This is a genomic window from Acetobacter lovaniensis, from assembly GCF_014207635.1.
In the GTDB taxonomy this organism is placed as follows: domain Bacteria; phylum Pseudomonadota; class Alphaproteobacteria; order Acetobacterales; family Acetobacteraceae; genus Acetobacter; species Acetobacter lovaniensis.
In genome coordinates this window covers 1-57,671 of the sequence record NZ_JACHIE010000010.1, presented here as the reverse complement: position 1 = coordinate 57,671, position 57,671 = coordinate 1, and the positions used below count along the sequence as shown (strand labels likewise).

Genomic DNA, 57,671 nt, shown 5'->3' with positions numbered 1-57,671 from the left:
CAGTCCCTTCTGGCGCGGCTTTTGGCCGAAAAACTTGCTGAACCCATTATACCTTTTGCAAGCCTGAACCCCCTGTTCTTCCAGATTTTGCAGCAATCCCCCACCATTATGACAGCCGCAGCACAGGACCTGCACGCCTACGCCACCATGGACCCAGCGCGTGAGGGATATGTTGCGCCGTTTCTGCACCTCAAGGGTTTTCAGGCCGTGCAGGCTTACCGGATAGCGCATGTGTTGTGGCGGAACGGGCAACGCCTTTCCGCGTTACACCTGCAAAGCCGCGTTTCTGAAGTCATGGGCATAGATATTCACCCGGCCGCTGTTCTGGGGCACCGGGTTGTACTGGCCCCCGGATACGGCCTTGTGATTGGTGAAACCGCATTGGTGGAAAACGATGTTGTTCTTATGTCGGACATAACACTGGGTGGGACGGGCAAACAGGCTGGCAGGCGGCACCCTACGCTCCGCCGTGGCGTGCTGGTTGGGCCGGGCACGCAAATTCTGGGGGCAATAGAAATTGGTGAAGGGGCAAAAATTGGAGCGGGGGCTGTTGTTGTCAAACCGGTCAGCCCGTTTACCGCTGTCGCAGGCAACCCGGCACGGTATGTAAACAGCCATACCCATTGGCCTGTTTTGACAATGGACCTATCCTTCCCGGCCATTGACTATCTATTATAACCCATATTTTAGTGAATAAGAATAATTAACATTTTTCTTCCGTTTAATGTTGACCTTCTTTTTGTGGGTGCTAGGCTGAACAGACAAACCGAATCAGGCCATCTGATCGGTTATAAAAAAGGAGCATGACCATGTATCCTACTTTACTTTTCATCAATCGATGTTGACCGGTCCATAACGCTCGGAAACCTATTTCCAGCACAGCACATCTTTAAATAATACCTCTTTATGAAAGACTATTTGCCGTGACTGAAGCACAGTCCACCCGTGCCGTCAGTGCCTCTGCACTGGACCGCAACCTGTCTGCCCGCCAGCTTTCCACCGCCCATGTAACCCGTGTGCAAAATCTGGAGCGCAGCCCGCGCTGGCTGCACCTTCTGCTCCCCTGGGTTAATGTTGGTGGGGGCGTATTCCGCGTTAACCGCCGGCGTCTTGTTTCCTCCCGTTTTGGGGGTGTGCTCTTTACGGGTGAAGGGGCCGCTGCACGCCCCGTACCTGAAAGCCTGCGGGCACTTCCCGAATTTTCGCAGGCAACGGATGCCCAGATCCATGAACTTGTAAGCAAGTTCCAGCACCACACCCACCCCGATGGGGCTGACTTTACCTTGCCCGAAGGCACTCTGGCCCTTGTTGCCAGCGGTGCCGTGCAGCACCATACCAACAACGGAGCAGCACGCGCCGTACGGCACCTGTTTGCGGCACCGGGGCAGCATTTTGTTGCGCCCTCCGGCCTGAGCGGCAAAGACCTGCGCGCCGTTGGCAAAACAACCCTGCTCACCCTCCCCCCCGAGCAGATCGCCAGCACTCCGTGGCTGAAAACCGCCCTGACCCCGCAGGACGGGGCCAGCCGCTCCGACGTAAACCAGTATGGTGAGGCCGCCATTCAGGTTCTTTCCAGTGTGGACGGAGAGCCAAAACTCCCCACCACTTTTGTCGATTATCAGGACCACCCGCGCGAATACTATATCCATTCCATTCAAACCGTTCTGCGCACGCATACCCGTATTACCGACCTGTACAGCAACGAATTTGACCAGTTGCGTGAACAGGTGCGTGTGGTGATTGACGTTATCCGCGAGCGCGAGGAATGGGAGCTGCTCAACAACCCCGAATTCGGGCTGCTGAACGAAACAGCCATTGCCCAGCGCGTGCCCACACGCGGCGGCCCCCCCACGCCGGATGATCTGGATGAACTGCTGACAAAGGTCTGGAAAAAACCGGGCTTTTTCCTTGCCCACCCCAAAGCCATAGCGGCCTTTGGGCGCGAGGCCACGCGCCGTGGCGTGCCACCACCGACCATTAACCTGTTTGGTTCGCCTTTTATTACCTGGCGCGGCATTCCCCTTGTACCCTCGGACAAAATTCCCGTCACGCCCGATGGCCGGACCAGCATCCTGCTCCTGCGCGTGGGTGAGGAGGAACAGGGCGTTGTGGGCCTGCACAATACAGGCATTACGGGGGAAGTGGAGCCCGGCCTTTCCGTGCGGTATAGCGGCACGGACCAGCATTCCGTGGCATCGCACCTGATCACACGCTACTTCTCCGCCGCTGTTCTGGTGGAAGACGCCATTGCACGGCTCGATAACGTGCAGATCGGGAGCTATTATGACTACACCTGACACATTTGCAGACCCGCAGGCGCTGGCACAGCAGCATGCGGTGGAGCAGGCATTCCGTGATGTGCTGGGGCATGGGGCGGCACCTGCCGCTCCACGCACGCCCCTGCCCCCCACACAGGGGGGCAACACCCCCCACCCGTTTGCCTCGGGGGCGGATGCCTCCATTTACGAACCTGTCTGGTCCAGGCACCCGGTTTCACAAAACAAGGTGGAAGAGCGCCCCCCTTTGTGGGAGGAACCTGCAACATCGCCCTTTTTTAGCGGCACATTCGCGCTCCCACGCACCACAACACCTCCAGCCCCCGCTCCTGCCATAGCGGAGGCACCACACCATTCCGTGCCGTATTTTTTACGCCACGCAAAAAGTGCCGCCAACGCCGCCCCCCAGCATGCACCCCACCCCGCACTGGGCGGGTACGATGTGGCGCGTATTCAGGCGGATTTTCCCATCCTGCACCAAAAGGTTAATGGCCATAAGCTGATCTGGCTGGACAACGCCGCCACAACCCAGAAACCCCGCGCGGTCATTGACGCCACCTCCGCATTCTATGAGCAGGATAACTCCAACATCCACCGCGCGGCCCATACGCTGGCCGCGCGTGCAACCGATGCGTTTGAAGGGGCGCGCACAAAGCTCCAGCACTTTATTGGCGCGCGTGAGGCAGCGGAAATTGTATTTGTGCGCGGCACAACCGAAGCCATAAATCTTGTGGCCCAGAGCTATGGCCGGGCCAACATTGGCCCGGGTGATGAAATACTGATCACCACCATAGAGCACCATGCCAATATTGTGCCCTGGCAGCTCCTTGCCCGCCAGACGGGGGCCGTGCTCAAGGTTGCTCCGGTCAATGACCGGGGGGAACTGCTGCTGGAACATTTTGCAGCGCTTCTTTCTGGCCGCACAAAGCTGGTTTCGGTCACGCATGTTGCCAATGCGCTGGGCACCATTAACCCGGTTGAGCAGATCATAGCCCTTTCGCACGCGGCCGGAGTGCCTGTGCTGGTTGATGCGGCGCAGTCCTCCCCGCATCTGCCGCTCAATGTGGCGGCACTGGATGCGGATTTTCTGGTTCTTTCGGGCCATAAAATATACGGGCCAACAGGCATTGGCATTCTATATGGCAAACGCCACCTGCTGGAAGCCATGCCCCCCTGGCAGGGAGGTGGGCATATGATCCGCGATGTAACCTTTGCCCATACCGAGTTCCAGGGGCTACCAGAAAAGTTTGAGGCCGGAACCCCCGATATAGCCGGTGCGGTCGGGCTTGGGGCTGCGGTGGACTACCTGCAGGGCATTGGTCTGCCCGCCATTGCCGCGCACGAGCACGCTCTGCTCGAATACGCCACGCAGCAGTTTGAGCACCTGCCGGGTGTGCATATTATTGGAACAGCGCAGGCCAAGGCCAGCGTGCTTTCCTTTATTGTGGATGGGCACAGCGTGGGAGATGTTGCCAAACATCTTGACCGGCACGGTATTGCCGCGCGCTCAGGCCATCATTGCGCGCAACCAGCCTTGCGCAGGTTTGGTATAGAGGCCACAGTGCGGGCTTCCTTTGGCCTGTATAACAGCTTTGAAGATGTGGACACCTTGATAACATCCCTTAGACAACTGGTGCGATCGGCATGAGCGCAGCGTGGCTGGCAGCGCTGGGTGGCGGCGTGCTTATTGGCACAGCCGCCGTATTGCTTATGGCCTTCGAGGGCCACATTCTGGGGGTGAGTGGCATACTGGGCAATGCCTTGCGCCACCCCACCCGCAACTGGCGCTGGGCCGTGCTGGCCGGGGTGGTCGCAACCGGCGTGCTGGCCCGCATGGCAGGAGCAGCCGTACCTGAACAGTTCGCCCAGACTGGCTGGTTACGCCTTGCTGTTTCGGGCCTGCTGATTGGTCTGGGCACCGCACTGGCCAATGGCTGCACCAGCGGGCACGGTGTTTGCGGGCTGGGAAACAGGTCTGGCCGATCCCTTGTGGCAGTCACCATTTTTATGGGGGTTGCCATCATCACGGTCTTTATATCCCGGTTGGAAGGGTGGGCATGATGCACATGGCTATCGCACTGTTCTGCGGCCTGATGTTTGGCTGTGGCCTGTGGATTTCCGGCATGGCCAACCCGGCCAATGTTCTGGGTTTTCTGGATGTGACGGGGCATTGGAACCCCATTCTGGCAGGTGTTCTGGGGGGTGCGGTTGGCGTAACCCTGCCCGGCTTCTGGCTGTTGCGCCGCAAAGGGCGGGATGCCAGTGGGCAGGCACTCCACTGGCCATCGCGCTGGCCTCCCGATAAAGGGCTGGTCATAGGTTCTGCACTGTTTGGTGTAGGCTGGGGGCTGAGCGGGGTCTGCCCCGGCCCGGCTCTGGTCCTGCTCGGGCTGGACGGCGCAAAGGCCGTGCTCCTGATCACCTGCATTGCACTCGGCTGGCTGGTGGGAAAGCTGGGGTGGGAGACCTTTACCGCCCAGCAGCACCGGTAGACACACGGGCAAGGCACACCCCCTTAGCCCCTCGGCCCATTGGGGCTGCACTTATGCGGGGGCAAACGGGCTGGTTTGCGCCTGCTCCAGCAACCAGTGCTTAAAGGCGGCGGCACGATTCTGCTTATCGGGGTTGATAGTTAAAAAATACCCTCTCTCGCTACAGATCGGCACAGGCCATGCCAGCACAATCTGCCCGCTTTGCAGATAGTCATCTATTAACGGCCGCCAGCCAAGACCAATACCCTGCCCTTGCAAAATAGCCTGTAACAGCAGGGGGTAATTTCCAAACAGCATGGAATTTTTGGTGCGGGCCGCAGGCCGGGCAGACTGCCCCACAAGCCTGAACCAGTCCTCCCACGTAAACCAGTGCTGGGCCGGGCTATCCAGGTCCAGCAGGCGGCCACGCGCCAGATCGGTGGTGGTGGACAGCGCACCCATTTGCGCCAGATAGCGGGGGCTGCATATGGGGTAGGCTTCCTCGGCGAACAAACGGAGGCTCTCCCCCCCTGCGGCCTCGGGCTTTTTACCAAACAGGATGGAAATATCCGCCTGATCAGCCACGCCCCCCATCTGGCGGGCCTGTGTGGTTAGCAGGCACAGGTCCAGTTCGGGGTGTCGGCTTTCAAAATCCGCCAGACGGGGGAGCAGCCAGTTGGCGGCAAACCCGTAATCGGTCAGCACGGTCAGGCTTTTGGGCGTGTTGTGGGCATCTATGGTCTGCATGGCCGCCTGTAGTCGGCTGAGCACATCTGCCGCCACAGCGTGCAGAACCTGCCCCGCATCACTGGGGGTAACCCCCCTATGAATCCGGCGGAACAGGGTCAGGCCCAGAACCCCCTCCAATTGGGCAATCTGCTGGCTTATGGCGGGCTGGGTCATGCCCAGCTCTGTTGCCGCGGCACTAAAGCTGCCGCGCCTGCCTATGGTTTCCAGAATCCGCAGGGAGCGGAGCAGATACTCGGTCTGGTTGGGGGTCATAACACCAGCTTATATCACGGATAAGTATGAACATACATCACAAATAACATATTTCATGTGCTTATATAAAAACTAACGATCATCATAGTGTTGTTTTGTGGTTCGGGATAATTCACGTTATGAGCAAGCAGTCCGCAGCACCTCTGAACTTTCTTGTGGTTGTGGCCGACCAGCTTACGGCCCGCGTTTTGCCTGCGCTGCTGGGTGGGCAGGACCCCAGCGTTGTTAAGGTGCCCACGCTCAGCAGGCTGGCAAAAAACGGCACGGTTTTTGCCAATGCCTATACGGCCAGCCCCCTGTGCGGGCCTTCCCGCAGCGCATTCATGACCGGGCTGCTGCCCTCCGCCAATGGTGTGTATGACAATGGCTGCGAATGGCATTCCGACATTCCAACCTTTGGCCACCGCCTGCGCCTTGGCGGCTACCAGACCATTCTGGCAGGCAAGATGCACTTTGTCGGGGCGGACCAGCTCCACGGGTTTGAAGAGCGCCTGACAACGGACATTTACCCCGCCGACTTTACATGGGTGCCCGACTGGAGCGACCGCGATAGCCGCCCGGACTGGTACCACTCCATGGATTCCGTGCTCAATGCCGGGCCTGTCCTGCGCAGCAACCAGCTCGATTTTGATGAAGAAGTTGCCTTTGCCACCCGGCGCAAACTGTACGATCTGGCCCGCACAAAAAACCAGCAGCACCCCTTTTGCCTTGTGGCCTCCTTTACCCACCCGCACGACCCGTTCAACATTACCCCCAGATGGTGGGATCTTTACGAGAACACCCCCATCCCCCTCCCACGTGTGGCTGCGCCCGATCCTACGCACCCGGCCGAGTTGCGCATCCGCGAAGCCTGCGGCATTAACGCAGCCCCGCCAACGGAGGCAGACATCCTGCGCGCCCGCCGCGCATATTTTGGGGCGATTTCCTACATAGATCACCAGCTCAAACAGCTGCTGGACACATTGGCCGAAACCGGGCTGGACAAGACAACCGCCATTATTTTCACCAGCGATCATGGTGAAATGCTGGGCGAACACGGCCAGTGGTACAAAATGTCCTTCCGCGAGGGGGCAGGCCGCGTGCCGCTTATTATTACCCTGCCAGAGCAGGCGCAGGCCCACCGCATTACGCAGGCTGTCAGCCTGGCCGATGTGGGGGAAACCCTGTGCGCACTGGCCAATGCCCCAGCGGCCCCCTCCACGCATGGTCGCGACCTGAGCCCCTGCCTTGAAGGCAAACCTCTGGAAAAAGACGAGATTTTTGGGGAATATCTGGGCGAAGGCACCTTCGCGCCAACAGTCATGATCCGCCGTGGCCCGTGGAAGTTTGTCCACACCCCCGAAGACCCGGACCAGTTGTACAACATCCACCATGATGCGGACGAAACCCGTAATCTGGCCGCCCACCCCGAGCACGCCCAGACCGCCGCCGCATTTTTGCACGAAGTCTACCAACGCTGGGACTTTGCCGCCCTGTACCGCAACGTGCTGGCCAGCCAGCAACGGCGCGCCCTGATCAAGCAGGCACTGGCCACGGGGCACTGTACGCCATGGGACTATCAGCCCCCCGCAAACGCACACCGCCAATACATCAGAAATCACAAACCTCTGGAACAGCTCGAAGCCGAATCACGGCTGCCTTACCAGAGGAACGGATAAAACAGCCATGGTTCACACCCCTTTTACGCACCGGATCACCTTTGCTCTGGTGCTCTCCACCAGCACGGTTTACGCGGCCAGTGCAGCCCAGCAGAGCCTGCCCAGCGCACAGCAGCAGACCAAGGCCAACGCGCTACAGCCACCAAACCCGTTGTGGCACAGGCTGCCGCGCCGCAGAACACGGGCAAACTGGAGGAAATAACGGTCCGCTCCAACAAGCGCGCGCAGCAGGCCAATACAACGCCCGCATCCATTGTGGCACTCAGTGGCAAAACCCTGCAAACAACCGGGGTGCGTGACGCACTCAGCCTTGCACGGGATGTACCCGGCCTTATGGCGGAAACCACATCCGGCTCAGCCAACCCGCGCTATCGCCTGCGCGGTATTGGCACCAACGATTTTTCGGCCAACATGACAACCGCCGTAGGTGTTTCCGAGGATGATGTGTTCCTCGATAGTGGAGCATCGCAGGGTGTGCCGATTTATGACCTGGACCACGTAGAGGTTTTCAGGGGGCCACAGGGCACCTTGCAGGGCAAGAACACCACGGCGGGCATGGTTTCCTACTATACCAAAAAACCCACCAATACGCTGGATGGTTACGTACGCGGCACAGCAGGCAATTACGGCCTGTGGGGGGAAGAAGGCGCTCTGGGCGGGCCTATTATAAAAGACAAGCTGATGGCCCGCTTTGCCATAGTCAACCGGGATTACGACGGACAGTACTATAATGGCAGCCACAAGAACCCCACGGGAGGCTACCAGTATTACGATATGCGCGGGCAGATTCTGGCCAAGCCTGTCGATAATTTGTCCATTCTGGTTAAAATGCACCTTGGCCGCAACAAGACCAAGGTGCCCATAGACCATGTGGGCCTGCTACCCGGTGGGGAGGATGCACAGGGTTATACCCAGACCTCCACCCGCAATATCCAGAACAACGGGCGCACGGATGCCACCACCCGGCGTGCGGGCCTGTCGGTCAATGCCAAATATGATTTTGAAAACGGCTGGAGCCTTGCCAATATTTTTGCGCTGGAGTGGAACCACTTCAACGTTTTTTCGGATGATGATGCAAGCCCCGCCCCCGTGGATTATCAGGAAAACATAGGCGGCGTTGCACGGGTGCTGAGCAACGAGGTCCGGGTTGTTTCTCCCCAGAACAAAAAAATACGTTATGTGGGCGGCGTCTATTACATGCGCAACCTCACCCAGTCCTATAGCCAGCAGCCCCTGTACAGCCCCATAGACAGCAGCTTTGGCACAGGGGGCAATGCCTCCAGCTTTAACATCAGCACGCAGGATGCTGCCGTGTTCTCGGCCCTGTCCTTTGACCTGACCTCCCGCCTGACACTGGATATTGGCGGGCGCTTTACCTCGGAAACACGCAGCGCCAATGGGGAAGCATGGGCCTATAACACGGACCCTTCCAACCCCTACAATGCCAGCAACCGTGCGCTCACCTACATCAACACAAACACAAACACCTATCTCAACCCCAATACGGGGCAGGCCATGGTTGGCCCACCCCTGAGCAAGACGTTTAACAAGGACAGCGAGGACGCCAGCCTTAAATACCGCATAGCACCGGGCATTATCGCCTACCTGCGCTATGCCCGTGGCTTCAGGACCGGCAACTACAACACCTATGTTGCCACCACATCCGACTTCAGCCTGTATAACCCTGAAGAGCTGACGGATTACGAAGGCGGGGTAAAGGCACGGATCTGGGGCGGCAAGGCGCAACTCAACCTTTCGGGCTTTCATTACGACTACAACAACATGCAGGTCACCATCCTGCAAAATACGGGAACCCACACGACCAACGCCGCACAGGCCGTATCGAACGGTTTTGAATTTGAAGGGCAGGTACGCCCCCTGCAAAACCTGCTTGGCTCCTTTGGCGTAACCTACCAGGACGCACATTACACCAATTTCAAAAACGCCAGTGCGCCAACGCCCTTTAATAGCGGCAACCCGGTGGACCTGTCCGGCCAGCCGCTTGAACGCGCACCACACGTAACCGCCAACTTTTTGCTCAGCTATAAAATCCCTGTCTCCTTTGGGGATTTTACGGTGCAGACAGACTGGCGTTACACAAGCCGCTACCGTTTTCAGGCATGGTCGGACAGCCACGCCACAACCCCTGCCGCCTTTTTGGCATCCCCCCAGATGCAGGCTCTGGTACGGCATGCTTTTTCACAAAACCCGGTTATTACGGGCAATGTGCGCGTGGCATGGCACTCGGTGGATGAAAAAACGGAAGTGGCCTTCTGGCTCCATAACGTCACCAACCAGATGACCTACACCAACGCGTTTGGCGAATTTTTCAATCGCAATATCAGCCGCTATCCGGGCGACCTGCGCGCCTTCGGGTTTGAAGTCATGCGGGCGCTGTAATGGTCGGGGGGCTACGCAACCGGGCCGGGCTGCTGGTGCTGGCCGCAATCAGTGCGGCAGACTGCGCAGCCCATAGCATGAACTCACTTGGCCCGTTTGCCGTGGGCGAGCTGGTCCGTGGCGGGCAGTTCAGCATCATGCAGGCCGGGTTATGGAGCTGTGTGGAAATGCTGGCCTATGCCGTGACCATGACCGGTATAGCCCCCCTGTCTGCCCGGCTAAGGCTGCGTCTGGTGGCCCTGCTGGCTGGCATTGGGCTGGTTGTCGCACAGGCAGGCTCCGCCTTTGCCGTGGGGGTATGGCCCCTGCTGGCCCTGCGCGTGCTCTCCGGCGGCTGCCTTGGCGGGTTGAATGCGGTTGTCAATATCGGAGCCAGCCGGTTGGGCAAACCTGTGTTTGTGCTGGCCTTTGTTATGGTGGTGCAGACCGTTGTTTTTAGTCTGGCAAGCCTGCTGCTCCCCCATGCCAGTGCACTGGCCGGGCAGAAAGGTATTTTTCTGGCACTGGCAGGGCTTGTTGTTGTGCTGCTGCCACTCCTGTTTTTTCTGCCCGATACGGTTCTGCCTGCCCCCGGCCCCAACCCGCAGGCCGGTTATGCCGCCCCCGCTCATGCTGCCCCTGTGTGGGCTTTGCTGGCCGTGCTGTTTTACACCGGCGGCAGTCTGGCGGTATGGCCTTTTACCCAGCGGATTGGCCTTTCTGTCGGGCTGGCACCCTCCTCTTTTGGGGTTTTGTCGGCTGTTGCCAATATTGCGGGGCTTGCGGTCTGCCTTGCTACAGTGCTGCAAAGCCGCAGGCACATAACCAGCCCCCTGCTTGTGCCCGCCCTTGTGCTGGCAGGCGGCGTTTGCGTGGTACAGGCCTGCCCGCCCACGCCATGGCTGTTCTGCACCGCCTTTGTCCTGAATTATGCTGCGTGGTTCTTTGTGTACCCCAGCCTTGTCGGCCTGACCTGCCTTGTGGACCCCACAGGCAAGCTGGCCTCCCGCGCTGGAGGGGCGTGGATGTTCTCTCAGGCGGCAACAACGCTCTTTGCCAGCGCCACCCAAACACATGGGCTTTACCTGTGGACCGGCCTGTTCAGCCTCGCCCTATGCCTTTGCGCGGCTCTGGCCACCCTGCGCGTAACCCGCCCCCATGCGGGCAGGCCCGGCATGCAGCAGGCCACCCAGCCCGCCTATTCCGCCTGTGGGCCAAACACGGGCACAGGCCCGGACTAAAGCCACAACCCGCCCCAGACGGCACACCGCGTAAGGCATGCCGCATGCAGGCAGCACAAAAGGCAACATAGCCTGCCCGCCTGCGCATATAAGGCATGGACAAGCAGGGGGAGCGGGTTCTATTTTCCGCCGGTTATGACCTCCTTACCCGCCCCCACCCGCATCGGCATTGATTTTGGCACAACCAACAGTGTTATTGTCATTGCGCGCCCCGACCGCACGATCCAGACCATCCGCTTTGCCACGCCTGATGGTGAGCCTTCGGAAACCTGCCGCACACTTCTGGCCTTATGGCAGGACATGGAGGGCGGGCGGCGCGTGCAGCACCGCGCAGTTGGCGCGCATGCCATTGAAGCGCATCTGGATGACCCGGCCGAAACGCGGCTGATCATGTCCATGAAATCCTATCTCGCACAGGCCAGCTTTCGCGAGACACAGGTTTTTGGCCAGCGCCTGTCGCTTGAAAGCCTGATTGCCACCTTTTTGCAGGAACTCATGGCCCTTGGTGGACTTTCCCCCGCCCAGTGCCATGTGACGGTGGGCCGCCCCGTGCATTTTGTGGGGGACAATGCCGATGATGCTCTGGGGGAAACCCGGCTCCGCGCCGCCTTTGCCCAGGCAGGCTTTGCCGATGTTACGGTTATGATGGAGCCAGAGGCCGCGGGCTGGCGCTTCATGCAGCGGCTGGACCGGCCTGCAACGGTTCTGGTCGGGGATTTTGGGGGTGGTACAAGCGATTTTTCCGTCGTGCGTTTTGACCCCAGGGGCCAGACCGCAACGCAGCCACTAGGCCATGCTGGGGTTGGGCTTGCAGGAGACCAGTTTGATTTTCGGATCATAGACAACGTGGTGGCCCCCTACCTTGGGCGGGACTGCACCTTCCGCATCATGGGGGGGGAACCATTACCCGTACCGGTTGAATGGTACCATGCACTGGCGCGCTGGCACCGGCTCTCGCTCATGCGTACACCACGTATCCTGAACGAAATCGAGGATGTGGCGCGCACGGCCACCGAGCCCAAGAAGCTGAAGAACCTGATCGAACTCGTGCGTGAACAGCGCGGGCAGGAACTCTACAACGCCGTATCGGCCACCAAGCGCGCGCTCTCCACCCACACATCGGCAGACCTGCACTTTACGCAGCCGGGGCTGGATATTCACACCACCATCCAGCGTGAGGATTTTGACCGCTGGATCGCGCCCGACATTGCAAGGCTGGGCGCAGGCATAGAGGCCGCCTTGCAGGAAGCAGCCCTCCCCCCCGAGCAGATCGACCGCGTGTTCCTGACCGGCGGCACATCGTTTGTGCCTGCGGTGCGCGCCCTGTTTACCTCCCGCTTTGGGGCTGAAAAGGTGGAACTGGGCGGGGAGTTTGTCTCGGTCGCTGAAGGGCTGGCTCTGGCGGCAGCGTAAAAGCTGCCTGCCCTCCTGCCCTTTGGGGGTTAGGCCGCACTGGCGCAGGCTTTTATGTCTGCTGCCAGCCGGTCCACCTCCGCCATGTCCGCATCCCATGCGAACATAAAGCGCGCCCCTCCGCCGATAAAAGTATAAAAGCGCCAGCCACAGGCCCGGAGCCGCTCCAGCGCAGCAGGCGGTGCATGAATGAAAACACCATTGGCCTGCACCGGAAACATGAGCGAAACACCGGGCAGGCCCACCACCTGTTCGGCCAGCCTGCGTGCGCAGGTATTGGCATGCCGGGCGTTACGCAGCCATGCCCCGCTCTCGAGCATACCCACCCATGGGGCGGATAAAAACCGCATTTTGGAAGCCAGTTGCCCGGCCTGCTTGCAGCGGTAATCAAAACCATCAGCCAGGGCGCGGTCAAAGAACAGAACGGCCTCGCTGACGGCCATACCATTTTTGGTGCCACCAAAACACAGCACATCCACCCCGGCCCGCCATGTCATGTCTGCCGGTGTGCAGCCAAGGGCTGCGCACGCATTGGCAAAGCGTGAGCCATCCATATGCAGATACAGCCCGAGTTCACGGCATGTCTGCGCCAGTGTGCGAATTTCGGACAGGGAATACAGCTCCCCCGTCTCGGTCGGTTGCGTAATGGTTACGGCCCGTGGCTTGGGGTAATGAATATCGCTCCGGCAGGTGGATAACAGCCTGACATCCTGCTCGGTCAGCTTTGCACTTTCCGTCCGGGCGACAAGCAGTTTGGAACCGTTGGAAAAAAACTCGGGTGCTCCACACTCATCCGTTTCCACATGCGCGTAGGAGGAACAGATCACGCTGTTATAGGACTGGCAGAGAGCCGCCAGCGCCAGTGAATTGGCCGCCGTGCCGTTAAAGACAAAAAAGACCTCGCACTCCTTTTCAAACAGGACGCGAAAAGCGTCTGCCGCCCGGCTGGTCCATTCATCCTCCCCATAGGGGATCAACGAGCCGATATTGGCCTGCATCATGGCCTGCCATGCCTCGGGGCACATCCCGGCATAGTTATCGCTTGTAAATTGCTGACGCGTGTTCATCGCTCATCGTCTTTACCGCATTGTGGCAGGCACGCAGCCTTAACCACGGTGGACAACAGGGGGCCACGCGCAGGCTGCGCACGGCCTTTTACATCAATACGTCTGGCGCAGGGGCGCGTTAGTTGACCGTGTAGGTCACCAGCACAAGGTAGATCACCAGCAGGACATTGGTCAGCAGGAAAACCGGCGTCAGCCGCGCCCAGCTCCGGGTAGCAACCGCCATGACCGTATAGGCAAAGCACCCCGCGCAAATCCCGATCATGAGGTTGGCGGTTGTGACCGTCAGCAGCACGATCATACCAGCAGAAACACTCTGGAGCGGGTCGGATATATCCAGCTCCGTCAGGCCTTCCATCATCAGAATCCCCACCATCACCAGCGCTGCTGTGGTGGCCTGTGGGGGAATACAGGCAATAAGGGGCCAGAAAAACGCGCTCAGGCCAAACAGTATGGCTACGGTCAGGGTTGTCAGGCCCGTGCGGCCGCCTGCCTCCACCCCGGTTGCGGATTCAACATACGCCCCCACGGTCGGGCTCCCCAGACACGCCCCCACAATGGAGGCCAGCCCATCGGCCAGAAACGCACGCCGGGAGTTCATGAAATTGCCTTGCGCATCCATCATGCCCGCCCGCCGCGTGACCGCGATCATGGTCGCTGTGGCGGAGAAAAAGTCGGACAGGAAAAAATAAAGGGTCAGGGGCAGGACCAGAAAAAAGTTGTGGAAGAACTCAGTCGTATCAAACGCAAACAGGTACGCGCTGGGCGCGTGGGGCAGGGCCACCGCCTGCGCAGGTAGAACAGTCATGACATGGCCCGGAGAGGTCTGGATAAACAGCCCCGCCACCGTAACCGCCAGAATGGACAGTAGCATGGCCCCCCGCACACGGGCCGCCACCAGTGCCGCGATGAGCAAAAGCGAGAGAAAAACCACCATGACCGAGGGGGAGCGCAAATCCGCAAAGGCAACGCCCCCGGCTGGGTCCGTTACAATCAGCCCCCCGCTGCGCAGGCCCAGATAGGCAATAAACAGGCCAATACCGGCCTGTAACCCAATACGGATAGAGGCAGGAAAGCCCCGCACAATATGCTGGCGCACATTGCTGAGCGACAGGCAGGTAAACAGAATACCCCCCACCAGCACCATGGTGAGCGCCGTGCCATAGGACAGGCCCATTTTCACCACGACAACCTGAGCAAAAACCGCGTTGGACCCCATGCCCGGTGCCAGCGCAATGGGCAGGCGTGACAAAAACGCCATAAGCAGGGAGCCACACATGGCGGCCAGCACGGTTACGGTAATCATATCCGCCCGGTTGGCACCCGTTACTGCCAGAATGGCCGGATTGACCGCAATAATATACCCCATGGCGCCAAAGGTTGTGAACCCGGCCAGCACCTCCGTGCCCACGCTGGACTGGTGGCCCGCCACATTAAACCCGAAGAGCTTTTGCAGGGATAAAACGGCTCTCATAATCAACAGCACTCCAGTTTCATGCGACCAGTGGGCTGCACCGCCACACCGGCGCGCTGCCCGTTGCCCCTACCAGACAATGGGGTGTGTCTGCCCGGACTGAACATTAACAAACCCTTCGGGCACGCTGGGGTTGGGGGACAGCAGCAAGCCGGAGTAAATGCCCCGTTGCCCTGAACACGCTCTCCCACCTGCACGCAGGCCAAGAATGAAAAACACCAAATTATACAACATGAAAACCTGTTACATGGGGTTTTGAGCACTCTCGTCCTGCGGATAGGTAATACAGTGATTATCCGCAACCACGGCCGCCTCTGTCAAACCTGCCGGGACGACATGCGACATGGATAGAATATGAAAAACCTTTATTCCATTGGCCAGAAGATAATCCGTGATAATGCGCCTGTGGCAGCGCCACCAGAGCACTTCCGCACACATGATCGCAACAACGGCGTGTTTCCCTGCTTCGATAAGCTGGGTCAGGCCGTGATGAAAATCCTCTCCCAGAGCGTAATCCGCATAATTATGAAAACTCTGCACACGCCAGAATGCATTGGTGTTGACCGGCACCGTCTTTGACCGTGGGCGACGGCCACCAAGGGCAGGAAAATGGCTATACCCTATTCCACAGGCCGCCAGTTCGGGCTGAAGATTGGTTCCGTCATAATCACGGTTACGACGGGAGTACGGAAAAGCCCGCACATCCGCGACCAGCGTCACTCCATAATGGCAAAGGAGCGCCATAAAATCATCCAGAGAAAGTGTTGAGTGTCCAATGGTGTAAAAAGGGTTGGAAACGGATATACTCGGCTCACAGTCATGGTTCACGCTGGATTTGGAGTTTTTCATGCCATCACAGTCCTTCGCAATCGGAGATATCGTATCCTGGAACTCAGAAGCCGGGCACGTCAGCGGACAGATCAGAGCCGTCCATTTTACCCCGTTTATGGTCAACGGCTATCAACATCACGCGACGCCGACAGAACCACAATACGAAATTGAAAGCCTTAAAACCGGTCATATCGCATTCCATAAAAGCACCGCCCTGAGCCTTGAGGACTGAAGGACGCGGCAGACCTGCTGGACCGGCATCCATGACCGATGATCGCATGTGACAGCACACCATGACCTGCACGGCACGCCAGGCAACCGGTTGCAGCACATGCTTTAACAAAGCCCCCAGAAAGCCATGTCCCGCTGGCAGAACATACCCCATGGCCGGATGGCAGGTTTTGCGGGGCATGAGATTTTGCCACAGCACAGTCAGCGGCTGATACCCGGAATTTCTCGGGCCCTTGCAGCGAGAAACTCCGCGCAGAGCCGTACTCGCGTCAGGTTTGTCCGCTCCGGTGCGATCAGCATGCTCAGCGGTGCCGCCGGAAGCGTGTAGTCCGGCAAGACCTGCTCAAGACGGCCATCCCGCAGGCAGTCCTCCACCAGCCAGCGATGGGCCGGGCCAAAACCCCGACCAGCCAGAAACGCATCACGCGCCGCCAGACCATGGTCAACAGTCAGGCGACCATGAAACGGCACAATATGGTCCCGACCTTCTGCATCCTGCAAAAGCAGCCGCTCCGATCCATGCACGCGCGACATCCGCACGCCCTCAAGGTCACGCAGATCCTCCAGCCGCCGCACCGGGCCATGGCGCGCCAGCCATTCGGGCGAGGCAACCAGCACGCGCTGGCTTTCACCCAGAGAGCGCAGCTTCATCGCGCAATCACTCAGGGGGCCAAGACGAATGGCGATATCAACGCCATCGCGCACCAGATCAATGCGCTCGTCCGTTAACCCGAATTCAATCCTGATACCGGGATTCTGGTCCTGAAATTCATAGATAAGGCGACTGATATACAGCACACCCAGTGCTCCGGTGCAGGAAATCCGCACGGTTCCGGCTGTCGCCTGCCGTGTATCGCGCATTTCCTGACCGGCCTGTTCGACAAGGGAGAGAATTTGCACGCAGTGCGCGTAATAGCGCGCTCCCTCATCCGTCAGTGCCGTGCGGCGTGTTGTCCGCGTTAGCAGCGAGACGCCCAGAGCCTCTTCAAGCTCACGCAGGTGCCGCGTAATCGTCGATTGCCCCGCGCCACTTTCACGCGCGACAGCCGCCAGATTACCCCGTTCAGCGATGCGCACAAAAGTCCGCATCCGCTCCAATGAAACCAGAGACTGTTCCATTTTCTGGCATTATACCTTCCGCTCGCCCCATATGGGAGGAGAATAGCTTATCGCCTACTCTGAGCGGAACACGAATTCCTCTGACAACAGCAAGGTCCGCTCATGAATATCCTGATCGTCTTCGCCCACCCCGAACGGCACTCCCTCAACGGCGCCCTGCTCGACGTTGCGGTTACCACATTGCAGGCACAGGGTCATAAGGTTCAGGTTTCCGACCTCTACGCCATGCACTGGAAAGCAAGCATTGACCGGGCCGACTTTCCGGATATCCCTGCAAACGAACGCCTGAGAGTGTCCTCCGCTTCCTCACGCGAGTTCGCCGAAGGTGGCCTGACGGACGATGTAACGGCCGAACAGGACAAACTGCGCTGGGCCGACACGGTTATTTTCCAGTTCCCGCTCTGGTGGTTCGCCATGCCCGCAATCCTCAAGGGCTGGGTAGATCGTGTTTATGCCTGCGGCTTCGCCTACGGTGTTGGCGAGCACAATGACCGCCGCTGGGGCGACCGCTATGGCGAAGGAACGATGACAGGCAAGCGCGCCATGCTGATCGTCACCACCGGGGGCTGGCCCGAGCATTATTCCGCACGCGGGATCAACGGCCCGATAGATGACCTGCTGTTTCCCATCAATCACGGCATCCTGTTCTATCCGGGTTTCACCGTTCTGCCACCCTTCGTGGCCTACAGGGTGGACCGGCTGGACAACGCGGGTTTTGACGTTCTGGCAGAACAGCTCCGCGAACGGATGCGTACACTGGCAACAACAGCCCCCATCCCGTACCGGCAGCAGAATGGCGGCGATTATCAGATTCCCACAATGGAACTCAAAACCGGGCTGGAAGCGCCGGGTACCGTCGGTTTTGACCTGCATGTGGCACTACCACCGCCGAAATGACCACCTGGGAGCCGTATGGCAGCCACCGGCTCAGAGCTTGGCGCGGTCAGGGCGTTACGCCGCGCCAACGCGGTCCAGCACAGGGCCACAGGCTCATTCGGCTCGGCCAAGTGCGACCACTGCGGGAAATGACGATGGCGTTCATTCACACCCATCGTAAGCACCTGGGTATCGGGCCGATCTGCCGTGAACTGGCGATCGCCCCGTCCCTCTGTCATGAACATGCCGCGCTTAAAGGCAGCCCTTGCCAGACGGGCTGCCCATGCGCGGCATGACGTGGAAACATCAGGACAAGATCAAACGTGTTTACGCATGTCCCGGATTTTTAGTGGTGAGAGGGCCTGACTGCCACAACCTCAATTTCCACCAGCCATCCCGGGTTGGCGAGTTGCGCTACACCAAAAGCAGACCGAACCGGCAGGTTGGGCTGTGACTTGGTGCCAAAAAACTTCGTGTACCCTTTCATCATACCTTCAAAATCAAGTTTTTTGGTTTGCGTATCCGCCACCATAAAAACATGCATCTGCACCACGTCTCCCATGGTCAGCCCCATGCCAGCAAGCGTATCCTCTATCCGTTTGAGAGCACCTTCCGTCTGTGTCGCCATATTGCCATAAGCTGCCAGACTTTTCTGCGGCGCTTTCGGGTCGATAACAGGAGCACCCATACCACTCAGATAAATGGTGGAAGAGCCTGAGGGCACTTCAATAGCTGACGCTATGGGAAAAGTAGCTTCGTTATGTCTGACCAGATCACTCTGGGCATATGCTGGCGCAAAAGACACTGATGCCGCCAGAACTGATGTTGTACAAAGGGCCCATCCCCATACGGCCTTGAATACACGCATGATCTTATTGCTCCTCGGCTGTCAGATGTGGGCGCATAAGAGCGACCTCTGACGGGTTCAGTTTATCTGTATAATGATTACCAAAATGCGTGCGGACATAATCCACCACATCTGCAATCTGCTGGTCATTCAACAAACCGGAAAACCACGGCATGGCTCCGTAACCGTTCAGGATAACGGTGGCAGGGTAACTGGCAACCTGCAAACGCGGATTATGCGCCAGAGCAGGAATTTGCGCCCCGGCACCCACAGCCCCCTGCCCTTCAGCCATATGGCAGCTCTGGCAGACATGGCGGTAAATCGCCTCGCCCGAGGGCAGGGCTTCCATTTTACCAGAAATTGCACTTGCACTGTCCGCCCGTGCAAAGCCCGCCGGTACAGCAGCAGCAGCCACCAGCGCCGACAAAAGGAGAAATTTACGCATCAGGCTGCTCCCAGGGCTCGTTTATGCAAACGTGTGACCGCGTCCAGCGCGGATAGAATGGCGCCTTCCTGCCAGCACCCGACGTAAGATGCATGCTCGCCAGCCAGAACCAGTCTCTGGTCAATGGAACACAGCGTCTTATAGTGCGTCTTGCGTGCCTCTTCGCTCCACATCGAACAGCACCCCAAAGTCCATGGCACCCGGCTCCATGCAAAACTCACACCATTCAGAAACTCCTTCCGGTATTGAGGATGAAAAGCCAGACCCTGCCTGATGCCCTGCTCCAGTCGTTCCTGAGGGGTCATGCCCGCAAAGTCATATGCCGCCGGGCCAAACATATAGCCCCCAAGCAGCACGGCTGGTCCTTTGGAAAAAATGCCGTGGCTTGGGTAGGAAATCTGGCTGATGGGCTGATCCGTAAAGCTGATGCCGCCGTAAATCTGATCATCTTCTTCCCAGAAGCGGCGTTTGAACTCCAGACCAAGCTTAACGGAGGACGCATAAGGCACGGCACCGATGGCGGCTTTCATGCCATCACTCACCTGCACATCCAGCTGTGACAGAATGGAAAGGGGAATTGTGCACACACAATAGTCAGCCTTTGCCTGACGGACCACCCCCCCATGCTGCATGTCATTATAGGTAACACTGACACCATGTTCATCCTGATGAATGGCCGTAACCTTGCAGTTGAGTTGCAAAAGGTCTTTAACCTGCCGGGTAAAGGCCTTACCAATATTGTCCATTCCCCCAACAGGCTGGAACATGGTTGTCTGCATATCCAGCCGCTCATGGAACGCCATCCAGTTCCACATGCCGGATTTCCAGATTTCACCTCTCTGCATCAGGTCGGACGGTATCGGGGCACCATTCAGTCCGCCACCCTGTGACTTTTCAAACCCGCGTCGTAACGAGCTGATGTTACCCTTTGCATAAGTCAGGTCCGGCGTAAGCGCACCCCAACCCTGCATGGCGTTTTTCAGATGCGCCACTTCATCCGGGGTCACCAGATCATCCAGTTTATGCTGGTCCACAGCTTTAGCCAGAAGCTCGGCCGTAAAGCCGGTAAAATCAGCGGCCAGTTCCCGGTAGCGTACGGCTTTGCCACCAAAAGAGCCCGTCGAATGGAGCCAGCTGTTATGGTTCAGCTCAATAAATGGTTCCAGCTCAACACCAAACTCGCGGCAATAGTACAAAAGCCCCTGATGATGGTAGGGGATACGCCACGGACCGGGGTTGATGTAGTTCCCCGGTGCAAAGCCGACTTTCTGTGTGGCTCCGCCCAGTTCCGTTACTGTGTCCCCTCCGCGGAGGCTGATGTTACGCCCACCGCTACGCGTCTGGAATTCAATAATTTTAACATCATAACCCGCTTTACGCAGTTCATAGGCACTGAGCATCCCCGCAAGCCCAGCCCCCAGAACCAGAACGGAAGTCCCTTTTTTAGCACCAGACAGCTTGGGAGGACCGGAAAAATCCGTTCCCATCGCATGGCCCATACTGGTCATGGCCTGATACAGCGCCACACTCCCCGCTAACGTGCCAATACGGCTCAGAAGTTGCCGCCGTGTTTGTGACCGGGTGTTTGATGGACTTGCCATTGAGTATCCCTGCTTTTTCTTTTACCCACGGTTCCGGTAAGACCGAACCGGAAAAAAATACATGACGCATGAAAACATACGTCATGTATAGCCTGTTTTAGAAGTCTGCGTTCAGGCGACCATAGTAGTAGGCACCCGTAATCGGCACCTGAAGAGAGAACTGGTCGTACGGCTGTGCGCCACGGGAGTTGTTGATCTGCGCAACCATACGGGGTTTGACATCGGCAATGTTGTTCACGCCAACAGCCATGTGCCAGTTTTTGTTAAAGCGGTAGCCAATTTCAATATCGGTCATCCAGCGTGGTGTGTTCTTGAACTGGTTGAAGCAGGTATTGGAGTAAGCCAGCTTTCCACCACCCGCGCAGAGTGTGTTCTGGTTCTGCCAGTCATAGTAGGTCAGCATGGACGTTGTTTCGCCATACCGCGTTTCACGCACGTTAAAGTCCCAGTTCTTGTAACGGTAGAATGCGTTCAGGATAATCTTGCTACGTGGATAGGCCGTTGTGATGTAAGAAACGTTCTGTGCATTCAGCAAAGGATTACCATTTGCATCCAGTGAATTATGGTGCAGGCGCGTCCGGTTGAGGTCAAGCGCCATGGTCAGCGCCAGAGTACCCGCCTTGCGGAAGCGGAAGGTATAATCAGCCTTGATATCCAGACCCTGCGTACGGGTGCTGGCTCCGTTGGTCATGAAATATGCTGACACGTTGTCAGCAATCAGACCATTGGAGGGCAGCAGATAACCAAGCTGCTCAATGGCCGAAATCGCGCTGGCGCCATTGACCGTACCGCCACCGACAATACGGTCACGCAGGTTGATCTGGTAAACGTCCGCTTCGATATGAAAGCCGTTGATAGGCTCGATAACAATACCACCGCTGGCGCTGACAGAACGTTCCGGTTTAAGCTTGCTCGCCCCCAGTGCGCTGGCCGCGGCCGAATCAACCGGCAACAGGCCGGAAGCGCCGTTGGGGTCCACGTTCATGGCGGAATAATGCTGCTCCGGCAGTGTCGGCGCACGGAAACCCGTGCTGATGGTCCCGCGGAAGGCAATACGCCGGGTTACATCATAACGGGAGGAAACCTTGCCGTTTTCCGCATTTCCAACGTCTGTGTAATGCTCAAAACGCCCGGCAAAATCCAGATCCCAGTTTTTGAGCGGATGGAAGTCACCATCCACATAACCTGCCCAGATGTCACGGCTCCAGCTCCCTGAACTCTGTGGGCCGATACCTGCATAGCCCTGCGTGCCGCCCAGAAGGTAGGATGCCTCGTCCCCTGCTGTCAGGTCATACGTTTCCAGCCGGTGTTCACCACCAAAGGCCAGCAGCATCGGAACTTTCTGGGCAATGTTGAAATGCCGCCGGAAATCGAGATTATTGGTCCACTGTGCCAGCCGGTATGTTTCTGCGCGCACGATTGTCGGGGTCCAGCCACATCCAAGCGGTGAATAGTTGGCCGATGTGCTATCCGACGAGCAGGAAGACGACAGCATGCCTGTATTGGCGGTATTTTTATTGCCGATCTTGGTTTCGTCAGCGCCGTAAGTGGTGCTCAGATCCCAGTCAAAGCCGAACAGGCTGTCGCCTTTAAGGCCAATGGTCGCTGCGTAATCGTTTTCCTGAATGGTTTCGAGCGGGGAAAAACCAGAAGGATAATAGGTCGGCGCGATGGTGGGAATGCGGTAGTTTTCGTATGCTTCCCCATAACGGTGCGCGTACGTGATCAGACCATAGAACTGAATGGCGTCAGTAATTTTCTTACCAAAATCAATGCCAAGATTTTCCCGCGTTTCTTCGGGCGTGCTCATGATCTTGTTGGAATCAAGCGGCACCTGCATGGCGTTGGGTACCACACCGTTATAATACCCGGTTGTGGTTGCACCATCGGGCCAATACCCCAGCAAACGGTGATCTTTAGTTTTGACAACGTAATGATCTGTATGCGTGATCTGGCCTGAAAGATGGATATAACCATCTTCCCCCAGTTTCAGCCCGCCATCTGCGTTCAACTGATACTGCCAGCCATCACCGTTATAGGCATTGGCCCCGGTCTGGGCCGACATATGCAGGCCGTGGTCTTCTTTTTTGGTAATAATATTCACAACGCCCGCAATGGCGTCTGAACCATACATGGCGGCGGCACCGTCTTCCAGCACTTCAATATGGTCAATCGCATTTGCTGGAATCATGTTCAGGTCAACGCCCGTCGAACCAAACTGGGGGCCCGCGTCTGCCACGATGTTTGCCGTGGAATGACGGCGCTTGCCATCAACAAGAACCAGCACTTCGTTCGGGTTGAGACCACGCATCTGAATGGAAGATGTGAGCGCGGCACTGTCAGCGGCCATGGCCTGCACGTTGATCGACGCGTATGTCCGTACCAGCGAATCTGCCAGATTAACCTGCCCCGAACGGCGCAGGGTCGCGGCCGTTACAACGGTCACAGGGGACGAGCTTTGCCTTGCCTTACGGTTGGTCGAGTGGGTGCCGGTTGAAACGTTAACGGTTTCGACATCCCCTGCATATAAAGCTCTTGTGTCGTCCTTTTTGCGGGCCGCCTGTGTTGAGGCTGCCGTTGTAGCGGGACCTGTCGACTTAGCCGCGACCTTCCCGGACTGTTCGTGCTGAATTTTCCGATGTGTTGTAGCAGTACCTGTCGTTTCAGCCACAGAAAGCGAAGGCAGAACGGTGCAGAGTGTGGTGGCAAGCAGAGAAAAGCGGCGCGCTAATCGCATGTTTCATGTCCCACTTGTGAAGCATTATTGCTCCATCCGCCGTATTACATTTCGGAATAGGAATGATATAGAAAAAACATATCTGCCGCGCCAATTCTGCATAACGTTGCGAAAACGCAACAGATAGCCTCCCCACCAGATCAGGCCAGCCCATGACTAACTTACGCAAAACTGGCTGTTTTGCGCCATCTATATGGCTTTTATCATGTGGACCGATGAGGCAGAACCACCCGGCCTGATCTGCTGCACCTTTGTCCGCAAAGGCTGGCGCAACGCCAGTTCCATACTCCCCGCAGGCTGTGGGATTCGGATTTTACTGACATTTCCACATGGCCGGACTTTGTAGATGCCACTTTTATCATGACATATCCGCCCGCGTGATTATGGGCTGCTCTCCTTCATCACCCACTCATACTGAAGCGGCTGGACAAGTATTTGTACAGACAGAATCGAGCCCATTCCATCTCCTGCCCCCTTTACTGGACCTTGGATCGGTACAGAGTAGGCCAGTCACCCGACGCGCTGCCACCACAGCCAAGCTGAAAAGTCATTCCCGTCAGAACGAAGTGGTGGCCGTCCCACCGCCATGCATGAGAAGCACCACAGTAAGCCTGTCCCATGCCTTTATAAAAATCCGTAAGAGTTGCAGTTCCCCCATCAAAATCAGGGCTTACCACAACGCCTCCTTCATCACCCGTATCCTTCTTGCTCAGAACGGGGCCTGGAAGACCCGCGGGCTCTGGGCGGCCATGACCTGTGCGAGGTACAACAAAAACCAGAAACATATCCTGATATGCTGCCACCCTGCACCCGACCAGAACAAGCGCATTATTCTTGTCCAGCCCGTAAACCTCTGCTTCCAGAAGATCACCAGTTTCTTGATCCGGGCTGTCACAACCCTGCTTTTTTATGAATCTGGCCTGCGCCCTTTTTGTCCATGCCAGCAAGCGATCACGCTCCATGCGGGCAAGAAGAATAGCGTGCTGAGCAGATGGAACAGGCGACAGCAGCGGCGCGGGAGGTACAAGGTCGGCTGCTTTTGGTCCCATGCCGATCAGTGCGGTTGCGCCGCCCACTCTTCCCTGACGATCATCCATACGCAGCAATGCGGCACTGAGCCCGCTCAACGGCACAATCGCGTCCCCCACCTGCACCCTGTTCGCGTTGCACAACTGCGCCACAAACATTGCAACAACTTCAGGCCGCTTACTAAAAAGGGTGCTGACACCATCCCGTGTGTTGAGTGTCCATGCGGAACGGTCCAGCAATAGCGGCGTGCCGTCCATACGCAGGTCGCTCAGACCAAAGGAAAAATCTGCGGTCAGCCGCGCCTCAATCACGCCATTCGGTCCGGCACCACGAATAAAGCGCAGGTCAACCGCTCCATTGACTGGCGCGGTCTCTGGCTCTTTGTCTGACATGATTGAGGTAACATCATCACCCAGCAAAAATCCTTTGGCTTCGCAGGTCAGGGCGTTGTCACATGCGACCAACCATGACCCATACGCGTCATAAGAAGGCGCTGCTGCCTGCACTGCTCCGCTCATAATCAGGAATGGAAAGATCAGAAGCATGCATCTTTTTTCCATCCCATCCTCTTTCCGCATATCTGATGAAGCGCCCCCTGCAGAAGGGCCACTCTAAACGGCACCTCTGTACACTCAGCCCGTGGCCTTCAGCATATGGGCAACAGGTCTGGCCCGGGCAGCAGCGAAGAACGGCATGGCCAAACCCCTCTACAAAATCGCGCTCTCTTCACCCCGAGTTGCTGTTTGGACATTCATCCATAAACTCATGGTTACCTGAAGATCTCCAGTTTTTCCTGCATGGGAAGCATTTGGATAGACCTGATAACCTAAAATATGACACTCTGCGCAATATATAGGTAATTCTCTAAATATAAATTACCAATGGAATTATCCATACACTCATATATTATGACGGAATATCTAAATTTGTGATTTTTTCAATGTGATATCTGGGACGTCGCTTGGTTTCCAGATAAATTTTCCCTATGTATTCTCCAACCACTCCCAGAGAGAGCATTTGAACGCCGCCCATAAAAAATATAGCTATTGTAACAGATGCCCAGCCAGGAACGGTATGACCGCTGATTTTTCCAAACAGAGCGTAAGAAATCATTAAAAATGAGAATATAGAAATTAGAAAACCAGTGAGCGAAATAAACCTCAGCGGCGTTACACTGAAAGACGTAATGCCTTCAACAGCTAACGCAAGCATTCTTGATATTGGATATTTTGTTTCTCCTGCCATGCGTTCCAGGCGTGCATATTCCACTGTTGTGGATTGAAAGCCAATAAGTGGAACAAGACCACGCAGGAATAAGTTGCGCTCAGGATACTCCAAAAGAGCTTCCAGAGCCCTCTTGTCCATCATCCGGAAATCTGCATGATTTGAGATTAAGTTAACGCCCATAAACCGCATTAACCGATAAAAAAACTGTGCTGTTTCTCGTTTAAAGAAGGTATCGCTGGTTCTATCGTTACGGACTCCGTAAACGACATCAAATCCATTTTTCCAGCACGCAATCATCCCTCTTATGGCCTGAATGTCGTCTTGCAAATCTGCATCCATGCTCACAATAACATCGCAATCCGTTGCTGCGTCCAGACCTGCAAGAAGTGCCGTCTGATGCCCTTTATTGCGAGAAAGCTTTAATCCTACAATGTTCAATCCACTAGATTTTGACTGACTGCAAATAATATTCCACGTTTTATCTTTACTTCCATCATCTACAAGTAAAATATAGCTATCTTTACTAATTACTCCATCATCAATGCAGCTCGCGTAAAAATCTTTTACATGCGAAATCGTTGACCCCAGAATTTCCTGTTCATTATAACAAGGCATGACGATCGCCAAACGGGGCGCGTTTTGCCTCATTGGAGAAAGGGAGCCATCATCGCAAGTCATGTTCATGTCTTACCTAGTCAACGATAAAGGCCTTCATTATCAACCCATTTATCCCAATGCAAACTGAACATGGATACAATGGAATATCAGGGCGACATCCATCCCCGGCTGGCGGCCAGTTCCGCTTGTCTGGACCGCCATGGGGCCTCCATCAAACCGGCTGCTCTGGCGTATCACGTCTGCCTACGCCCCAGAGACCCCACCACCGGGGAACTGGAAGCATGGCCCATGCCCTAGTAAAAATCTTGTCCGATGCGGAGTTGTAAATATGTCTTACTGATGCGGTTGGATACAGTCGGCGTTTGTCGAGTTAGGCTGAGAGCAAGTCGGCAGTTTAGTGGGACGATCCGCCACAGTCAGTTGTGTTGGGTCGGCAATAGCAACTCTGGTTTGGTTTCGAAACAGATGCTCACGGAGAAAGGAAGCTATGAACAGGAGTCGGATATATGCTGACGTGGTAGCTGAGTATGATCGTGAAAAAGTGCGAAGGGCAATCGCGTTTGCACTTAACCTATCCGGAGCAATGGAATAATATCTTTATGAATGAGAACGGAATCATGAATTGCCCCGGGTTTTGTGGAGACAGCAAGACCCGTGAGGTAAGAAGAATTCATGAGCAATAAATCGAAGCGTTTTCCGCCGGAATTTCGTGACCGTGCAACTCGCATGGTTCTGGAAGAAGAGAAAAACCATCCGTCACGCTGGTCTGCAGTGATGATAGCGCCAAAGCTGGATATTCACCCTGATACGCTGTCAAAATGGGCCCGTTTACATGAACGGGCCAATGCGCCTGCAGTAAGTGACCTCCCTGATCGGGTGAAGATCAGACAACTGGAGCAAGAAAACCGCGAACTGCGGCAGGCCAATGAAATTCTGCGTAAGGCATCTGCTGCAGAACGGCCCGGTGCTGAAAGAAGGCAGCACCTTCGGCGTCTCGGAGAGCGACCGCATCGAGGTGCATCTCCAGAATTCAACCCGTTTTGACAATTTGCCCGTTATCGCGGCAACACTTGGCGCAAGTCAATTAGCGACAACGAAGTGAAGGGGTCGCAGACCGAGCGCAGCGTGGGGAAACAAAAAATGAGTCAGAGAACATTAGCGATGGTAGAAAATGAATATTTAGAAAAGCCGAAAGGCCGCAAGATCGTTTCAGTAAAAACAAAATCTAGAAAGTTCTATATATTGCTTCGCCCGGCACGTGCGAATCCAGCAGGTTGGAAGCTAATGAATAGTGACGCTCTCATGTCCGCTGGTCTGCGGCCGCTTATTAACGCACCTGACTCTTTAAATCGAAGTTTTTGCGAGTATCCTGTTCTGCCCCGGTTTTATGTCAGCAGGCGTCTGGGACGCAAACTTGCTGATTTTCAAAAAAATGGCTATTTCTGGATCATATCAGACCGAGCCAGGCAGGTTCTGCTTTCGATCAGTGAGACCGATTTTAGCTTCCTTGCAACTGAGGTGGAGGTCGATCCAGATCAGGAACCGCTTACACTTTGGCTCTGCGACGTCCTGCCCGTTTTGGACGCGGTCGACGAATCTCGCTCTGAAGTCAGTGTCGGCCGGAGCACGTCAGGGAAACGCATCCATTATGTTGGCGGTCTAAGCAAACTTTTCTTCGACGAAGCGATCGTAAACGGCCACCACGCCTTTCGTCTTGAGACTAATCCCGATTTCGTTATTGTAGATGATGTATTCAGAGAAGCGTTTAAACGTGCTGGCTTAAAGGGGTTAAGTTTTCGATGCGCGTCGAAACCTTAATGAAATTATAATTATCGTATTGGAGGCAGGGTTATGGTCGTTGCTTTGCAAGACCACCATATGATATCGAAAGATATTGCGTCAGACAATTAGGCAATTCAAGATCTAACTGAAGCGTGTTTATTTGATATTAATTCCCCGAAAAATAGAATATATTTTCCGGGGAATAAAACTCTGGCACAGGAATTGGGAATTTCTGTCCATGATGGCGCCCCCTTGCAATCATATGAAAATGAAGTCGGTAGTTACATAAATAGCTGAAAACGGACCTATAGTGATCAATGGACGTTGGTAAAGAGTGAAAGTCGGCGTTTGCCAAGTTAGGCTGAGAGCAAGGCGGCAGTTTAGTCGAACGATATGCTACGGTCAGTTGTATTGGATCGGCAACAGTAACTCTGGTTTGGTTTCGAAACAGATGCCCACGGAGAAAGGAAGCTTTGAACAAGGGTAGGATATATGCTGACGTGGTAGCTGAGTATGATCGTGAAAAAGTGCGAAGGGTAATCGCGTTTGCACTTAAAACCTATCCGGAGCAATGGAATAATATCTTTATGAATGAGAACGGAATCATGAATTGCCCCGGGTTTTGTGGAGACAGCAAGACCCGTGAGGTAAGAAGAATTCATGAGCAATAAATCGAAGCGTTTTCCGCCGGAATTTCGTGACCGTGCAACTCGCATGGTTCTGGAAGAAGAGAAAAACCATCCGTCACGCTGGTCTGCAGTGATGATGATAGCGCCAAAGCTGGATATTCACCCTGATACGCTGTCAAAATGGACCCGTTTACATGAACGGGCCAATGCGCCTGCAGTAAGTGACCTCCCTGATCGGGTGAAGATCAGACAACTGGAGCAAGAAAACCGCGAACTGCGGCAGGCCAATGAAATTCTGCGTAAGGCATCGGCATATTTTGCGGAAGGAGAACTCGACCGCCGGTTCAGGCCATGACGCGCTTCATTGAGGAACACCGGCACCCGCTTCGGCCGCCACCGTCTGGCCCGCGCGTTCGCTGCCGGTCAGGGCGACGCCACGGATACGAAAATCCTTGATCAGTTCAGCAAACTGGTCATTGTCGAGGAAGATGTTGGTATAGACGCCAACCGGCGCGCCCGCATCGTGAAACAGCTTTTCAAAAGCCAGCGCACATTGCGGCACACTGGGCGCATGCTTGGTGATGACCACATTGCCTGCCATCAGGTTCGGTCCGGCCACACGGGCAAGCTGATAATAGGGGAAGTTCCATGGCTCGATGCAGTAGATGATGCCAAGCGGCTGGTTGATGATCTTCGCGTGACCTTTCCTGACCTCCAAATGCGTAGGGGCAAGGATTTTCTCCGCGCCCTCCGCATAGAAAGAGAGAATATCAGCGGTGATATCAATCTCTTCCAGCGCATCGGACAGAGCCTTGCCCATTTCGGTTGCGATCAGGCGGGCATGCGTCTCGCGGTCACGGCGCAGCAGGTCGGCAGCCTTGGACATGATGATCTTGCGCTCGGCAATACCGCGCTTTTTCCAGTCGGTCTTCCACACATGGTCCGCACGCTCGACAATCGCCTGCATCTGCTGCGACGTATGAAGTTCAAATGTGCGTTCCACGGTTTCCGTGGTCGGATTGAGGGTCTGATAATAAAGTCATGCTTCCGTCGTCCGGTTACTCAGTATGGAAAGGATAATCGGTGTAACCATGCGCACCGCCGCCATACATGGTCGCCGGATCGAGGGGATTAAGCGGCCAGCCATGTTCCAGCCGTGCAGGCAGGTCCGGATTGGCGATGAACTTTCGCCCGAAGCCGATCATGTCCGCCCAGCCATGCGCCAGCGCCTGCTGCGCCCTGTGCAGGTCGTAACGGCCCGCATACAGGATGCGACCACCAAAGATGTCACGCACACCGGCACGAAAGGCGTCTGGCATTTCGGGCGCGTTGTCCCAGTCGGCCTCAGCCAGCGAGACATAGGCGACACCAGCTTCGGCCAGAACCCGTACAGCCTGCGTGTAGGTCTCCTGCGGATTACCCTCCAGCAGGCCCAGATAGACGCGCTCTTCTGTGGGTATGCCGAACAGCGGAGAAAACCGCACGCCCATCCTGTCGGGCGTGACCACAGCGGACACGGCCTCCACCACCTCACGCAGGAAGCGCAGACGGTTGGAGAGACTCCCGCCATAAGCATCGGTGCGGAAATTGGCACGCTCGGAGATGAACTGGTTGATCAGGTAGCCATTGGCCGCATGGATTTCCACACCATCGAACCCGGCTGCCAGAGCATTACGCGCCGCATGGGCATACAGTTCCACAAGGTCATGGATTTCGGGGACGGACAGAGCGCGTGGCATGTCTGGTGGCACCAGTTTGCCCGTACCCGGCCCTGTGGGAATGAACACGTTTACACCAGTTGCCGCCACGGCAGATGGGGCAACCGGCGCTTCGTGGCCGGGTTGTAACACCCGATGAGAAACACGACCGACATGCCACAACTGCGCAAAAATGGGGCGCCGCTTTGCATGCACGGCATCTGTGACGCATTTCCAGCCCGCGATCTGCCCGGGTGAGTAAATGCCCGGCGTCCAGGCATAGCCCTGACCACGGGGTTCGATCTGGGTGCCTTCGGTAATCAGGAAACCCGCCTGCGTACGCTGGGCGTAATAGTCCGCCATCAGTACGTTGGCGATATCACCGGGCTGTGTGCTGCGGCAGCGGGTCAGCGGCGGCAGGAATATCCTGTTCTCAAGACGCAGGTCGCCCAGTCGCACGAGGCTGAATAAAGAAGATGAAGACATGATCAACCTTGTTCACAAACACAGACCATTCATCTGGTCCTCATGTAAACATTGACCCGGCCTCATGTTTGCGCAAGAACGCACATAAATCGCCACTAGTGTCAGGAATGATACCATGCCCCGCATCCGTCACACCACGCTGGGGTGCAGTCCCGGCTACACGGTGGAAGCCACGCTCGAACTCTTTGGCGGGAAGTGGAAGGCGCTGATCCTGTATCACCTGTTCGAGGACGAGGTGCTGCGGTTTGGTGAACTGCGCCGCCGCCTGCCCAATGTCACACAGCGCATGCTCACCAACCAGCTTCGGGAACTACAGGCGGACGGGCTGATTTCGCGGACTGTTTTTCCCGAGGTTCCGCCGCATGTGGAATACGCCCTGACCGATGTGGGAAAAACGCTGAAACCTGTCATTCAGGCGCTCAAGACGTGGGGAGATCGGTATGCGCATTCTATCCAGCGAAACACTACCGCTGACTGAAACCGACCGCTGTCCCATGCTGCAATCACAGCGACGCTCCCCCCAAAAGCAACACGGCAGACAGGCGGCCGCAATATGGAGTGCTGACCTGAATATGTCAGCACAGCCTCCAATATCAGCAGTTCACTGACGACACGCGGTGGTGTCTCGGGCAAGGACGTGTCGTCATGCTGCCTGACACGTCATCCCGTCTTCCAGTGCGTGCAGGACCCTTATCGCCAATGTCCTGCAATCCAGACCCATCCCCCCGGGCCTGCCCGCCACGAACCCGGAACCCAGATGAGTCTCGGCATCGGCCGGGCAATCCAATGGCCCGGAATCCAGACATAGCGCCCGCGATGCCTCTTCCAGTGTCCGGGGTCCCATACAAACCTCTCCGGTGCTCCCGGCGGTGCAATCATCATCTCACGTGGTGCGGGCGGCGGGGGACCCATCATGACGACCTGAGCCTGCGCGCTCGAAATTGTCACACACAGGATAACCCCCAGTGTTACAGTATTTATTTTCATATACGCGCTCCGTATGCCTGCAAGGAAGAGACACTCCCATGACGCTGCAGCAGGATATTCCTAAAACAATCCCGCCTTTTTTTTAAGGGTGAGTACCCCCTCGCAGGCATGTTTTTTGTGGCGTACCAGAAATCATGCCATATTTTATTTCCGTACCGAACGCAGGAGGCGACCTGCCCGATCTGCGTAGCCTTCAGCCGATGACCCGGATCAGAAAGAAGCGAACGTGATTGGCAGACGCACGCTCATAAGCAGCTCATTGATGGCAGCGGCGACCATCGTTTCGAGCGGCGCCCACGCACAGATCTCCACGCCTGACGCAGAAAATCGTCGGCAGGATGCGATGCCGAACGCGCCTTCATCCGGCTTTCCAATCTGGCACGGACCGCCGCCGGGTGGTGGAGGCCCCGCTTCAGGCGAGCATGTCTCCAGCAGCGGGGCCGTCACAAACATTGCGGTGCCGACACTGACGGTCCTTCGTCCCGTAAAACCCAACGGAGCCGCGATGCTGATCGCAGGGGGCGGCGGGTATAAACGGGTCGAAAACGGGAAGGAAGCCATGCCCACCGCCCGGTGGCTGGCTTCTATCGGGGTGACAAGCTTCATCCTGACCTATCGCCTCCCAAAAGAGGGCTGGACTGTCGGCAGATCCGCGCCTTTTCAGGACGCGGAGCGCGCCATTCGCATCATCCGCGGTCAGGCACGCCATTTTGGCATCGACCCGCGCCGTGTGGGAATAGTCGGTTTTTCTGCTGGCGCTCATTTGCTGGGTATGCAGACAGCCTGCGCAAATCAGCTATCCTATGCGCCGCTCGACCTGGTGGATCAGATATCGGGCCGTCCCGATCTGACGTTGCTGATCTATCCCATTGTAACACTGGAACCACCGTATCAGCACACGTCCACGAGAAGCGTCCTGATCGGCGATCATCCAAGCCCTGCCGAAAGCGCGCGCTGGTCCGTGCAGACACATATTCATCCGGGGCTGGCGCCGTTCTTCCTCGTACAGGCGGCGGACGATCCCGTGTCAGACCCGGCCAATACCGCAATTCTTCAAGCGGCCTGCGACCAAAATCATGTAGAGGTCGTGCGTCACCTGTTTCCCACCGGTGGCCACGGTTTTGGTCTCGGAAAACCAGAAACCGCAACAATGCAGTGGCCCAGAATGGCCGAACAGTGGATGGCCGGGCACCAGTTTATCTGACACCCTGCGCCGCTGTGTGCGGATTGATCCCGTAATCACCATTCAGCACCGCGAGCGAAGCTTTCGATCGCTGTATCGCGGCTCACACGACATGCGTGGTGGTCACTCCCACGACTTATCCGCCCCATATGCGTCCATCCTCGCATATGAGACCACCACACCATCACATCCTGAACCCGAACACTGAACTATCTTATGGCGATTGCCCCTCTACAATGGTCACGCGGTACGTAGCACCTTTGTGCCTGTGTGCAGCGACAGCCTGATAAGATGGGCTGTTATACCACGCCTGCGCGTCTGCCATGCTGGGAAACTCGAGAATGACAATCCCTTCCGGGCCAGTGCCTTCCAACTTATCCAGCTTGCCATAGAGGGCGAGAAATTTGATCGGATGCCCTTCAAACGTCGGCGCAACTGTATTCATATACGTATCGAGTTCCGCACTATCCTCAGTGCTCTCACGCGTAAAAACAACATATGCGCTCATAATTTTTATCCCCTGACACTCATGGGTTGCGGCATTCCCGGACAATCTGATGTCGGACCAGTTCTTCTTCAACATCTCAAAATTGAATGGAGGTCGCAACCCCGCTCACGATCATTTTTATATCGTATCATTTATCCTGATGGGTAATATTAGATTTATTCGTTACTGAAAGTCATTTTAATACGATACTGTATGAAAATATCGGAAAATAGCTAACCAGTCCCGGTGGTTCGCATGGATATGAATAACGACACAGTTTTTTGGCATAACGTACACCACCATCTTATTCGTTACGGTGGGACATTTGAAAAACTGATTATAGAATCAGCTAAAGGCAGTTTTCTATACGATGCCAATGGCCGCGCGATACTTGATTTTACGTCTGGTCAGATGAGCGCTTTACTGGGTCATTGCCACCCTGAAATTTCGAGTGTCATATCAGAATACAGTAGTACACTTGACCATCTTTTCAGTGGCATGCTGTCACGGCCGGTTGTCAATCTGGCAACAGCGTTGACCAGAACTCTGCCCGAGGGGCTGGACCGCTGCCTCTTCCTCAGCACTGGCGCGGAATCCAACGAAGCCGCCATTCGTATGGCAAAACTGGTAACCGGAAAATACGAAATCGTCAGTTTTGCCCAGTCATGGCATGGCATGACCGGGGCCGCTGCATCCGCCACCTACAGTGCGGGCCGCAAAGGGGTTGGTCCCTCCGCCGTTGGCTCTTTTGCCATACCGACCCCATTTCCCTATCGTCCCAGGTTTGAAAAAAATGGGGTGTATGACTGGGCGGCCGAGCTCGACTATGCTTTTGACCTGATAGACCAGCAGTCAACCGGTAATCTGGCCGCATTCATTGCCGAGCCTATTCTGAGCTCGGGCGGAATCATCGACCTGCCAGAAGGCTACCTGACCGCCCTGCAAAAAAAATGTCACGATCGGGGCATGTTGCTGATTGTGGATGAAGCACAGACAGGCATGGGTCGCACCGGCCTTATGTATGCCTTTGAGCGTGATCATATTGTGCCCGATATTCTGACCCTTTCCAAAACCCTTGGGGCTGGCTTACCTTTAGCCGCCACAATTACCAGCGCGGCTATAGAAGACATGGCCCACGAACGTGGCTATCTCTTCTATACCACCCATGTATCCGACCCCATGCCGGCTGCGGTGGGCCTTAAGGTGCTCGAAATTGTCCAGCGCGATGGTCTGGCTGAACGCGCCCATACGATGGGAGCGCGCCTGCGATCTGGCCTGAAAGCGTTGCAGCAACGCTATGACTGTATTGGAGATATTCGTGGACGAGGTCTGCTGCTGGGGATGGAAATCGTCAAGGATCATCAGGCCAGAACACCTGACAATGATCGGGGGGCAGCCATAACGCATGCCTGTATGGACATGGGCCTCAGCATGAATATTGTTCAGTTGCCCGGAATGGGAGGTGTTTTCCGCATTGCCCCTCCTCTGACGGTCAGCGAGGAAGAAATTGATATGGGGATTGATCTTATCGGGCAGGCGATCAAAAAAACCTATGCATGAGTCATCATTTTTCTTCTTACAGAAACCCGTACGCAGGCCCACATCCGGGTAGCCTGTGGTCTTTGCACAAATATACCATATCCTCCACCTGCACCTTACATGGGCATAACAAGACAAAACCATGAGCGTATTTCTCTTTTCCATCATCCTGTTTGCCGCATTGCTGCATGCACTCTGGAATACGCTGGTTAAAAGTGCTCCAGACAAGTTTTTAACCACAACACTTGTAACAGCCTCGGCGACTGGTTTTGCTGTAATTTTTCTGCCTTTTCTACCATCTCCGCAAATGGCAAGCTGGCCTTATATTGTTCTGTCAGCCGTATTACAGGTTGTTTATTATACGCTCGTTGCCCGTGTCTACCATATTGTCGATATAGGTCTGGCCTATCCGGTTATGCGGGGGGGAGCCCCTCTGCTGGTTGCCATACTCAACCTGTTTGTTCAAAAAGAGACCCTGCCACCCACGGCATGGCTGGGTGTCTGCGTGATCTGTGCCGGTATTCTCTGCATGACCACCATCCATGCCCGCTCACAAAGATCCGGCGTGTTTCTTGCACTCCTGATAGCCGCGATTATTGCCTGCTACACACTGGTAGATGGCATGGGTGTCAGGCTTTCCCATGCTCCGGCGGCCTATACGTTGTGGATTTTTTTGCTAACCGGTCTGCCACTCATGGGCTGGTCCATGGTGCGACATCCTGCCAGAATAAGACGATATGCCGTAAAAAACTGGTCCTATGGAGCAGTTGGAGGCGCCTGCACCATTGTGTCCTACGGTCTTGCCTTATGGGCTATGACTTACGCACCCATTGCCGTTGTTGCAGCTCTGCGCGAAACCTCCATCCTCTTTGTCACACTCATTTCAGTTTTTGTTCTACGCGAACCGGTCAGTCAACGGCGTATCGCGGGGGCCTGTATCATCGCATCCGGGGCCATGATCCTGCGATTGTCCTGAGCACCGAACCTGCCCTGCCGTATAAGGAATACTGAAAGGAGCTATTATAATAACTTTCTTTATTCTGTTAGGTAAAAATATTATTCATATCGATATCGTTTCATTCTGAAATATCAACATACGAAGGCTATTAACAGACATGGCGCATCAGATTGCTTCCTCCCTTGCTCCTGATGCTGCTTTTCTGAGCAACAGCAGGAATCTCGATACCCCCGAAATATGGGAAGCGCGTAAGGATCTTTCCGCCTGTCTGCAAATGGCCGCCCGTCTGGGACTGGCGGAAGGAATATGCAACCATTTTTCCGCAGTCGTGCCCGGCCATGATGACCTGTTTCTTGTCAATCCCTATGGCCTGTCCTTTGCCGAGGTGACGCCCGAACGGCTCCTGATCTGCGACTATGAGGAGCATGTACTCGCTGGCGATGGCGTGCCAGAAGCAACCGCCTTCTACATCCACGCGCGCGTTCACAAAAATTGCCCCCGTGCACGCGCTGCTTTTCACACCCACATGCCATACGCCACAGCCCTTTCCATGACCGAGGGGGACCCGCTTTTATTCGCAGGTCAGACAGCCCTTAAATTCTATGGCCGGATTGCAGTAGACACAAAATTTAACGGTCTGGCCCTCGACGTGACCGAAGGTGACAGAATTGCAGCCGCTGCCGGGAATGCAGATATTCTCTTCATGCGTCATCATGGCGTCATGGTACTGGCAACTGAGATAGCACAGGCATGGGATGACCTGTACTATCTGGAGCGGGCGGCAGAAGTCCAGTGTCTGGCCATGGCAACAGGACGCAGGCTTATCCCCGTTCCACCAGAAGTCGCCTCCCATACCGCCAGACAGATGCGCGAAGAGGATGCCCGGTCTGCCCGCCTGCACCTTGCATCCATCCGACGCCAGATTGGCCTGTAACCGCCCTCCATACACTCCGCAGATTCATAATGAGGTGACACCATGACGCTTGATTCCATGCCCGTAGCACTTGTAACCGGCGCCACCGCAGGCTTTGGTACCGCGATTACCCGTAAGCTGATCAAAGACGGTTACCGCGTCATCGCAACGGGACGGCGTGAGGAACGCCTTCACGCACTTGCCAAGGAACAGGGCGAAGCCGTACTGCCCTGGCCGCTGGATGTGGCAGACAACGCAGCGGTCCGGGCCCTCCCAACCAGTCTGCCCGCTGGTTGGCGGAATGTGGACGTGCTCGTCAACAATGCAGGTCTTGCCCTGGGGCTGCAAAAAGCCTGGGAGACCAATATTGACGACTGGGAAACCATGATCGCAACCAATATTGGCGGTATTGTAGAAACAACCCGCGCCCTGCTGCCGGGTATGGTGCAGCGCAACCGTGGTCATCTTATTTTTCTGGGTAGCACCGCAGGACGGTACCCCTACCCCGGCTCCAATGTCTACGGTGCCAGCAAAGCATTTGTGGATCAGTTTACACAGAATCTGCGCAGCGATTTACTGGGAAAATCCATAAGAGTAACAAATGTGGCACCCGGTCTATGCGGTGGGAGTGAATTTAGTCTGGTGCGTCTGAAAGACGGAAACAAGGCAGAGGCGGTCTATGAAAATACATCCCCCCTGACCCCGGAAGACATCGCCAACACAGTTTCATGGATTGTAGGCTGCCCGCCGCATATGAATGTAAATTATATTGAAATGATGCCAACCTGTCAGGCAGCCGCAGGGCTGGCTGTTGACCGCACCATGGGCTGAAAACACATTCATTCTGGCAAACTGCGTCGGTGGTTTGCCAGACTCTTCTTGTAAAAAGCGGCTTAGTAAAAACAGGATGTCCACTCTGTTGCGTCAGATGTTCTAACGGGTATCCTGATTTTGCAGGGTTTGCGCGATACAGGCATACAGGGCGTCGGTCAGTAAGCCGGTTTTATGGGAGGCATGGTGGCATGCCATCGCCAGTTGCGGCAATGGTGGCAGTACGCTCTCCAACGAAAGAATTTTTAAATCATCTGGTACGGCACTCCTGATCATGGCCGCCATGACCAGACCTGAACGCAATATTCCCAGAAGTGCACATGTGTTTTCTGTTGTGTATTGTATGCAATACGAAATATTCTGTTGACTGAAAACCCGAATGGCGGCCTCATGTTCACGCGCCTGACTCTCTGATATGACAAGAGGAATCGGCTGGTCCAATGAAAGCCTGAATTCCGGAGCAGCAACCCAGACCAGACTTTCTCTTTTCAGGCAAGCCATATGTTCTTCGTAATAATAGCTGCATAAAATGATATCAACCTGATTATTTTTATAAAGCTCCAGTAAACGTGGGGATGGTGCGCACGTAATATTAAGCCTTACATTTGGATGTGTCTGGGCATAGAGCTTCAATACATTGGGCAGGACGGATAATCCAAAGTCATCCGGACAACCAAAACTGACTTCTCCCGTTATATCCTGATCTGTTACATCCAGCAGTGCCCGATCATGCAACTGCAAGAGATTACGGGCATATACCACAAATCTCTGACCTTTGGCGGTAGGCATAACCCCGCGCCCATTGCGGATAAGCAGCGCACAACCGGTAATTTTCTCCAGCTTTTGTATCTGCATGCTCAGGGCAGACTGGGTACGCCCTATATAATCAGCCGCCACACTGAATGACCCAAAGTCAACCACAGCGCAAAAGGACCGGACAAGGTCGATATCAAGATTGTAACGCATTCGAATCAGGAATCCTTATCTGCTATATTTAAATTATTCATTTCTATCTTGGCCGTCCATTTGTTATTTTGATTACGGAACGAAAACTTCGTGAGCGACCGAGAATGAGTCCAACCAGCAAGCCAAATGTCGATGTCGCTGCACAAACCACGCTAAAGACGCGCCACATGAGCATGATTGCTATGGGCGGGGTCATCGGGGCAGGACTTTTTGTCAGCACGTCGTCAACCATCCATATAGCTGGTCCGGCCATCCTGGTGGCGTATATGGTTGATGGACTCCTTGTTTTCCTTTTGATGCGTATGCTCGGCGAGCTTTCATTAAACGGAAACGCCAGAGGTAATTTCGTCCATCAAATCCGGCGTGTTTTCGGTCCGTTTATGGCCTTCATGGTTGGGTGGTCCTATTGGCTCTACTGGATTGTTACCGCAACCGTGGAGGCTGTGGCAGCCGCTACCATCCTTGCCCCTGTGACACATTTTTCTCCTGTTACGGTGGTTGTGATCTGCGTCGCGGTGATGACGTTGACCAACCTTATTTCAGTCAGAAGTTTTGGCGAGGCCGAATTCTGGCTCTCATGCATTAAAATTACCACCATTATTGCATTTATGGTCGTAGGTACACTTTTTCTTGTCATTGGCTACCGCGGGACATCAATCACCCATCTATGGCAACACGGTGGATTTTCTCCGCATGGCTGGCGTGATGTCGTCGCCATTCTGCCCGCTGTAATGTTCACATTCGCCGGGGCCGAGATTGCAACAGTTGCCGCCTGCGAAACGGAAGATCCGTCTCGTTCCGTTTCTGTCGCGGTCAAAACGGTCGCTTTGCGTATCCTGGTCTTTTATGTGGGTGGGCTATTTTTTGTCCTTTGCATGCTACAGTGGGACAAAATCGACCTCAATAGTTCTCCGTTTCTGCAATCTCTTGGACATATCGGTATCAATGGGCTGACAGGTATCATGACAGTTGTTGTCTGTTCCGCGGTCCTGTCATCCCTTAATTCTTCTATTTACGTAACATCCCGCGTTCTCGCAGATCTCTCGGTTCACGGAGAAGGTCCATCCCAGTGGCGTAAACACTGGCGCGGTGTGCCTGTAGCCTCTGTGCTGGCGGGCGGTGCCAGCACGCTGCTTTTTTCGCTTATTGCAGTCGGCTTCAACAGTAAGTTCCTTTACTTTCTTATCAATGCATCTGGTGCGGTAATCCTGTTTAACTACCTTGTCATCGCCCTCGCACATATTCGCCAGCGTTACCTCCTGCAACAAGCAGGTCAGACAAAAATATCTCTGCATGTCTGGCTTTTCCCATACCTGTCATGGTCTGTCGTAGCGTCGGTACTTTTTATCTTCATGATGATGGCTCTCTCTCCATCCACCCGCATGCAGATCCTCTGCAGCATAACAACTCTAGTCGTGCTTGCATTGTTCGGCTGCCTCAACAGCAGGCTTCGTCACAGACACAATCAGTCCTCCCCTCCACTGGCACAGGCTCAGGGCATTCCGCCAGAGCACGCTATATAAGGATTGGCCTATGAATACAAAATCCCTAGTGATGCGTGGCCTTTTAATCACGACAGCATTTTTCCCTGCCGGTGCGTTCGCCGCTGCCAAGGAAACTGCCAATATATCCAAACGACAGGGAGCGAGCAGTCATTCTTCTTCGGTCGCAGTGCTAACCAGTCCTGCCGCTTTAGCCAAACGCAAACCGCGCTCATCTGCAAGTCTGCATGCAAAAAGCGAAGAACTATCGGTTTCAACACGCCGTCGCGTACGTGGCACCGAAGTTGTTGTCGGCAAGGCTTTACTGGAAAAGCAGGTGCCAGGAACCAATCCACTCAAGGCTCTTGCTCAAATGCCCGGTGTCGCCTTTCAGTCGGATGACCCTCAGGGGGTGGATACTTATTCAGTCAACCTGTATATGCACGGTTTTTCCCAAAGCGAAATCGGCATGACACTGGACGGCATGCCGTTGGGGGAACCGGTTTATCGTAATTACAACGGTCTTAACCCTGTTGCAGCCATTTCCTCTGAGAACGTGGAACGTCTTGATGTAACGCAGAGTGCTGGTGCTGAATCCGTGGCCAGCACCAACAATCTCGGTGGTTCAATCAACTACGTCAGCCGTACACCCGCTGCCAAAAGAGGCGGGACATTGTTGCAGACATTCGGTAGCAACAATATGTGGCACACGTTTGCACGCATTGACAGCGGAGAACTGAACAGCACCGGAACCAAGTTCTTTACCTCCTATATGCGTAATGAAACCGACAAATGGAAAGGCGGCAGCGATCAGTTCATGCAACAGGTCAATGCCAAGCTTGTGCAGCCTATTGGACAACAGAGTAAATTCAGCGCCTTTTTTGACTGGGATAATCTGCAACAGACAAACTATCAGGACTATTCGCCTTATTGGCTGAAACACAATGGTCCAATGATTGATAACTTCATTGGTACCCAAAATAGCTGGCGTAATGCCTACAATTACGCGATAGGTAAAAATCTTCCCAGCAATATTTATGATGCGCGTGATTCCTCTTACTACGATAGCACAAGCATGGAATACGATCTGTTTGGCGGCATGTCATCAGACCTGGTTCTGGCAGACAGACTACACTGGAAAACAACCGTTTACGGACACGATCAGACTTCTCGTGGCACATATACCAACCCATATGGCTGCGGTGGCAATTATAATATTGCCGATCCGACCTACACCAGTGCAGATGCCCAGTATTGCACGAACGATAAGGTTGACCTGAATGGCAACCCTATGTTTGAACAGACCAAACGTCCAAAAATCCACCGTTATGGCATTTTGTCCAGCATTGATTACAACATTGCTCATAACGACCTTTCCGCTGGCGTATGGTACGAAAATAACAAGTATATCTCAAACGAATTTGGTTATGCTGTACCTTTCCCTAATGAGGGAGGTATGTGGGATCAATACGGCACTCCGCCTTCAGCCGGGCGGCTTCTGTGGGGTCAGACTTATAATACCAATACGTTTACAGCCTTTTTCAGCGACACGTATCATCCGGTCTCCAATCTGGCCTTGCATTTTGGCTTCAAGTCCATGCTCAACACGTCTCGTGTGCAGGAAAATGGTAACTATCAGCCCTTTACTGGTGTCAGCGCAATTACCGGGGGTGAAAGCCTGACAACAGCATATGCATTTCTCCCGCATATCAGCGGAGACTGGCATTTCCTGAAACATCACGAACTGTTCTTTGATGTCTCTGAGAATGCCCACGCCTACTCGGAATCAGGCTATAATTTGACAGCATCACCTATGGCTGTATCACAAGCGGCCTATGACTCGGTGAAAAACTCTTTACGGCCAGAAACAGCATGGAACTACGCTGTTGGTTACCGTTATATGGACCAGCTCCTGCAAGGCAGCATCTACCTTTATCACACGGACTTCCACAACCGTCTGCAACAGGTTGTAACCGGCGGCACACTCACTAACTTGCTGGCGACAGTACAGAATGTTGGCGGTGTCACCATGAATGGTGTGGACGCCGGCGTTACGCTTACACCTGTAACGGGTTTGGCAATCAGCGGTAGTATCAGCTACAACCATGCCACTTATAATAACAATATGAGCTCTCAGGGCACACCCTACTACACAGCTGGCAAACAGGTCGTAGACTACCCGCAGCTCATGTACAAACTGCGAGCATCCTATGCATGGCGCAAAGCAGAAGTTTTCGTTGATTCATCCTTCATGGGGCAACGAAATTACTCCTACACCGGAGACTACAAACTTCCCAGCTATTGGCTGACCAACGCCGGTTTACGTTATGATCTGGGCAACATCGGCCAGTACCATAAAGGACTTGAATTTATGAAACATGCTGTTGTTTCTTTCAATGTCTATAACATAGCCAACATTAAATATGCAGCCACAGTCGGGCAGAACGGCTTTCTCATGAGCGACCCCAATGGGCAGAATCAGTCAATACTTCTTGGCGCACCCCGGCAGTTTTTCGGCTCCATTCAAATTGATTTCTAGGAGTTTTCATAACAATGTCTACAAACAGAAACACGATTTTTGATCACGCAGTGCAAGCAGACAGACAACATGTCTGGCACCATATGACACAGCACAAGCCTTTTGAAACTCAGGCACCTTCGGTTATGGTGGAGGGGAAGGGCATGCGACTGTGGGACGTTGAGGGCACAGAATATCTGGATGCGGTTTCCGGCGGCGTGTGGACAGTCAATGTGGGATACGGGCGGGCAAGTATTGCCAATGCCGTGTGTGAACAGTTGACCAGGCTGAATTATTACGCTGGCAGTGGCGGCACTGTTCCGGCTGCGCTCTTTGCTGAACGACTACTGGAAAAAATGCACGGACTGAGCCGTGTCTATTATTCCAACTCCGGATCGGAAGCGAACGAAAAAGTTTTCAAGATGGTGCGCCAGATCTCCACGCAGCATTACAATGGGAAAAAATCAAAAATACTTTATAGAGAAAGAGACTATCATGGCACAACAATAGCCACTCTTTCGGCGTGCGGTCAAAGCCAGCGGATGGAAGGTTACGGTCCGTTCCTGGACGGTTTTGTCGCGGTGCCTGATTGTCTGGAATACCGCCGCGGCGATACCTCTTCCGAAAGCTTTGCTGAAATTTCTGCCAAAGCTATCGAGGATGTAATCCTACGTGAAGGCCCTGACAGTATTGGGGCACTATGCCTTGAACCCATCACAGCAGGTGGAGGTGTTATTGTCCCCCCAGATGGCTACTGGCCACGCGTTATGGAATTATGCCGTAAATACGATATTCTTTTACATATTGATGAGGTTGTGTGCGGCTTTGGGCGCACAGGCGAATGGTTTGGCTACCAGAATTATGGGATACAACCAGATTTTGTTACCATGGCCAAAGGGGTTGCATCGGGTTATGCCGCGATTTCCTGCACAGTTACAACTGAAGCAGTTTTTGAAAAATTCAAGGCATTTCCAGATGATCCAATGAACATGTTTCGGGACATCTCCACTTTTGGCGGGTGCACGGCAGGTCCGGCCGCAGCTTTAGAAAATCTTGCAATTCTGGAACAGGAAAATCTTCTGGACAACACAAGGAAGATGGGAGCTTACCTTGAGCAGAAGCTTCTCTCACTCAAAGACAAGCATGCCATAGTTGGTGATGTCCGGGGTAAGGGCTTGTTCTGGGGTATTGAACTGGTAAAAAACCGGGAAGATGACAAGACTCCAGTCTCGGAAAGAACGATTGCCGCCGTTGTTGGCGGGTGTCGCCAGCAAGGTGTCCTTATCGGCGCAACCAATAGAAGTGTTCCAGGATATAACAATACCCTGTGCCTGAGTCCTGCACTGATTGCCACGCCTCATGACCTTGACCACATAACCGATGCCCTGGATAAAACACTGCAAAAAACGCGATGTGAGATCAGTTAAAATGATAATAATCGAACCGAATGGCAGCAAGAAAATTTGAAGTCGTCTCCCTATGGTCAGGCTCAGGACCTATGAATTAATTGAACCAAGCACGTTGCCGTGATTCACAGGCCTACAATGGGGGGGTAGGTCTGTGAGTGATGTATTTTTGCTTTCTGAGAGCCAGATGGAACATGACCTTACCCCGGACAAACCCTCAGTTTTGAGTTAGGGTCTATGGGGTATTATATGCTTCGTTGGCGTGTTGAGCGAAAGCCTCTGCCGTCATCCGCCCTGCGCGTACCCGTCGGCATAAGGTCACGACCGACAACCGACACGCTCTGGGATTCGCGGACAATGTTATAAACGGTAATTTCCTGGCCAACGCGCCAATCGGAAATGGGCTGGTGACATCAGCCATATCTCGGGTCGTCTCAGAAAACGGAAAAAATCGTACGCTAAGCGTGCGATGAGGCTGGCACCCAGCGGTAGAGCGTCGGAATAGACATGCCGAGGGTCTTGGCCACGTCTTTGGGAGGGACACCGCTGGCCAGCAGCTTCTTGGCCAACTCGATCTTGCTGTCGGTCATCTTTGGCTTCCGACCACCCTTGCGGCCAAGCTGTTTGGCGACTTCCAGCCCGGCGTGGGTGCTCGACGGTCAGCTCTGGCTCCATTTCGGCAAGACTGCCGTGACTTGGAAGGAGAACCGGCCGGACGGGGTGTCGATGGAGTCGCTGAGGCGCCTGAACTGGACGCCTTGCTTGTGCAACTCGCGGATCAGATCGAGCAGTTGCTTGACCGACCAGCCCAGCCGGTCGAGTTTCCAGACCATCAGGGTATCGCCCTCACGCAGCATTTCGAGCGTCGTGGTCAAGCCCGGCCGGTCTGCCCGCGTGCGCTCACCTTGTCCTCAAAGACCCCTTGCATCCGGCCTTGACCAAGACTTCGCATTGGAGTTCAAGGTTCTGATCCTGCGTCGATACACGCACAGCCGATCAGCATGGCTTGTCTCGCACTCGGTCGATGTGTGCCCGCATTGCCTGCATAACCTCTTCGTGAGTGTAACCTGACATTGGGGTCGTTGGCTTCCAGCAGGGTTTCCTGAACCTCGTGAGTCATGCGCTCATAATCCTCCGGCCACAGCACTTGCTCCATACGCAGCGACGCCTGTCCAAACAGGTGCAACAGGCCGAACAGCCGCAGGTCGTTGGTGGCGACGATGTGCTCCCGAATTCGCTCCTGAATGGCTTCGCTGGCCTGATGCGCCTCCGGTTAAGCCACCCCGTCATAGTCAGCGGGCAATTGCGCTTCCTCGGCGATCCGTGCCCAGGCGCTAGCCAGCGCCTCGAAGCTAGACGTGTTCATGCAACCTACTTCAACGGTAAGTCAGACACTGCGTCGCGTAGCTGCGCAGCTCGCCGGTCGTTGAGTTCCGCGATACACGCCAAATGGCGCATATCAATAGCATTTCCTATCGCGCCCCCACCCAAAGATGAAGCAAATGCGCATTGAACATCACGATATTTGGCGAAATCTTCATTCGATGCGGTAAGTTTGGCCCTAGCTTGGCTCACGTATTTTTTCTCTTTATCCCATTTTGATAGCGTTCTGGCTACATTCTCCTCCGTTTGCCGTAATGCCTTCTGGCTATTTTCAGCCTTCTTTGCCAGGCAGTCTCGCATCCCTGCCTGAGAGAATGCACTGCATTCCTCGCGCAAGGCCCGCTCATCAGGAACAGGGTCTGTTGAGGCTGCAAGTGCCGATACTGGCAAATACGCGGCTAAGCAAACACCGAGCAGCTTCACTGCGCACATAGAGCAGCCTTTCCCTTGCGTATCAACGACAGAGCGTAATCGAGCTTTTTGGCACTTCAGCACCTGACCTGACCGTAGAACAACGGCTGTCGGATTCAATTTTCTCAGCATATCGACTGTGCTTCCCTGTGCCTTCGCAATCTTGTCGAGACTATCTCCGGGTTTTACAGTAATTTCGTAAATCCTGGTATCAGCACCAAGTGCGCTTCGGTACTCGAAATTGGCCATTCGCATAAGCAGATAGCCGATACTGGCTCGGATGTTATGTGCAGGAATGGTTCGGACTGATCCAGTCGTCAAGCGACCTTTCAGGGTTGAAGGCAGAATCAAATGGACGCCTTCTTTACCAGAAAAGTGGCGGTTGTACTCATTGACTGCCATCTGGATTTCGCAATCTCAGGCATTCCATTTGGCATCACCTACGACTGGGCGTGTCACGGTTTAGTTCTGGACCATGGGTTATCTATTAGGCGACGTTGTGCTCATAATCCAGAGGGCTTTTCCATTGAAGTGCGGAATGCATCCTCTGCGGATTATAGAAATCATTAATATTGCATGTGATAGCCTGCTCGACGTCCTGACGCGTCATCCATGCCTGCCGCCACAGGTGTTCCGCTTTTAAGGTCTTGAAGAAACTCTCCGTCACCGCATTATCCCAGCAGTTTCCCTTTCTGCTCATGGATACGAGAAAGCCATGAGCAGAAAGGAGCTTCCGGTACGCCTCTGAGCAATACTGACTGCCGCGATCCGCATGATGGATGCAGCCTGATGGTGGCTGACGCAAGGCAACAGCGCGATGTAACACTGTGGTGGCAAGATCGGTGGTCATACCCGAGCGCATCGCTGTGCGGTTGGCATACAGTAAATCGAAACAATTGATCGATCGCGCGGAGTTTCACTACCACTGCGCGCTCGATGCGATAACAAGGACCCTCTACGGGGGATTGGCGAGCGCCGAGGTCAATACCACCGCCTAAAACATTAATATTCAAATAATCTTTTCATTTTCTTTGGGGAGGGGACTGGTAGAAAAAGAAAACAATGGAATGCAAGATAATAGAATCTTTGTATAATCATTCTTCGGTTTTGAAAATATCTGCTCTGTTTTTCCATACTCGACCTGCTCTCCATTTTGGAGAATCAGAACCTCATGCGAAAGGCGTTTGATAACAGAAAGATCATGTGAGACAAAAATATAGGTTAAGCCAAGATCTTTCTGGAGATTTTCCAGAAGAGTCAGGATTTCGGACTGGATGGAAACGTCAAGGGCGGAAACAACTTCGTCCAGAACCAGAATTTCTGGCTGGCAGAGCAGGGCCCGTGCCAGAGCCAGACGCTGTGCCTGCCCACCCGACAGGGCAGACACCTTGCGCGCCAGGAGTGTGGAGCTAAGGTGCACCTTCTGGAGCACGTCATCTATCATCTTGCGGCGCTGTGCAGGATTAGGCAACCCGCTATTGATAAGGGGTTCCTCCAGTGCCTTAAGCGCATTGTAACGTGGGTCAAAAGACACATGCGGATTCTGGTAAACAAACTGCACTTTGCGGCGCAGGTAGCGCAGGGCCTGCCCTTTAAGCTTGCTGGGGTCCTGGCCGAGTAGCTCTATTGTACCAACCTGTGGGGTAATTAGGCCGAGCAGGCAGCGCAGAAGTGTGGTTTTGCCAGAACCAGATTCGCCCACAATACCCAGCGTTCTTCCCTTGGGAACAGTGAAGGTAATATTCTGCATGGCATGCCGGTAACCAGAACGCGTGGTCTGGGCATAGCTGTACCCCAGATTGGCCACTTTAATGACGTCAGGAGGTGTGGGGGAGCTGGGGTCTGGCACACTTGCTGGAGTTTGATGAAAAACAGGAAGATTGGCAATCAGGCGCTGTGTATAGGCTGTTTGGGGAGCAGAAAAAATCTGTCTGGTCGGTGCTGTTTCGCAAATAACGCCGTGGTTGAGAACGCTTACGTAGTCAGTCTGCTCACTGGCGAGTGCTAGGTCATGGGTAATAAATAAAATGGCTGTACCCAATTCTCGCCGGAGTGTTGCCAGCAGTGCCATGATCTGCACTTGTACGGAAACATCCAGAGCACTGGTTGGCTCATCAGCAACAATCAGGTCCGGACGCTGGGCAATGGCGGCTGCGATGAGTACGCGCTGGCGCATACCGCCAGATAACTCATGCGGGTACTGCCCAAGCCGCTGTGCCGGGCGGGTGATACCCATCTGGTCCAGCAGGGCGATCGCTTCTGCCCGTGTGTTGTGTCGTTTGAGAAAACCCGACTGGTGTGGGCGCAATGCTTCAGCCAATTGCGCGCCTATCGTACGCACCGGGTCCAGTGAGTGAGCAGGGTCCTGGGGAATCAGAGCGACTTTTTTGCCACGAATCTGCCGCCATGCTCGCTCGGACAAATGGGTCACGTTGTGCGCGCCAATATAGATGCTACCATGCTGCACGCTGGCATTGGGGGGCAGAATACCCAGCACAGCCCGCCCCAGTGTGGATTTTCCAGATCCGGATTCCCCCACAAGAGCCAGCATTTCTCCCGCATTCAGGTCGAGTGAGACATGGTTTAGGGCCTGATGGGTGCTGCCATGGCGGGTATAGCTGATGTCCAGATCGCGGATGCTCAGGCATGTCCGGGTCATGGTGTACTCCTGAGGGCATGGGAGACAAGGCTTGCAGTCCATGCTGAAAAAATAATGGCGAGACCAGGAAACGTGGTGATCCACCATGCGGTGGAAAGGTAATCCCGTCCTTCTGTAATCATCAGTCCCCATTCGGGTGTGGGCGGTGGGGGGCCATACCCCAGAAAACAGATGGTCGAGATTGCCAGAATAGCTGTGCCAAGCCTGAGGGATGCCAGAGCCAGCGCGGGCGCAAGGCTGTTTGGCAATACATGCCGTAGAACCACCTGGCTGAACGTCCCCCCGATCCCGATGGCGGCCTCCATGTATTCTGTCGCCTGTACACGTGCAACTTCAGTATGAATCATGCGCACAAAGCCGGCGGTCTGGCTGATACCAACCGCGAGTGCAACATGAATGGCACCCGGACCTATGAGGGTGATGATACTGAGGGAGAGAAAAATTTCTGGTATGGATAATACAATATCAGCACAGGCACGTATGGCCCGTTCTATACGTGGATTACCCAAACCTGCCAGCAATCCGGCAGGAATGGCCAGGAGCAGGCTTACGCCGACCGCGAGCACAGCGGAGGAGAGGGTGGAAAAACTGCCGTAAACAACACGCGCGAACACATCCCGACCGAACTGGTCGGTACCGAACCAGTGATGGGATGAAGGAGCAGTCAGATATTCCGCTGGCAGGCCAGTCAGAGGATTTTGAGAGCTGAACAGGGCAGGCCAGAAAGCCACCAGTGCCAGCATAATCACCGGAAGCGCCACAGCCAGCCGTGTGGGCGTAATGTGGTGTGGCATCTAGTATTTCCTTTGCCGGGCGCTGCGGCCTATGCGGGGGTCAAGCAGAGGTTGTATAATTTCACTTGCAAAACCGATGGATACAAAACCGCTTACGGAAATCAGAATAATGGCCTGCAGGACGGCAACATCCTGGCTGGCGACGGCCTGCTGTGCCAGCTGTCCCAGTCCATCCAGCCCAAACACGGTTTCGGTGACAACAGCCCCTGCCAGAATTTCACCAAACACGAGCCCGCTTACTGTCAGTGTTGGGGGCAGGGCGTTGGGGAGAATGTGGGCGTAAAGAATTCTGAGAGGGGAAACGCCGCGTGCGCGTAGCACATCAATAAAGGGCAGAGTTTCTACTCGATGTGCTGCGGCCATAAAAACCTGAGCCAGCGGGGCAGAAATGGGAATGGCCAGTGCAAGGCCGGGCAGCAGGACAGCACTCCACCCGGATAGCCCGACAACGGGTATCAGCTTCCAGTGGAAGGAAACCAGTTGTATGGCAACAATTTCAAGCCAGAAAACAGGAATGCCGCTGGTAATACCGGGAATAGCGCCAATTGCTGCGGCCAGATACCGTCCAACCGGGCTGCCGGAAAGCAGGATGGCCAGAGCGCAGCATATGGTGGCAAGGACAAGAGCGCCCACAAAGCTTACAATGGCCAGTCGGAGTGTTGTGGGGTACGTCGCATGGAGCATCTGCCCGACAGGCAGGCCGGTTTCAATGGAATAACCCAGATTGCCATGCAGGGTGCGGCCAAGCACATGCACATATTGTGTGATCGCAGATTCGTCTGCCCCATAGGTTGCGCGCATATCTGCGATCTGCTGTGGGCTAAGGCCAAGTTCGGGGTCCTGAAATTTAACCAGAACCGCATCTCCAGGCATGACCTGAAGCAGAACAAAGGAGAGCGTAAAAGCACCCCACAGAACAAAAATCGCATGTAAAAACCGGGTAAACAGGTAGCGGATCATGGAAATTTGCATCCTGTCAGGGCTGATCGAGCGATGTGCGGTAGAACACGGGCCGCCCTACGGCTTCAAAGTGCATGTCATGGACATGGGCGCTGCCAGCATAGATCTGTGGTTCTTCAAAAATGGGTATGCTGTAGGCATTGCTGAGGATGGCGTTCTGTACATCTGCCACAAGGTCCAGCCGCCGTTTTGGATCGGTCTCGGAGGCAACGGCAAGCAGCAGACGGTTGCACTCGGGGTCGGTAAAGTGCTGGACATGCTGGCTCTGCCCACCTTTTTGCAGCAGAACATTACGGTTTGTCGGGTAATAGGCACTTTTGAGTACGTCAGGGTCGGCGCGCCCGACTTCGGCCTGATACAGCGGGGTGGTTTGCGGGTCCAGATCATCCAGTACGACCATGGCCGGGCTGCCAGTCAGAATATCAAGCCTGACACCTACTTTGCGCCATTGTTGCGCAAGAAGGACAAGCATGCTGCGGCTTTGCGGGTGTGGTGCAGAAACATGAATGCCGAGAGAGAGGATCTGACCATTTCTGTAACGCCAGCCATCAGGGTGCTGCTGCCAGCCTGCCGCGTCCAGCAGGTGTCTGGCCTGTTCCGGGTCGTAACCCAGTTCAGCACTGTGATCCTGAAAACCCTGCGTGTCGGAGGCCAGAATGGAGCGTGCCAGCGGGTAGCGGGGGGAAAAGAGCGTGCGCAGGATTTCTTCCCTGTCAGTTGCGCGTAACAGAGCCAGGCGTACGCGCCTGTCTGCAACCTTGTCATTGTCGGGACGGAAAACCACACTGTCGTTCACGCCGCGTGTGGAGGGGGCGTAAAGTCTGTTGCCACTGCGCGTGATCTGCCCCTCATCATAGGCTTCCACTTCCCGGATAAAGTCCGCCTGCCCGCTCAGAAAAGCGCCAATGCGAATACTGTCTTCTGGTACAACAAGAATACGGATTGCATCCAGCCTTGCAGGGCCTTGTGGGGCCAGTTCGGGTGGACCCCATGCGTAATCGGGGCGGGCACGTAATGTGATGGATTTTCCAGGCACGTCATCTTGCACAATAAATGGCCCGGAACCGATAATATTGCGGCCATCCCCCCACTGTTCCAGTGGTTTATGCAGGAGCCGGGTGGAGACAAGCCCCGAACCGATAACGGATGTCCCTTGAAGGAAGCCAGGCGAGGGTTTGCTAAAGTAAAAACGAACCGTATGCGGGTCCAGCACCTCGCTATGGTCATAATTGTTGATGACCTCTGATGGGGGAAGATGCAGAACTTTGTTGCCCTTGCCGTATGTATCAAAATTAAGGGCTACAGCCGCAGCATCGACAGGTGTACCATCCGAGAATGTTACGTCGGGACGTAACGTAAAGGTATATACAGTATTATCGGCATTGATCTGCCATGACGTGGCAAGCCATGGTTCCATGCGCAGTGTTTGCGTGTTCTGCCATGTCAGCCGGTCGGTAATCTGGGCGAGAATGCCGCCATTAGGATAAAACCCCCCTGCTGGGGGGTAGAGTGACCTGTGGGCCTGTTTTTCAAGGTACAGCAGTGTCCTGCCCTGTTGCGCGGGGGCAGCAGACAGTGGGGGGATATATCCTCCCACAATCCCCACAAACAGGGCCGACACGGCCAGTGTCGCGCAAAGGGAGCGGCACAAAAGTGGCATGCAATCCATCGTTTTAAAAAGTGTAGCCCATGCGGGCGTAGTAATAGCCGCCTTCATAACCACCGGGTGCAGTCATGGGATAAGCAAAAACACCGCTGCTTTCCAGCAACGCTTTGTGGTTCGTGTGGGTGGGGTATTTGTTGAACAGGTTGTTCGCACCCAGTGTGGCGGTAAAGCCATGTCCAAGCTGGGCCGAAACTTCCAGATTGGTGATGACCTGGGGGCGCACATGCGTCCAGTAGCTGCTTGGATCACTCTGATAAACCAGCCACGCAACACCAGCATAGCGCTGTTCCTGCACAAACACGTTAAAGCGGCCTTTGCTCCAGTTCAGGGAGAAGGACTCCTTGTTCTTGGGGGAGGAGCGGAGCAGTTCCGTTTCCGCCGCCTTGGAAAAATAGCTCTGTCCAAGGGAAGTCAAAATGGCAGGTGTGTCTGCATAATGTGTCAGTTCCGTATCGGCGGCGTTAATCTGTGCGGAGCCTACCAGTTCCCCATAAGCGGGTTTGATGGGGAATTTATAAGTAGCTTTGGCGGTAAAGCCGTTAGTACTCGTATTGCCGATGTTGGTCATGTAGCTGGCATAGGTAATGTTGCTGCCAACTCCTTGCGCGGCCAGATACGCTGCCATGGTAGAACCGGTAAAAGCGCTTGTGCTTTCAATACGGTCATTAATATCTATACGGTAAGCATCCAGCGTTAACTGTAGGCTTGGTATGGGTTGGTAATCGATTCCGATGCTGTAGCTGCGTGAGTATTCACCTTTGGGCTCATGAGCCCCCAGCAGACGTGCGACTTCGCTGGTTTCGGACAGGTTGACTGTCGTATATCCCGGCCCAGAGGATGTGGCATCGTAATGGATTGCCCCCAGAGTGGGAGGGCGATACCCTGTGTTGACATTGGCATGTACTGCAAATGTTTTTGTAAAGTTATAGCGTGTGCCAATGGAACCTGTGGGCGCGGTGACCGTATCGGAATAGTTTACGACGTGGCCACCCAGCGTCCACTCCCATTTGGGAGTGACAAAAAAATCCAGCCCGACATGCCCGTCAAAAATATCCCGCGGCCAGTTGCCCGCATTGGTGGGCTGAAAACCATTATACCCTGTGGAGCCCGGGGAGTTTAAGCCATTGTAATACGGCCCCTGCGCCCAGGACTGATAATCCCCCGCACCGATCTGGTAGGTATTGTGCCGGTATTCCAGCCCCCATTCCAGAGCCGCAGGCTTGGATAGCGTGGGAACGGTAAAGTCTTTGGAGAACTTGATCCCGCCAATCAGCTCGGTGCTGATGATCTTGCCCATTTTGAAGCGCGTCTGGCTTTCCGGGCCAAAGGTGGGGTTATTGTCGTCATACGCTTCCTGATTCACCTGCTCCCGACCAAAAGAAGCATAGGTGTTCCATGCGACACCTCCACCTAATGTGCCACGTAGGCCACCATTGACCTGAAAATCCATTTCATCAAAGGATTCAATCGGTTCAAATCCGTTAGGGTGCAGGGACGGCACATTGTTGATGTTGTGTGCACCACGCACAAACCCCACGCGGTCAGTGAGCCGGTGCGCAAGTGTTGCCGTAAGATACGACCGGATGGAGCGTGTAACGGGCATATGTCCGTTAAAGGAAAAAAGCTCAGAAAGGGTACGGCTGACGCCTTCAATCCGGTTTACATCTCCCAAGGATGGATTGATGCCATCCCGGTGGGTGGGGAGCTGGTTCTGGACCTGCCATGCCAGATCCATGCCGCCCCCTTTATTACCAATGGTGCGCGAGATATCGCCATAACCGGTAATGCCCTGTCCATCGCCTTTATAGTACCCGCTGTTTTGTACATTTGCGGTGCCACCGTTGCGGGTTCCGCTCTTGAGGACAATGTTTATGGCCCCACCAATTGCATCCTGCCCGTATAGGGCTGTAGCGCCTTCTGTTACGATTTCAACATGGTCAATGGCACTGAGCGGGATCAGGCTCAGGTCGGCAGGTTCAGTCCCCTGTGCCGGGCCATAGTTCCAGTTGCCCAGTGCGCTGGAGTGGCGACGTACGCCATTAACCAGCACCAGAGTTTCGTCTGCGTTGAGATTGCGCAGGATGACAGTCTGAGTGGGCGTTGTTGAATATCCCCCCCCACCCCCGCCGGGCGGCGCATTGATCTCGGGCGATGCCTGTTGCAACGCGTTAATAATGTTTGTCTGCCCGGTTTTAAGTAGTTCCGCCCCGGTGATAACAGTCACGCGTGTTGTACTATGCCGGGGCGTGGATGTACGAAAAGCGGGGGGAATATCGGTTGTGTCTTTGGTAACCGTCAATTCTTCCACGGCTGCAGCGGAAACGGCTGTTGTCCGCGCATGCGCCGCGATAGAAAAAACAGATGACGGGAGGATGACTGCAAGAGAGAGCCCTGCTTTAATGCGGCTTTTATGCTTTAAGTTTGCCATTTTTTCCACTGACTATAATCAAAAAATCTGTCTTTCCGGCTTTGGACTCATGCTCGAGTAGACAACATATATACGATTTCATCATGTGATTATCCAATTTAAACTATTTTTTGTCGTATGAATTTATTTCAGCGATTCAGTCAAGTTAAAAAAAAATTATTCGATAGAATCCGTTTTTTGTTGTTTTTACGTCGCGTTGGGGTTTTAATCCAGCATGTCTGATGGCCGGGGGATGTAAAATTCTACAGGATTAGTAATAAAATTTATTTGTACAATATTAAGAAAGAAATTCATGCATAAATTGCAATATATATAATTAAATATCCCTGATTCGTTAATATTTTCAAAAATTTAGGTGTGATTGAGCATGAGCGTAAAATCCATAGGATTTTTTACACGGCTTTTGGATGACGTATCCGCTGGAGAGCGGTACGCTCTGGCTGTTGAGCAGATTGAAAAAGCCGAATCTCTTGGTTTTAAAACAGCGTGGGTTGCACAACATCATTTCCATTGCGATGAAGGTGGCCTGCCAGCACTTTTTCCCTTTTTGTCTTATGTCGCGGCACGCACAAAGCGGATTCGTCTGGGCACGGGCGTTGTGACCCTGACCATGGAAGACCCAATTCGTGTGGCCGAAGATGCGGTGGTGACAGATATTCTGTCGGGCGGGCGGCTGGAAGTCGGGTTTGGTTCCGGTGGCACTCCACGTTCATACGAGGCCTTTGGTCAACAGTTTGCCCAAAGACATACCTTGATGGACCATCACCTCGGGGTCGTCAAAGCTGCATGGAAGGGAGAGAGCCTACCTGGTCGTAACCATTTATGGCCAGATGGTCAGGGTCTGGAGCAACGGAGCTGGCAGGCCACTTTTTCAGCCATAGGTGCGCAAAAAGCAGGGGAGGCAGGCGACGGACTGATGCTCTCCCGCACTCAGCCGCGGCCTCAAGGGCAGGAGGGTGCCAGCCTTGCAGATATTCAGTTGCCTCTGGTGCAAACGTATCTCGAGAGCCTGCCTGTTGGGGCTACACCACGGATTATGGCGTCACGGAGTGTTTTTGTGGCAGATGACCGTGCTCAGGCACTGGATTTTGCCCGCAAGGGGCTGGTGCGGCAGGTGGAAAAATTCCGTGCCAGCGGTCACACAATTGACGATAGCAGCATAGACAGCCTGCTGCGCACATTTGATGTGCATCTGGGCACGCCGGAGGAGGTTGTGCGCTCTTTGGCAACAGACCTTACTTTGGAGCATGCGACTGAAGTGAGCATTCAGGTACATTCTGTAGATCCCCCCCACTCTTTTATTCTGCGTTCTCTGGAACTGTTTGCAACACAGGTCGCGCCTGCTTTGGGATGGGGTAAGCCCAACGGTGGCTGATTTACCCGAAAGGTGTAAAAATATGGTCCACAATTCTGTAGTTACTCAAACCATTATTGAACAGCTTGCAGGGATAGAACCTGATAGTCCGGTTGCAAAAAATTACCAGCGTAGAGCAGTCGCGCGGGAACAGGCCGAGCTGAGCTACCAGCTTTTACTGCACCCGCGAACGCCAGGGTCTGTCAGTCTGGAGGAACGGCGTGTTATTGCCGCGTTTGTGGCCGGGCTTTATCAGGAGCCTGCAACACGGCGTCACTATGCTGGGCTTTTGCAGGATGTTGCTCCTGCTTTTGTCCAGAGTCTTGAACAGATTTTGCAACAGGCCAGCACACATGGTCCTTGGGGAGCATACCCGCAAGGGCCGCTGAGCGTGGAAGATGTGGGCGGCACATCGTGGCGCAGCACACCCGAGCAGGCAGGTGTTTTTGGTCCCCGACTGGCAGCGGCACTGGAGCATGCACATCTGCTGGTCACACACCCGCGAGATGCCAACCCGGCGGCTCTTGCCCGCCTTGCCGCTGTGGGATGGGATGAAGACGGTCTTGTTGTTCTGTCTCAGCTTATCGCGTTTTTGAGCTTTCAGGTTCGTATTGTTTCGGGTTTTTCGGTTCTTGTAGCGGCGTCTTTTGCGCAGACAACAGAAAGTGCACACCATGCCTGACATTCTCTCCTACCCCGATGCCAAGCCGGTTAACACTTTTACGCTCAGCCAGCTTGATTGGCTGCCGTGGATTGCTCCACTGGACCCACAAAACCTGACCCAGCAACATTATGACGGGCTGGTGGATCGTGCGCGGGCAAAATCTGCCTATTTTCGTCTGCTTGCGCGTGATCCGGATGTACTGGGAGCCAGAACGCGGCTGGATAAGGATATTTTTTATTCAACGGGTGGCTTGCCAAGAGCCGAGCGAGAACTGGCGGCGGCTGCGGTATCGCGCTTAAATGGTTGTATTTATTGCGCATCCGTCCATGCTAGATTCTCTGTACAGTTTTCTAAAGATGATAAAGATGTCAACGCTCTTTTAGAACATGGGACAAAGAGCGTTACAGATGGACGAAATGCCGAAATTGTACATACTGCCGTGACATTGACAGAAAATGGCAACAAATTTGGCAAAAAAAATATTGATCGGTTGCAGGGGGCTGGTTTTTCCCCAGAAGAAATTCTGGACCTGATTCAGGCCGCAGCATTTTTTAACTGGGCTAACCGTCTGATGCTCTCTTTAGGGGAACCCACAGATGAAAATCTCTATTTATGATAATAAATAGAGACTTGTTCATTACCCTCTTTCATTTTAAATATATAGGCTCACAATATTCATCTGAAGGGATAAATAACTGACGATTGAATTTGTTGTATGCAAATTTCAGATATCACTAGATGCCAATTGATAGTTTTATTCTGTACGATGACTTCCGCTCTGTGTCAGAAGGAAAGTAGGACGCATTGTGTCTCGGTTTTCTGCACGCTTACCTGACGGCCCTCGCGGATGAGCATTGACCCTGCCCCGAACGTGCCCTCAGTTTTGAGTTAGGGTCTGTGGGTTGTTGTATGCCTTTTTGGCGTGTTGAGCGAAAGCCTCTGGCGTCATG

50 protein-coding genes and 5 pseudogenes (1 of these 55 running past the window's edge) are annotated in these 57,671 nt (G+C 54.6%); 28 read left to right on the top strand and 27 right to left on the bottom strand.

The features are described 5' to 3' along the window. From epsC to HNR55_RS11455, 5 genes are all read left to right on the top strand, one after another. Window positions 1-678, top strand: the 3' portion of a protein-coding gene (epsC, locus tag HNR55_RS11475; protein ID WP_166115529.1) for a serine O-acetyltransferase EpsC. Its footprint begins 138 nt before the window's first position; 678 of the gene's 816 nt are visible here — the last part of the coding sequence; the start codon falls outside the window, past its left edge; it ends in the stop codon at window positions 676-678. A 245-nt stretch (window positions 679-923) separates the two neighbouring features. Beyond that, on the top strand, window positions 924-2,297 hold the full coding sequence (locus HNR55_RS11470) for a family 2B encapsulin nanocompartment shell protein (RefSeq protein ID WP_166115532.1): 1,374 nt from the start codon (window positions 924-926) through the stop codon (window positions 2,295-2,297). After that, window positions 2,284-3,924 carry a cysteine desulfurase gene (locus HNR55_RS11465; protein WP_166115534.1) on the top strand — a complete coding sequence of 547 codons (1,641 nt, stop codon included), beginning with the start codon at window positions 2,284-2,286 and terminating at the stop codon, window positions 3,922-3,924. Before HNR55_RS11470 ends, HNR55_RS11465 begins: the two co-directional genes overlap by 14 nt. Next, window positions 3,921-4,337: a YeeE/YedE family protein gene (locus HNR55_RS11460; protein ID WP_166115536.1), complete on the top strand. Its 417-nt coding sequence runs from the start codon at window positions 3,921-3,923 to the stop codon at window positions 4,335-4,337. Before HNR55_RS11465 ends, HNR55_RS11460 begins: the two co-directional genes overlap by 4 nt. Continuing rightward, on the top strand, window positions 4,334-4,768 hold the full coding sequence (locus HNR55_RS11455) for a YeeE/YedE family protein (protein ID WP_184382699.1): 435 nt from the start codon (window positions 4,334-4,336) through the stop codon (window positions 4,766-4,768). The genes HNR55_RS11460 and HNR55_RS11455 overlap by 4 nt, the downstream gene beginning before the upstream one ends. A gap of 51 nt (window positions 4,769-4,819) precedes the next feature. Here HNR55_RS11455 and HNR55_RS11450 read toward each other — a convergent pair whose 3' ends face one another. Beyond that, complete coding sequence (locus HNR55_RS11450; protein WP_166115538.1) at window positions 4,820-5,749, bottom strand: LysR substrate-binding domain-containing protein; 930 nt, start codon at window positions 5,747-5,749, stop codon at window positions 4,820-4,822. 119 nt (window positions 5,750-5,868) lie between these two features. Here HNR55_RS11450 and betC point away from each other — a divergent pair, with 119 nt between their 5' ends. From betC to HNR55_RS11425, 5 genes are all read left to right on the top strand, one after another. Then, window positions 5,869-7,407: a choline-sulfatase gene (gene betC, locus HNR55_RS11445; protein ID WP_166115540.1), complete on the top strand. Its 1,539-nt coding sequence runs from the start codon at window positions 5,869-5,871 to the stop codon at window positions 7,405-7,407. Between the two features lie 7 nt (window positions 7,408-7,414). Further along, a complete protein-coding gene (locus HNR55_RS11440) occupies window positions 7,415-7,609 on the top strand; it encodes a hypothetical protein (protein WP_166115542.1) in 195 nt (64 codons plus the stop codon). Next, the gene (locus tag HNR55_RS11435) at window positions 7,561-9,807 is read left to right on the top strand and encodes a TonB-dependent receptor (protein ID WP_253545586.1); all 2,247 of its coding nucleotides are present in this window, start codon (window positions 7,561-7,563) and stop codon (window positions 9,805-9,807) included. The genes HNR55_RS11440 and HNR55_RS11435 overlap by 49 nt, the downstream gene beginning before the upstream one ends. After that, window positions 9,807-11,027 (top strand): MFS transporter, encoded by a 1,221-nt coding sequence (locus HNR55_RS11430; protein WP_166115544.1) that lies wholly within the window; start codon window positions 9,807-9,809, stop codon window positions 11,025-11,027. The genes HNR55_RS11435 and HNR55_RS11430 overlap by 1 nt, the downstream gene beginning before the upstream one ends. Window positions 11,028-11,162: 135 nt before the next feature. Further along, on the top strand, window positions 11,163-12,440 hold the full coding sequence (locus tag HNR55_RS11425) for an Hsp70 family protein (protein WP_166115546.1): 1,278 nt from the start codon (window positions 11,163-11,165) through the stop codon (window positions 12,438-12,440). A gap of 29 nt (window positions 12,441-12,469) precedes the next feature. Here HNR55_RS11425 and HNR55_RS11420 read toward each other — a convergent pair whose 3' ends face one another. The 3 genes from HNR55_RS11420 to HNR55_RS11410 form a co-directional block, all read right to left on the bottom strand. Beyond that, a complete protein-coding gene (locus HNR55_RS11420; protein WP_166115548.1) occupies window positions 12,470-13,507 on the bottom strand; it encodes a threonine aldolase family protein in 1,038 nt (345 codons plus the stop codon). Window positions 13,508-13,625: 118 nt separating this feature from the next. Then, window positions 13,626-14,978 (bottom strand): NCS2 family permease, encoded by a 1,353-nt coding sequence (locus tag HNR55_RS11415; protein WP_166115550.1) that lies wholly within the window; start codon window positions 14,976-14,978, stop codon window positions 13,626-13,628. 243 nt (window positions 14,979-15,221) lie between these two features. Continuing rightward, window positions 15,222-15,827: a DUF488 domain-containing protein gene (locus HNR55_RS11410; protein ID WP_166115552.1), complete on the bottom strand. Its 606-nt coding sequence runs from the start codon at window positions 15,825-15,827 to the stop codon at window positions 15,222-15,224. On the opposite strand from HNR55_RS11410, the gene HNR55_RS11405 reads away from it, so the two are divergent. Beyond that, window positions 15,826-16,041 carry a hypervirulence associated TUDOR domain-containing protein gene (locus HNR55_RS11405; RefSeq protein WP_166115554.1) on the top strand — a complete coding sequence of 72 codons (216 nt, stop codon included), beginning with the start codon at window positions 15,826-15,828 and terminating at the stop codon, window positions 16,039-16,041. The genes HNR55_RS11410 and HNR55_RS11405 overlap by 2 nt on opposite strands. A gap of 200 nt (window positions 16,042-16,241) precedes the next feature. Here the strand turns inward: HNR55_RS11405 and HNR55_RS11400 are convergent, their stop codons facing one another. Continuing rightward, a complete protein-coding gene (locus HNR55_RS11400) occupies window positions 16,242-17,159 on the bottom strand; it encodes a LysR family transcriptional regulator (protein WP_166115556.1) in 918 nt (305 codons plus the stop codon). A 102-nt stretch (window positions 17,160-17,261) separates the two neighbouring features. Here HNR55_RS11400 and HNR55_RS11395 point away from each other — a divergent pair, with 102 nt between their 5' ends. Beyond that, entirely contained in the window at window positions 17,262-18,056 is a 795-nt protein-coding gene (locus tag HNR55_RS11395) for an NAD(P)H-dependent oxidoreductase (protein WP_166115558.1), read from the top strand. 325 nt (window positions 18,057-18,381) lie between these two features. On the opposite strand, the gene HNR55_RS11390 is transcribed toward HNR55_RS11395, so the two are convergent. The 6 genes from HNR55_RS11390 to HNR55_RS11365 all read right to left on the bottom strand — a co-directional run bounded on the left by HNR55_RS11390 (window position 18,382) and on the right by HNR55_RS11365 (window position 26,599). Next, complete coding sequence (locus HNR55_RS11390) at window positions 18,382-18,903, bottom strand: RidA family protein (protein WP_166115560.1); 522 nt, start codon at window positions 18,901-18,903, stop codon at window positions 18,382-18,384. A 4-nt stretch (window positions 18,904-18,907) separates the two neighbouring features. Continuing rightward, window positions 18,908-19,327 (bottom strand): c-type cytochrome, encoded by a 420-nt coding sequence (locus tag HNR55_RS11385; RefSeq protein WP_166115562.1) that lies wholly within the window; start codon window positions 19,325-19,327, stop codon window positions 18,908-18,910. Beyond that, entirely contained in the window at window positions 19,327-20,928 is a 1,602-nt protein-coding gene (locus tag HNR55_RS11380; RefSeq protein ID WP_166115564.1) for a flavin monoamine oxidase family protein, read from the bottom strand. The genes HNR55_RS11385 and HNR55_RS11380 overlap by 1 nt, the downstream gene beginning before the upstream one ends. Before the next feature lie 97 nt (window positions 20,929-21,025). Further along, window positions 21,026-23,665 carry a TonB-dependent receptor plug domain-containing protein gene (locus tag HNR55_RS11375; protein WP_166115566.1) on the bottom strand — a complete coding sequence of 880 codons (2,640 nt, stop codon included), beginning with the start codon at window positions 23,663-23,665 and terminating at the stop codon, window positions 21,026-21,028. Window positions 23,666-24,141: 476 nt separating this feature from the next. Continuing rightward, window positions 24,142-25,239 carry a DUF1176 domain-containing protein gene (locus HNR55_RS11370; protein ID WP_166115568.1) on the bottom strand — a complete coding sequence of 366 codons (1,098 nt, stop codon included), beginning with the start codon at window positions 25,237-25,239 and terminating at the stop codon, window positions 24,142-24,144. 361 nt (window positions 25,240-25,600) lie between these two features. After that, window positions 25,601-26,599 carry a glycosyltransferase family 2 protein gene (locus tag HNR55_RS11365; protein WP_242005569.1) on the bottom strand — a complete coding sequence of 333 codons (999 nt, stop codon included), beginning with the start codon at window positions 26,597-26,599 and terminating at the stop codon, window positions 25,601-25,603. Between the two features lie 69 nt (window positions 26,600-26,668). Here HNR55_RS11365 and HNR55_RS11360 point away from each other — a divergent pair, with 69 nt between their 5' ends. From HNR55_RS11360 to HNR55_RS11345, 4 genes and pseudogenes are all read left to right on the top strand, one after another. Next, window positions 26,669-26,836 (top strand): type 2 periplasmic-binding domain-containing protein, encoded by a 168-nt coding sequence (locus tag HNR55_RS11360; RefSeq protein ID WP_166115570.1) that lies wholly within the window; start codon window positions 26,669-26,671, stop codon window positions 26,834-26,836. A 375-nt stretch (window positions 26,837-27,211) separates the two neighbouring features. Next, window positions 27,212-27,514: pseudogene (locus tag HNR55_RS11355) on the top strand (transposase); the annotation flags it as partial. 165 nt (window positions 27,515-27,679) lie between these two features. Further along, complete coding sequence (locus tag HNR55_RS11350; RefSeq protein ID WP_166115574.1) at window positions 27,680-28,357, top strand: imm11 family protein; 678 nt, start codon at window positions 27,680-27,682, stop codon at window positions 28,355-28,357. Window positions 28,358-28,981: 624 nt separating this feature from the next. Continuing rightward, a complete protein-coding gene (locus HNR55_RS11345; RefSeq protein WP_166115576.1) occupies window positions 28,982-29,305 on the top strand; it encodes a transposase in 324 nt (107 codons plus the stop codon). A 15-nt stretch (window positions 29,306-29,320) separates the two neighbouring features. Here the strand turns inward: HNR55_RS11345 and HNR55_RS11340 are convergent. After that, window positions 29,321-29,986: pseudogene (locus HNR55_RS11340) on the bottom strand (aldehyde dehydrogenase family protein); the annotation flags it as partial. A gap of 22 nt (window positions 29,987-30,008) precedes the next feature. Then, window positions 30,009-31,133 (bottom strand): alkene reductase, encoded by a 1,125-nt coding sequence (locus HNR55_RS11335; protein ID WP_166115578.1) that lies wholly within the window; start codon window positions 31,131-31,133, stop codon window positions 30,009-30,011. Between the two features lie 115 nt (window positions 31,134-31,248). Between HNR55_RS11335 and HNR55_RS11330 the strand changes: the two genes are divergently transcribed. Then, a complete protein-coding gene (locus HNR55_RS11330) occupies window positions 31,249-31,611 on the top strand; it encodes a winged helix-turn-helix transcriptional regulator (protein ID WP_166115580.1) in 363 nt (120 codons plus the stop codon). Window positions 31,612-31,823: 212 nt separating this feature from the next. Here the strand turns inward: HNR55_RS11330 and HNR55_RS17295 are convergent, their stop codons facing one another. Next, window positions 31,824-32,012, bottom strand: a complete 189-nt coding sequence (locus tag HNR55_RS17295) for a hypothetical protein (RefSeq protein WP_373318163.1) — start codon at window positions 32,010-32,012, stop codon at window positions 31,824-31,826. A 370-nt stretch (window positions 32,013-32,382) separates the two neighbouring features. On the opposite strand from HNR55_RS17295, the gene HNR55_RS11320 reads away from it, so the two are divergent. After that, a complete protein-coding gene (locus HNR55_RS11320) occupies window positions 32,383-33,324 on the top strand; it encodes an alpha/beta hydrolase (RefSeq protein ID WP_166115582.1) in 942 nt (313 codons plus the stop codon). Window positions 33,325-33,328: 4 nt separating this feature from the next. On the opposite strand, the pseudogene HNR55_RS17290 reads toward HNR55_RS11320, so the two are convergent. Both HNR55_RS17290 and HNR55_RS11315 read right to left on the bottom strand, forming a co-directional pair. Next, window positions 33,329-33,452 (bottom strand): annotated as a pseudogene (locus HNR55_RS17290) (IS481 family transposase); the annotation flags it as partial. A 65-nt stretch (window positions 33,453-33,517) separates the two neighbouring features. Continuing rightward, a complete protein-coding gene (locus HNR55_RS11315) occupies window positions 33,518-33,811 on the bottom strand; it encodes a DUF1330 domain-containing protein (protein ID WP_166115584.1) in 294 nt (97 codons plus the stop codon). A gap of 234 nt (window positions 33,812-34,045) precedes the next feature. Between HNR55_RS11315 and HNR55_RS11310 the strand changes: the two genes are divergently transcribed. From HNR55_RS11310 to HNR55_RS11295, 4 genes are all read left to right on the top strand, one after another. Next, window positions 34,046-35,350 (top strand): aspartate aminotransferase family protein, encoded by a 1,305-nt coding sequence (locus HNR55_RS11310; protein ID WP_166115586.1) that lies wholly within the window; start codon window positions 34,046-34,048, stop codon window positions 35,348-35,350. 121 nt (window positions 35,351-35,471) lie between these two features. Beyond that, complete coding sequence (locus HNR55_RS11305; protein WP_166115588.1) at window positions 35,472-36,305, top strand: DMT family transporter; 834 nt, start codon at window positions 35,472-35,474, stop codon at window positions 36,303-36,305. Window positions 36,306-36,444: 139 nt separating this feature from the next. Next, window positions 36,445-37,221, top strand: a complete 777-nt coding sequence (locus HNR55_RS11300; RefSeq protein ID WP_166115590.1) for an aldolase — start codon at window positions 36,445-36,447, stop codon at window positions 37,219-37,221. Window positions 37,222-37,263: 42 nt separating this feature from the next. After that, complete coding sequence (locus tag HNR55_RS11295) at window positions 37,264-38,031, top strand: SDR family NAD(P)-dependent oxidoreductase (RefSeq protein WP_242005570.1); 768 nt, start codon at window positions 37,264-37,266, stop codon at window positions 38,029-38,031. A 102-nt stretch (window positions 38,032-38,133) separates the two neighbouring features. Here the strand turns inward: HNR55_RS11295 and HNR55_RS11290 are convergent, their stop codons facing one another. Next, a complete protein-coding gene (locus tag HNR55_RS11290) occupies window positions 38,134-38,997 on the bottom strand; it encodes a LysR family transcriptional regulator (protein WP_166115592.1) in 864 nt (287 codons plus the stop codon). Between the two features lie 104 nt (window positions 38,998-39,101). Between HNR55_RS11290 and HNR55_RS11285 the strand changes: the two genes are divergently transcribed. Genes HNR55_RS11285 through HNR55_RS11275 form a run of 3 tightly spaced genes read left to right on the top strand, consistent with a single transcriptional unit; the run spans window position 39,102 to window position 44,423 of the window. Next, on the top strand, window positions 39,102-40,520 hold the full coding sequence (locus HNR55_RS11285) for an amino acid permease (protein WP_166115594.1): 1,419 nt from the start codon (window positions 39,102-39,104) through the stop codon (window positions 40,518-40,520). Window positions 40,521-40,530: 10 nt separating this feature from the next. Next, the gene (locus HNR55_RS11280; RefSeq protein ID WP_166115596.1) at window positions 40,531-43,017 is read left to right on the top strand and encodes a TonB-dependent receptor; all 2,487 of its coding nucleotides are present in this window, start codon (window positions 40,531-40,533) and stop codon (window positions 43,015-43,017) included. A 14-nt stretch (window positions 43,018-43,031) separates the two neighbouring features. Continuing rightward, on the top strand, window positions 43,032-44,423 hold the full coding sequence (locus HNR55_RS11275; protein ID WP_194300265.1) for an aminotransferase family protein: 1,392 nt from the start codon (window positions 43,032-43,034) through the stop codon (window positions 44,421-44,423). 437 nt (window positions 44,424-44,860) lie between these two features. Here the strand turns inward: HNR55_RS11275 and HNR55_RS17355 are convergent, their stop codons facing one another. The 10 genes and pseudogenes from HNR55_RS17355 to HNR55_RS11230 form a co-directional block, all read right to left on the bottom strand. Continuing rightward, on the bottom strand, window positions 44,861-45,040 hold the full coding sequence (locus HNR55_RS17355) for a helix-turn-helix domain-containing protein (protein WP_456304234.1): 180 nt from the start codon (window positions 45,038-45,040) through the stop codon (window positions 44,861-44,863). Window positions 45,041-45,061: 21 nt separating this feature from the next. Then, window positions 45,062-45,283 (bottom strand): annotated as a pseudogene (locus tag HNR55_RS17350) (recombinase family protein); the annotation flags it as partial. Between the two features lie 77 nt (window positions 45,284-45,360). After that, entirely contained in the window at window positions 45,361-45,522 is a 162-nt protein-coding gene (locus tag HNR55_RS17345; protein WP_456304233.1) for a hypothetical protein, read from the bottom strand. 251 nt (window positions 45,523-45,773) lie between these two features. Continuing rightward, a complete protein-coding gene (locus tag HNR55_RS11260; protein WP_184382696.1) occupies window positions 45,774-46,598 on the bottom strand; it encodes a lysozyme inhibitor LprI family protein in 825 nt (274 codons plus the stop codon). Between the two features lie 85 nt (window positions 46,599-46,683). Continuing rightward, window positions 46,684-47,061: pseudogene (locus tag HNR55_RS11255) on the bottom strand (DDE-type integrase/transposase/recombinase); the annotation flags it as partial. 144 nt (window positions 47,062-47,205) lie between these two features. Next, on the bottom strand, window positions 47,206-48,855 hold the full coding sequence (locus tag HNR55_RS11250) for a dipeptide ABC transporter ATP-binding protein (RefSeq protein ID WP_166115600.1): 1,650 nt from the start codon (window positions 48,853-48,855) through the stop codon (window positions 47,206-47,208). Then, a complete protein-coding gene (locus tag HNR55_RS11245; RefSeq protein WP_166115602.1) occupies window positions 48,852-49,649 on the bottom strand; it encodes an ABC transporter permease in 798 nt (265 codons plus the stop codon). The genes HNR55_RS11250 and HNR55_RS11245 overlap by 4 nt, the downstream gene beginning before the upstream one ends. Beyond that, on the bottom strand, window positions 49,650-50,609 hold the full coding sequence (locus HNR55_RS11240) for an ABC transporter permease (RefSeq protein ID WP_166115604.1): 960 nt from the start codon (window positions 50,607-50,609) through the stop codon (window positions 49,650-49,652). A 16-nt stretch (window positions 50,610-50,625) separates the two neighbouring features. Continuing rightward, window positions 50,626-52,269, bottom strand: a complete 1,644-nt coding sequence (locus HNR55_RS11235) for a TIGR04028 family ABC transporter substrate-binding protein (RefSeq protein WP_184382694.1) — start codon at window positions 52,267-52,269, stop codon at window positions 50,626-50,628. Between the two features lie 13 nt (window positions 52,270-52,282). Further along, complete coding sequence (locus tag HNR55_RS11230) at window positions 52,283-54,574, bottom strand: TonB-dependent receptor plug domain-containing protein (protein WP_242005571.1); 2,292 nt, start codon at window positions 54,572-54,574, stop codon at window positions 52,283-52,285. A 496-nt stretch (window positions 54,575-55,070) separates the two neighbouring features. On the opposite strand from HNR55_RS11230, the gene HNR55_RS11225 reads away from it, so the two are divergent. The 3 genes from HNR55_RS11225 to HNR55_RS11215 are packed head-to-tail and all read left to right on the top strand — an operon-like array spanning window position 55,071 to window position 57,337. Continuing rightward, window positions 55,071-56,078 (top strand): putative FMN-dependent luciferase-like monooxygenase, encoded by a 1,008-nt coding sequence (locus HNR55_RS11225; protein WP_166115610.1) that lies wholly within the window; start codon window positions 55,071-55,073, stop codon window positions 56,076-56,078. 22 nt (window positions 56,079-56,100) lie between these two features. Then, entirely contained in the window at window positions 56,101-56,739 is a 639-nt protein-coding gene (locus HNR55_RS11220; RefSeq protein WP_166115612.1) for a CMD domain protein, read from the top strand. Beyond that, entirely contained in the window at window positions 56,732-57,337 is a 606-nt protein-coding gene (locus tag HNR55_RS11215; protein ID WP_166115614.1) for an alkylhydroperoxidase domain protein, read from the top strand. The genes HNR55_RS11220 and HNR55_RS11215 overlap by 8 nt, the downstream gene beginning before the upstream one ends. Window positions 57,338-57,671 lie beyond the last annotated feature (334 nt).

Coding starts and splice junctions, on each gene's coding strand:
- HNR55_RS11465 (WP_166115534.1), top strand. CDS start 2,284: ATGACTACACCTGACACATTTGCAGACCCGCAGGCGCTGGCACAGCAG.
- HNR55_RS11460 (WP_166115536.1), top strand. CDS start 3,921: ATGAGCGCAGCGTGGCTGGCAGCGCTGGGTGGCGGCGTGCTTATTGGC.
- HNR55_RS11455 (WP_184382699.1), top strand. CDS start 4,334: ATGATGCACATGGCTATCGCACTGTTCTGCGGCCTGATGTTTGGCTGT.
- HNR55_RS11450 (WP_166115538.1), bottom strand. CDS start 5,749: ATGACCCCCAACCAGACCGAGTATCTGCTCCGCTCCCTGCGGATTCTG.
- betC (WP_166115540.1), top strand. CDS start 5,869: ATGAGCAAGCAGTCCGCAGCACCTCTGAACTTTCTTGTGGTTGTGGCC.
- HNR55_RS11440 (WP_166115542.1), top strand. CDS start 7,415: ATGGTTCACACCCCTTTTACGCACCGGATCACCTTTGCTCTGGTGCTC.
- HNR55_RS11430 (WP_166115544.1), top strand. CDS start 9,807: ATGGTCGGGGGGCTACGCAACCGGGCCGGGCTGCTGGTGCTGGCCGCA.
- HNR55_RS11425 (WP_166115546.1), top strand. CDS start 11,163: ATGACCTCCTTACCCGCCCCCACCCGCATCGGCATTGATTTTGGCACA.
- HNR55_RS11420 (WP_166115548.1), bottom strand. CDS start 13,507: ATGAACACGCGTCAGCAATTTACAAGCGATAACTATGCCGGGATGTGC.
- HNR55_RS11415 (WP_166115550.1), bottom strand. CDS start 14,978: ATGAGAGCCGTTTTATCCCTGCAAAAGCTCTTCGGGTTTAATGTGGCG.
- HNR55_RS11405 (WP_166115554.1), top strand. CDS start 15,826: ATGCCATCACAGTCCTTCGCAATCGGAGATATCGTATCCTGGAACTCA.
- HNR55_RS11410 (WP_166115552.1), bottom strand. CDS start 15,827: ATGAAAAACTCCAAATCCAGCGTGAACCATGACTGTGAGCCGAGTATA.
- HNR55_RS11400 (WP_166115556.1), bottom strand. CDS start 17,159: ATGGAACAGTCTCTGGTTTCATTGGAGCGGATGCGGACTTTTGTGCGC.
- HNR55_RS11395 (WP_166115558.1), top strand. CDS start 17,262: ATGAATATCCTGATCGTCTTCGCCCACCCCGAACGGCACTCCCTCAAC.
- HNR55_RS11390 (WP_166115560.1), bottom strand. CDS start 18,903: ATGCGTGTATTCAAGGCCGTATGGGGATGGGCCCTTTGTACAACATCA.
- HNR55_RS11385 (WP_166115562.1), bottom strand. CDS start 19,327: ATGCGTAAATTTCTCCTTTTGTCGGCGCTGGTGGCTGCTGCTGCTGTA.
- HNR55_RS11380 (WP_166115564.1), bottom strand. CDS start 20,928: ATGGCAAGTCCATCAAACACCCGGTCACAAACACGGCGGCAACTTCTG.
- HNR55_RS11375 (WP_166115566.1), bottom strand. CDS start 23,665: ATGCGATTAGCGCGCCGCTTTTCTCTGCTTGCCACCACACTCTGCACC.
- HNR55_RS11370 (WP_166115568.1), bottom strand. CDS start 25,239: ATGCTTCTGATCTTTCCATTCCTGATTATGAGCGGAGCAGTGCAGGCA.
- HNR55_RS11365 (WP_242005569.1), bottom strand. CDS start 26,599: ATGACTTGCGATGATGGCTCCCTTTCTCCAATGAGGCAAAACGCGCCC.
- HNR55_RS11360 (WP_166115570.1), top strand. CDS start 26,669: ATGGATACAATGGAATATCAGGGCGACATCCATCCCCGGCTGGCGGCC.
- HNR55_RS11350 (WP_166115574.1), top strand. CDS start 27,680: ATGAGTCAGAGAACATTAGCGATGGTAGAAAATGAATATTTAGAAAAG.
- HNR55_RS11345 (WP_166115576.1), top strand. CDS start 28,982: ATGAGCAATAAATCGAAGCGTTTTCCGCCGGAATTTCGTGACCGTGCA.
- HNR55_RS11335 (WP_166115578.1), bottom strand. CDS start 31,133: ATGTCTTCATCTTCTTTATTCAGCCTCGTGCGACTGGGCGACCTGCGT.
- HNR55_RS11330 (WP_166115580.1), top strand. CDS start 31,249: ATGCCCCGCATCCGTCACACCACGCTGGGGTGCAGTCCCGGCTACACG.
- HNR55_RS17295 (WP_373318163.1), bottom strand. CDS start 32,012: ATGATTGCACCGCCGGGAGCACCGGAGAGGTTTGTATGGGACCCCGGA.
- HNR55_RS11320 (WP_166115582.1), top strand. CDS start 32,383: ATGGCAGCGGCGACCATCGTTTCGAGCGGCGCCCACGCACAGATCTCC.
- HNR55_RS11315 (WP_166115584.1), bottom strand. CDS start 33,811: ATGAGCGCATATGTTGTTTTTACGCGTGAGAGCACTGAGGATAGTGCG.
- HNR55_RS11310 (WP_166115586.1), top strand. CDS start 34,046: ATGGATATGAATAACGACACAGTTTTTTGGCATAACGTACACCACCAT.
- HNR55_RS11305 (WP_166115588.1), top strand. CDS start 35,472: ATGAGCGTATTTCTCTTTTCCATCATCCTGTTTGCCGCATTGCTGCAT.
- HNR55_RS11300 (WP_166115590.1), top strand. CDS start 36,445: ATGGCGCATCAGATTGCTTCCTCCCTTGCTCCTGATGCTGCTTTTCTG.
- HNR55_RS11295 (WP_242005570.1), top strand. CDS start 37,264: ATGACGCTTGATTCCATGCCCGTAGCACTTGTAACCGGCGCCACCGCA.
- HNR55_RS11290 (WP_166115592.1), bottom strand. CDS start 38,997: ATGCGTTACAATCTTGATATCGACCTTGTCCGGTCCTTTTGCGCTGTG.
- HNR55_RS11285 (WP_166115594.1), top strand. CDS start 39,102: ATGAGTCCAACCAGCAAGCCAAATGTCGATGTCGCTGCACAAACCACG.
- HNR55_RS11280 (WP_166115596.1), top strand. CDS start 40,531: ATGAATACAAAATCCCTAGTGATGCGTGGCCTTTTAATCACGACAGCA.
- HNR55_RS11275 (WP_194300265.1), top strand. CDS start 43,032: ATGTCTACAAACAGAAACACGATTTTTGATCACGCAGTGCAAGCAGAC.
- HNR55_RS17345 (WP_456304233.1), bottom strand. CDS start 45,522: ATGACTCACGAGGTTCAGGAAACCCTGCTGGAAGCCAACGACCCCAAT.
- HNR55_RS11260 (WP_184382696.1), bottom strand. CDS start 46,598: ATGGCAGTCAATGAGTACAACCGCCACTTTTCTGGTAAAGAAGGCGTC.
- HNR55_RS11250 (WP_166115600.1), bottom strand. CDS start 48,855: ATGACCCGGACATGCCTGAGCATCCGCGATCTGGACATCAGCTATACC.
- HNR55_RS11245 (WP_166115602.1), bottom strand. CDS start 49,649: ATGCCACACCACATTACGCCCACACGGCTGGCTGTGGCGCTTCCGGTG.
- HNR55_RS11240 (WP_166115604.1), bottom strand. CDS start 50,609: ATGATCCGCTACCTGTTTACCCGGTTTTTACATGCGATTTTTGTTCTG.
- HNR55_RS11235 (WP_184382694.1), bottom strand. CDS start 52,269: ATGCCACTTTTGTGCCGCTCCCTTTGCGCGACACTGGCCGTGTCGGCC.
- HNR55_RS11225 (WP_166115610.1), top strand. CDS start 55,071: ATGAGCGTAAAATCCATAGGATTTTTTACACGGCTTTTGGATGACGTA.
- HNR55_RS11220 (WP_166115612.1), top strand. CDS start 56,101: ATGGTCCACAATTCTGTAGTTACTCAAACCATTATTGAACAGCTTGCA.
- HNR55_RS11215 (WP_166115614.1), top strand. CDS start 56,732: ATGCCTGACATTCTCTCCTACCCCGATGCCAAGCCGGTTAACACTTTT.